The organism is Methanobrevibacter wolinii SH (assembly GCF_000621965.1).
In the GTDB taxonomy this organism is placed as follows: Archaea; Methanobacteriota; Methanobacteria; order Methanobacteriales; family Methanobacteriaceae; genus Methanarmilla; species Methanarmilla wolinii.
On the sequence record NZ_JHWX01000017.1, the window covers coordinates 1 to 57,671 of the forward strand.

The 57,671-nt window shown below is 23.3% G+C and carries 47 protein-coding genes, 1 tRNA gene and 1 pseudogene (1 of these 49 running past the window's edge); 11 read left to right on the forward strand and 38 right to left on the reverse strand.

What is annotated here, in order from left to right:
• Positions 1–323 (forward strand): annotated as a pseudogene (locus tag T523_RS09245) (hypothetical protein); the annotation flags it as partial.
• Between the two features lie 13 nt (positions 324–336).
• Here the strand turns inward: T523_RS09245 and T523_RS02585 are convergent.
• The 3 genes from T523_RS02585 to T523_RS02595 form a co-directional block, all read right to left on the reverse strand.
• Positions 337–540: a hypothetical protein gene (locus tag T523_RS02585; RefSeq protein WP_042707364.1), complete on the reverse strand. Its 204-nt coding sequence runs from the start codon at positions 538–540 to the stop codon at positions 337–339.
• 314 nt (positions 541–854) lie between these two features.
• Entirely contained in the window at positions 855–2,105 is a 1,251-nt protein-coding gene (locus T523_RS02590; RefSeq protein WP_156929584.1) for a HEPN domain-containing protein, read from the reverse strand.
• A 296-nt stretch (positions 2,106–2,401) separates the two neighbouring features.
• On the reverse strand, positions 2,402–3,367 hold the full coding sequence (locus tag T523_RS02595; protein ID WP_042707366.1) for a hypothetical protein: 966 nt from the start codon (positions 3,365–3,367) through the stop codon (positions 2,402–2,404).
• Positions 3,368–4,007: 640 nt separating this feature from the next.
• Between T523_RS02595 and T523_RS09130 the strand changes: the two genes are divergently transcribed.
• Both T523_RS09130 and xerA (T523_RS02605) read left to right on the forward strand, forming a co-directional pair.
• Positions 4,008–5,258 carry a restriction endonuclease subunit S gene (locus tag T523_RS09130; RefSeq protein ID WP_198016019.1) on the forward strand — a complete coding sequence of 417 codons (1,251 nt, stop codon included), beginning with the start codon at positions 4,008–4,010 and terminating at the stop codon, positions 5,256–5,258.
• Between the two features lies 1 nt (position 5,259).
• Positions 5,260–6,246: a site-specific tyrosine recombinase/integron integrase gene (gene xerA / locus T523_RS02605; protein WP_042707367.1), complete on the forward strand. Its 987-nt coding sequence runs from the start codon at positions 5,260–5,262 to the stop codon at positions 6,244–6,246.
• A gap of 94 nt (positions 6,247–6,340) precedes the next feature.
• Here xerA (T523_RS02605) and T523_RS02610 read toward each other — a convergent pair whose 3' ends face one another.
• Genes T523_RS02610 through T523_RS02620 form a run of 3 tightly spaced genes read right to left on the reverse strand, consistent with a single transcriptional unit; the run spans position 6,341 to position 12,157 of the window.
• Complete coding sequence (locus tag T523_RS02610; protein ID WP_052334615.1) at positions 6,341–7,573, reverse strand: restriction endonuclease subunit S; 1,233 nt, start codon at positions 7,571–7,573, stop codon at positions 6,341–6,343.
• 35 nt (positions 7,574–7,608) lie between these two features.
• The gene (locus tag T523_RS02615; protein WP_042707368.1) at positions 7,609–9,111 is read right to left on the reverse strand and encodes a class I SAM-dependent DNA methyltransferase; all 1,503 of its coding nucleotides are present in this window, start codon (positions 9,109–9,111) and stop codon (positions 7,609–7,611) included.
• Positions 9,112–9,130: 19 nt separating this feature from the next.
• On the reverse strand, positions 9,131–12,157 hold the full coding sequence (locus T523_RS02620; RefSeq protein WP_042707369.1) for a type I restriction endonuclease subunit R: 3,027 nt from the start codon (positions 12,155–12,157) through the stop codon (positions 9,131–9,133).
• 681 nt (positions 12,158–12,838) lie between these two features.
• Between T523_RS02620 and T523_RS02625 the strand changes: the two genes are divergently transcribed.
• Positions 12,839–13,690, forward strand: a complete 852-nt coding sequence (locus tag T523_RS02625; protein ID WP_042707370.1) for a pyridoxamine kinase — start codon at positions 12,839–12,841, stop codon at positions 13,688–13,690.
• Between the two features lie 483 nt (positions 13,691–14,173).
• On the opposite strand, the gene T523_RS02630 is transcribed toward T523_RS02625, so the two are convergent.
• From T523_RS02630 to T523_RS02655, 6 genes are all read right to left on the reverse strand, one after another.
• A complete protein-coding gene (locus tag T523_RS02630; RefSeq protein ID WP_042707371.1) occupies positions 14,174–14,488 on the reverse strand; it encodes an AzlD domain-containing protein in 315 nt (104 codons plus the stop codon).
• Positions 14,489–14,750: 262 nt separating this feature from the next.
• Positions 14,751–15,479: an AzlC family ABC transporter permease gene (locus tag T523_RS02635; RefSeq protein WP_332248286.1), complete on the reverse strand. Its 729-nt coding sequence runs from the start codon at positions 15,477–15,479 to the stop codon at positions 14,751–14,753.
• A gap of 586 nt (positions 15,480–16,065) precedes the next feature.
• On the reverse strand, positions 16,066–16,422 hold the full coding sequence (locus T523_RS02640; protein ID WP_042707372.1) for a DUF1304 domain-containing protein: 357 nt from the start codon (positions 16,420–16,422) through the stop codon (positions 16,066–16,068).
• 316 nt (positions 16,423–16,738) lie between these two features.
• A complete protein-coding gene (locus T523_RS02645) occupies positions 16,739–17,383 on the reverse strand; it encodes a hypothetical protein (RefSeq protein ID WP_042707373.1) in 645 nt (214 codons plus the stop codon).
• 287 nt (positions 17,384–17,670) lie between these two features.
• Positions 17,671–18,579 carry an agmatinase gene (gene speB / locus T523_RS02650; protein WP_042707374.1) on the reverse strand — a complete coding sequence of 303 codons (909 nt, stop codon included), beginning with the start codon at positions 18,577–18,579 and terminating at the stop codon, positions 17,671–17,673.
• A gap of 294 nt (positions 18,580–18,873) precedes the next feature.
• Positions 18,874–19,281: a translation initiation factor IF-5A gene (locus tag T523_RS02655; RefSeq protein ID WP_042707375.1), complete on the reverse strand. Its 408-nt coding sequence runs from the start codon at positions 19,279–19,281 to the stop codon at positions 18,874–18,876.
• Positions 19,282–20,013: 732 nt separating this feature from the next.
• Here T523_RS02655 and T523_RS02660 point away from each other — a divergent pair.
• The 4 genes from T523_RS02660 (at position 20,014) to hemC (ending at position 25,295) form a co-directional block, all read left to right on the forward strand.
• Positions 20,014–20,472 carry a pyruvoyl-dependent arginine decarboxylase gene (locus tag T523_RS02660; protein WP_042707376.1) on the forward strand — a complete coding sequence of 153 codons (459 nt, stop codon included), beginning with the start codon at positions 20,014–20,016 and terminating at the stop codon, positions 20,470–20,472.
• 26 nt (positions 20,473–20,498) lie between these two features.
• Positions 20,499–22,343, forward strand: a complete 1,845-nt coding sequence (locus T523_RS02665; protein WP_042707377.1) for a bifunctional NADP phosphatase/NAD kinase — start codon at positions 20,499–20,501, stop codon at positions 22,341–22,343.
• Between the two features lie 375 nt (positions 22,344–22,718).
• On the forward strand, positions 22,719–24,188 hold the full coding sequence (gene cfbE, locus T523_RS02670) for a coenzyme F430 synthase (RefSeq protein WP_042707378.1): 1,470 nt from the start codon (positions 22,719–22,721) through the stop codon (positions 24,186–24,188).
• A 231-nt stretch (positions 24,189–24,419) separates the two neighbouring features.
• Complete coding sequence (gene hemC / locus T523_RS02675) at positions 24,420–25,295, forward strand: hydroxymethylbilane synthase (RefSeq protein WP_042707379.1); 876 nt, start codon at positions 24,420–24,422, stop codon at positions 25,293–25,295.
• A gap of 305 nt (positions 25,296–25,600) precedes the next feature.
• Here the strand turns inward: hemC and T523_RS02680 are convergent, their stop codons facing one another.
• The 13 genes from T523_RS02680 to xerA (T523_RS02740) all read right to left on the reverse strand — a co-directional run bounded on the left by T523_RS02680 (position 25,601) and on the right by xerA (T523_RS02740) (position 41,146).
• Positions 25,601–26,224, reverse strand: a complete 624-nt coding sequence (locus T523_RS02680) for an orotate phosphoribosyltransferase-like protein (RefSeq protein WP_042707380.1) — start codon at positions 26,222–26,224, stop codon at positions 25,601–25,603.
• A gap of 20 nt (positions 26,225–26,244) precedes the next feature.
• Complete coding sequence (locus tag T523_RS02685) at positions 26,245–27,204, reverse strand: Gfo/Idh/MocA family protein (RefSeq protein ID WP_042707381.1); 960 nt, start codon at positions 27,202–27,204, stop codon at positions 26,245–26,247.
• Positions 27,205–27,859: 655 nt separating this feature from the next.
• Positions 27,860–28,201, reverse strand: a complete 342-nt coding sequence (locus tag T523_RS02690; protein WP_042707382.1) for a hypothetical protein — start codon at positions 28,199–28,201, stop codon at positions 27,860–27,862.
• Positions 28,202–28,783: 582 nt separating this feature from the next.
• Positions 28,784–30,016, reverse strand: a complete 1,233-nt coding sequence (gene prf1 / locus T523_RS02695) for a peptide chain release factor aRF-1 (RefSeq protein WP_042707383.1) — start codon at positions 30,014–30,016, stop codon at positions 28,784–28,786.
• Between the two features lie 312 nt (positions 30,017–30,328).
• The gene (locus T523_RS02700) at positions 30,329–31,201 is read right to left on the reverse strand and encodes a heavy metal-binding domain-containing protein (RefSeq protein ID WP_042707384.1); all 873 of its coding nucleotides are present in this window, start codon (positions 31,199–31,201) and stop codon (positions 30,329–30,331) included.
• A 142-nt stretch (positions 31,202–31,343) separates the two neighbouring features.
• Positions 31,344–31,667, reverse strand: a complete 324-nt coding sequence (locus T523_RS02705) for a heavy metal-binding domain-containing protein (RefSeq protein WP_042707385.1) — start codon at positions 31,665–31,667, stop codon at positions 31,344–31,346.
• Positions 31,668–31,809: 142 nt separating this feature from the next.
• Positions 31,810–32,001, reverse strand: a complete 192-nt coding sequence (locus tag T523_RS02710) for a DUF2116 family Zn-ribbon domain-containing protein (protein WP_042707386.1) — start codon at positions 31,999–32,001, stop codon at positions 31,810–31,812.
• 11 nt (positions 32,002–32,012) lie between these two features.
• The gene (pyrH, locus tag T523_RS02715; protein ID WP_042707387.1) at positions 32,013–32,690 is read right to left on the reverse strand and encodes a UMP kinase; all 678 of its coding nucleotides are present in this window, start codon (positions 32,688–32,690) and stop codon (positions 32,013–32,015) included.
• A 254-nt stretch (positions 32,691–32,944) separates the two neighbouring features.
• Complete coding sequence (locus T523_RS09250; RefSeq protein ID WP_232229025.1) at positions 32,945–35,311, reverse strand: MJ1255/VC2487 family glycosyltransferase; 2,367 nt, start codon at positions 35,309–35,311, stop codon at positions 32,945–32,947.
• A gap of 571 nt (positions 35,312–35,882) precedes the next feature.
• Positions 35,883–37,022, reverse strand: a complete 1,140-nt coding sequence (locus tag T523_RS02725; protein WP_042707388.1) for a hypothetical protein — start codon at positions 37,020–37,022, stop codon at positions 35,883–35,885.
• 1,135 nt (positions 37,023–38,157) lie between these two features.
• Positions 38,158–39,090: a transcription initiation factor IIB gene (locus T523_RS02730; RefSeq protein ID WP_042707417.1), complete on the reverse strand. Its 933-nt coding sequence runs from the start codon at positions 39,088–39,090 to the stop codon at positions 38,158–38,160.
• A 252-nt stretch (positions 39,091–39,342) separates the two neighbouring features.
• Entirely contained in the window at positions 39,343–39,609 is a 267-nt protein-coding gene (locus tag T523_RS02735) for a Gar1/Naf1 family protein (RefSeq protein WP_042707389.1), read from the reverse strand.
• A gap of 532 nt (positions 39,610–40,141) precedes the next feature.
• Complete coding sequence (gene xerA / locus T523_RS02740) at positions 40,142–41,146, reverse strand: site-specific tyrosine recombinase/integron integrase (RefSeq protein WP_084486392.1); 1,005 nt, start codon at positions 41,144–41,146, stop codon at positions 40,142–40,144.
• Positions 41,147–41,608: 462 nt separating this feature from the next.
• Here xerA (T523_RS02740) and T523_RS02745 point away from each other — a divergent pair, with 462 nt between their 5' ends.
• Complete coding sequence (locus T523_RS02745) at positions 41,609–42,115, forward strand: flavin reductase family protein (RefSeq protein ID WP_042707390.1); 507 nt, start codon at positions 41,609–41,611, stop codon at positions 42,113–42,115.
• Positions 42,116–42,327: 212 nt separating this feature from the next.
• Here T523_RS02745 and dnaG read toward each other — a convergent pair whose 3' ends face one another.
• The gene (gene dnaG / locus T523_RS02750; RefSeq protein WP_042707391.1) at positions 42,328–43,605 is read right to left on the reverse strand and encodes a DNA primase DnaG; all 1,278 of its coding nucleotides are present in this window, start codon (positions 43,603–43,605) and stop codon (positions 42,328–42,330) included.
• Between the two features lie 1,253 nt (positions 43,606–44,858).
• Between dnaG and T523_RS02755 the strand changes: the two genes are divergently transcribed.
• Positions 44,859–45,626 (forward strand): RraA family protein, encoded by a 768-nt coding sequence (locus T523_RS02755; protein ID WP_232229027.1) that lies wholly within the window; start codon positions 44,859–44,861, stop codon positions 45,624–45,626.
• Positions 45,627–45,864: 238 nt separating this feature from the next.
• Here T523_RS02755 and T523_RS02760 read toward each other — a convergent pair whose 3' ends face one another.
• The 7 genes from T523_RS02760 to T523_RS02790 all read right to left on the reverse strand — a co-directional run bounded on the left by T523_RS02760 (position 45,865) and on the right by T523_RS02790 (position 51,443).
• Positions 45,865–46,263, reverse strand: a complete 399-nt coding sequence (locus T523_RS02760; protein ID WP_232229028.1) for a DUF1284 domain-containing protein — start codon at positions 46,261–46,263, stop codon at positions 45,865–45,867.
• 52 nt (positions 46,264–46,315) lie between these two features.
• Complete coding sequence (locus tag T523_RS02765) at positions 46,316–46,927, reverse strand: biotin transporter BioY (protein WP_042707392.1); 612 nt, start codon at positions 46,925–46,927, stop codon at positions 46,316–46,318.
• A gap of 529 nt (positions 46,928–47,456) precedes the next feature.
• A complete protein-coding gene (locus T523_RS02770) occupies positions 47,457–48,497 on the reverse strand; it encodes a sulfate/molybdate ABC transporter ATP-binding protein (RefSeq protein WP_042707393.1) in 1,041 nt (346 codons plus the stop codon).
• A gap of 221 nt (positions 48,498–48,718) precedes the next feature.
• Entirely contained in the window at positions 48,719–49,246 is a 528-nt protein-coding gene (locus tag T523_RS09255) for an ABC transporter permease subunit (RefSeq protein ID WP_332248287.1), read from the reverse strand.
• On the reverse strand, positions 49,162–49,389 hold the full coding sequence (locus T523_RS09415; RefSeq protein ID WP_232229029.1) for an ABC transporter permease: 228 nt from the start codon (positions 49,387–49,389) through the stop codon (positions 49,162–49,164). The genes T523_RS09255 and T523_RS09415 overlap by 85 nt, the downstream gene beginning before the upstream one ends.
• 179 nt (positions 49,390–49,568) lie before the next feature.
• Complete coding sequence (gene modA / locus T523_RS02780) at positions 49,569–50,384, reverse strand: molybdate ABC transporter substrate-binding protein (RefSeq protein WP_042707394.1); 816 nt, start codon at positions 50,382–50,384, stop codon at positions 49,569–49,571.
• Between the two features lie 987 nt (positions 50,385–51,371).
• Positions 51,372–51,443, reverse strand: a tRNA-Gln gene (locus T523_RS02790).
• Positions 51,444–51,646: 203 nt separating this feature from the next.
• On the opposite strand from T523_RS02790, the gene T523_RS02795 reads away from it, so the two are divergent.
• Positions 51,647–52,915 carry an ATP-grasp domain-containing protein gene (locus T523_RS02795; RefSeq protein WP_042707396.1) on the forward strand — a complete coding sequence of 423 codons (1,269 nt, stop codon included), beginning with the start codon at positions 51,647–51,649 and terminating at the stop codon, positions 52,913–52,915.
• Here T523_RS02795 and T523_RS09135 read toward each other — a convergent pair whose 3' ends face one another.
• The 5 genes from T523_RS09135 to T523_RS02815 form a co-directional block, all read right to left on the reverse strand.
• Entirely contained in the window at positions 52,916–53,071 is a 156-nt protein-coding gene (locus T523_RS09135) for a hypothetical protein (RefSeq protein WP_198016020.1), read from the reverse strand.
• 473 nt (positions 53,072–53,544) lie between these two features.
• Positions 53,545–54,231, reverse strand: a complete 687-nt coding sequence (locus T523_RS02800) for a V-type ATP synthase subunit D (RefSeq protein WP_042707397.1) — start codon at positions 54,229–54,231, stop codon at positions 53,545–53,547.
• A gap of 87 nt (positions 54,232–54,318) precedes the next feature.
• Positions 54,319–55,704, reverse strand: coding sequence for an ATP synthase subunit B (locus T523_RS02805; RefSeq protein WP_042707398.1), 1,386 nt, complete (start codon positions 55,702–55,704; stop codon positions 54,319–54,321).
• A 2-nt stretch (positions 55,705–55,706) separates the two neighbouring features.
• Positions 55,707–57,461, reverse strand: a complete 1,755-nt coding sequence (locus T523_RS02810) for an ATP synthase subunit A (protein WP_042707399.1) — start codon at positions 57,459–57,461, stop codon at positions 55,707–55,709.
• On the reverse strand, positions 57,458–57,671 hold the 3' portion of the coding sequence (locus T523_RS02815; protein ID WP_042707400.1) for a V-type ATP synthase subunit F. Its footprint extends 101 nt past the window's final position; the window shows 214 of its 315 coding nt (coding positions 102–315); the start codon falls outside the window, past its right edge — the gene reads right to left on this strand; it ends in the stop codon at positions 57,458–57,460. Before T523_RS02815 ends, T523_RS02810 begins: the two co-directional genes overlap by 4 nt.

Here is a 57,671-nt window from a genome sequence, read left to right on the forward strand (position 1 = left end):
TAAAACACCTTGATGATGTTTTAAGCTACTCCTTAAACATATTTAAAAATAAAAAGCAATTAAATAAAAATAAAAGACTATTTAAACGATTAAAAAAAGAATTAATCAGTAAACTCATGAATTGGAAACATTACAAACCAATAAGAGGTAAAATCGAAGACTATTTCAAAGTACTTAAAAATTCATTAGAAATGAGAAAAATACACAAATTTACACCAAAATCAGTAGAAAAAACCTTATATTTATATGTATTATTAGGAACACTACTTGTACAAAACTCAGATACATCAAAAACAGGCCTACAAAAGCTCTCACAAATGTGAAAAATTCAGGCCCCTAAATACTTTTATTTTCATATATTGATTTTGTTTCTATTGCATTATTTGTTATATTATCAGTAGTTGTTGTTTGCATAAGATTGTTTGTGTCTGTATTATTTGTGACATCTGTTGCACTTATTAAACTAGCTGATAAAACAATGAAGAATATTAAAAAAAGTAGTAATAATGCATATTTATTTACATTATGCTTTTTATTCATATTTTCATCTTTTATCTATTTTTTTATAGAATTGAATTTAATCAATTCTACAATTAATAAATTATAAATAAAAGTATAAATAGTTTTGTTTAGTTTTATATTAATTAAATTATTCATATTTTTATGAATAAAAAGAAATTAAAAGAAATAATTTAATTTAAATAAATATTTAAGGTTTTTAAAAAAATTAAAGATTAAAAAATAATTTAAGATAAATAAATCAAAATGAAAAATTTAAATATTAATTTGTATTTAATTCAAATATTCTTTCAATAAAGTTAATAGAAAATACTTTAAAATTATTAAAATTGATTTTATTCTAATCTATTTTGGAGATATCTAATTTTATGATAATATAAAATATATATTTCAATTAAGCGATATAATGAATCTTGTGTAATTTTACTTAATATTTCTAATTCTTCTTTATTTACAAAAGAAAACCCATTATGAACTATCCCTGATCTAATTCTATAAAAATATTTAACATGTTTTTTTATTTTTTCTTTTTTTATTGGATTGATTATTAAATTAGATACATTATTTGAAATATCATTTGTAATATTATCTTCATTAAATACAAATACAGATTCTAAAGAAATTATTAAATATAATAATTTTTTTTGATATTCAGATAATTTTAAATTATATATTTTTGTTTTGTTTTCTTTTTCTTCATTATCATTCAAATTTAATATTTTAATTGATTTAGACTCACCAAACCAAAATATCGCAGTTAATAATTTATTTTCAAAATCAGAATTTTCATTCTCAAAATTTTCAGTTAATAATAACTTTGAAATTTCATTAAATAAACCAAAATATTCATCTTTAAAATTTTTTTTACTAATTTTAATTGGAGATAAATCATACCCATATTCTTTTTCAGATGTTATTCCAATATATTTCTTAGATTTCGTTTGTAAAAATGCTTTTCTTAAACAAATTTCATTATATGTATTTCCTACTAAATTAAAATTACATAACTCTTCATCTAAAAATAATTTAATAATATTTATTGCAAGTTTAATTTTAATTTCACCTTTAAAAAATGCAGATTTTTCAGTTGCATAAATTGTTGTTTTAGCAAAAAATTTTCCCAACTTATAAAATTCATCTAATTCATTTTCTATTTTCGATATTTTCGGTCCTTCAAAAAAATATACATTACCTACATAAAAATTTTTTTTAAAATTTAAATTTTCAATAGGAAAAATAATCTCAAAATCTTTATATTTATCTTTGATAATATAATTAATTTCATTCTCTAATTTTCTTAATATTTCATTAGAAACCCCATTAATATCATCCCTTTCATTTATATTAATTAAATAATCATCTAAATATTTAATAATATACATTTTTATAATATTTTTATCAAATTTTGTTATCTTTTGAATATATTCAACCATTTTATTAAAATTATCGTCAATTGTATTATTATTCAAAAATATATTTAAATTTGAATTATAATCATTTTTAATTTTATTCTTATTAAGCTTAATAAATTTTAATGTTTTAACCATGCTTTTATTAAACGTATTGTCTAATCTAATTTTAATCATATTATACGATTTAGTATTAATTATAAAAAAATATTTACCTTAAATAAATTATTAACTTAATAACTTATTTATTAAAAGAAAGTGGTCTGCTAAAACCCTATTTTTTATAAAATTTAAATGGCATTTAATACTTCAAAATCAAATTGAAGAAAGTTTATTTTAAAAATTATGAGAATTTAAACAAAGTCAAAAAGATATTAAATAAATCATTATAATCCAAAACTTTATAAAAATTGTAAATATAATATTTAAATATGAAAATAACTCAAGAAAATTAGTTCAAACATGAAATAAAATCATGAATGATAAAAATTACCAAAATCATTATAATTATTTTCATCTAAAGGTTTTGAAATTCGAATATTTCTATGAAACTTACTACCAATAACATCATTACCAAAAAGATTTTTTTGAACATATTTTTCACCATCCGGAAAAATAGCAACATTCTCTTTACCTACATAATTATAATGACTATTAGGATTTGAAGGATTCTTCCACAATCTTTTAAATAAGGGATAAAATTCATTAGCAAGTATTTTTTTATTTTCAACATCTGATTTTTTAAACAAAATTTGATTAGAACAGCCTAAAATTAAATCTATTAATTGAATCAAATTAGCATTCCCTTTTAAATTTTCATCTTTATAATCATTATGGTTAGAACTAATGAAATTAATTTCATCATTTTCAAAATTAATATTTCTTGAAGGTTCGTTCAAGCAAGAAATAGAATGCCATGAAAAATAATTGTGATTCTCTTTTTCAGAAGAATTATCATGCCATACACCTTTAACATTTACATTATTATTAAAAAAAGTTTTAAAAGCATAATCTAAATTTGTACGATAAAATCTATTATAAATATTAGTTAAATCACCTGTTTTAATACCGAAATTTTTATAATCCAATTTATTTAAATCCAGATAAAGAATATTAAAATAAATAAGTTGTTCTTCAGAATCATTATTCTTATTCCAATTCACAATAAAATCAATCCAATTTTTATATATTTCTAATTTTTTATCAGAAAAACTTTTATCAATATCTTTAAAATGAATTTCACAATTATTAAATTTATGATAACCACAATTAAAGTTACAATATTTTTCATCCCAATTCCACTCACTATTACCCAAACATCTTAAATCCATCAAATTTTTAATTAAATTTTTTTTAAAAGATATTGGAATAAATAAACAACCTAAACCTAAATATTCATCTTTAAAAATTGTTTCATCAGAAAAAATTTCAATATCCAAATTATCACCAAATTAATAAATAAAATAAAATAAACATGATTAAAAGTTAAAATTGTAAAATTACTAATATATAAACCATATTTAATTAAATAGTAAATAAATAAAAAAATAATGAATAGTTATCACAATATAGTTACCTACAAATTCATTAAATATTACACTTTTATCATAATTTTATTATTCCAATACTCAAAATGTTTTGCTCCTTTCTATTATTATCTCTCATTGCCTAAAAATAAAAAAAACTTCAAAATCCATTTTATCAAAATTAAAGAAACAAATTTTAATCTTAAATCAATATAATATAATTTTTTTTAATTAATATAACAGGAATAATAAATAACTTAGAACCTTCTTTAAATTATCTTGAAGTTCTTCATGAACAAAGCTCATACATTCATTATAAAATTTTAGAACTTTAAACTATTCACCTAAATTAAAAAGTATTTTAACATTAATATATCTGTAATAAATAATTAATAAATGTTTATATATAAATTAAAATAATTCAAATAAATGATTATGAAAACAATATAAAATAAGAATAAAATATTAAAAAATAAATAACAAAAAACAGATTTATTAAAATTATATATTTAATTTAAATGTGTTAATCTGTAGATGGTGTAGACTGTAAAATTTGAGTTTAGAATTTAATTATTATTCTCTTGGTGATTTAGTCAAAATTAAATATGGAAGAAATCAAAAGAAAGTTCAGGATGATGAAAATGGAAAATATCCTATTTATGGTACTGGAGGGTTAATGGGATATTCAATTGATTATCTCTATGATAAACCTTCGGTTTTAATTGGTAGGAAAGGATCAATTGAAAAAGTAAGATATATTGAAGAACCTTTCTGGACAGTAGATACACTATTTTATACTGAAGTTAATGATGAAATTGTTATTCCAAAATTTCTTTATTATGTTATGTCTTTAATAGATTTAAGTAGATATAATGAAGGAACATCAATTCCTAGTTTGAGAACCAAAACATTAAATCGTTTAGATTTGGCAATCCCAAATTTAGACTATCAAAAAAGAGTTTTAACAATTTTATCTAATATAGATAAAAAAATTTCAATTAATGAAAAGATAAATAGTAATTTAGATAATATTTTAAACTCAATTTTTAGAGAAAATTTTATTACTAAATTTTCGTATAATTCTAATTTAATTGTTAAAAAAATAGGTGAATTACCTTTAATTATAACAGACTATGTAGCTAATGGTAGTTTTGCATCTTTGAAAGAAAATGTTTCTATTTTAGATGAAGAAAATTATGCTTATTTTATTAGAAATATTGATTTAAAAGCCAATAATTTTGAAAAATATGTGAATAAGCATTCTTATGAATTTCTTAAAAAATCTAAATTATTTGGTAATGAAATAATTATTTCTAATGTTGGAGATGTGGGTTCTGTTTTTTTATGTCCATTTTTAGATAAACCTATGACATTAGGTAATAATATGATTTTAGTAAAAACTGAAGATAATTATCCTAATCTTAATTTTTACTTATATTTATTGTTTAAATCTGATTTTGGACAATATTTAATTAATACAATTACTGGTGGATCTGTTCAATTAAAATTTAATAAAACAGAATTTAAATCATTAGAATTATTTATTCCTAAAAGTCATGATTTAAATGAGTTTAATAAATTAGTATATCCTTTTTTTAATTATAAAAAACAAATATCTGAGGAAATATCTAATTTAATTGTTTTAAGAGACACATTACTTCCTAAATTAATGTCTGGTGAAATTGATGTTTCAAAGATAAATTGTGATTTAAATATTGATATTATATATGAAAAATTAAAATCAATAATAATTATAATTAAAAATTTCATATTAAATTTCCTAAAATATCTTTGGAGATTATAATATGAAAACTAAATTAATTTCAAAAATACAAAATCAAATGAAACCCTTTTTAAATCAAGGCCAATATATAAAATTAACAAATTCTCTTTTAAATTCATTAAAAGATATTGAAATAATAGACAATAATAATGAATCATGTGAATTAGATAATTTTAAATTGTTAAAATTATTTTTAACTGCTAAACAAGTAGAAGGACGTTCTTATAAAACAATTAAATATTATAAATCTACATTAGAAAAAATGTTAATAACTATCAAAAAACAAGTTTATAATATTAATACAGAAGATATACGAAAATATTTATTCAATCATAAAGAAACAAAAAATTCATCTAAAATAACAATTGATAATATTAGAAGAATATTCTCAAGTTTCTTTTCATGGCTCGAAGATGAAGATTACATATTAAAAAATCCAGTAAAAAGAATACATAAAGTAAAAACTGGAAGAGTAGTTAAAGAAGTATTAACTGATGAAAATTTAGAAACTTTAAGGGATAATTGTGAAGAAAAAAGAGATCTTGCAATAGTTGAAATATTAATTTCAACAGGAATAAGAGTAGGTGAATTAGTAAAGTTAAATATTGAAGATATAAATTTTTATGAAAGAGAATGCATAGTTTTTGGTAAAGGTGAAAGTGAAAGAGTAGTCTATTTTGATGCAAGAACAAAAATACATTTAATAGAATATTTACAATCTAGAACTGATGAAAACCCTGCATTATTTGTATCTCTAAATAATCCACACAAAAGATTAGGAATAAGTGGAGTAGAAACAAGACTACGAAAATTAGGAAAAAAATGCAAAATACCAAAAGTACATCCACATAAATTTAGACGAACTTTAGCAACAAATGCAATTGATAAAGGAATGCCTATAGAACAAGTACAAAAACTATTAGGCCATGTACAAATAGATACAACAATGCAATATGCCATGGTAAATCAAAATAATGTAAAAATAGCTCATAGAAAATTTATAGGTTAATATCTTTAAATTATTAATAAAATTAAAAATTAATCTTTATAGATAAAAATATAACAATTGTTATTAAAATTGTTAAAAAAATAAAAAAGAAAAATTAATTTAAATCACAATTTATCTTTGAAACATCAATTTCACCAGACATTAATTTAGGAAGTAATGTGTCTCTTAATTTGGTTAATTTCTGGATTTCCAAATTATTTAAGTAAATTTTCTTAAAAATTGGTTTTGCAATAATATTAAACTTATCAACTGTTTTTAAATCAGGTAAAACAAAATTAATCATTTTAATATCTTTGTTATTAACTGCTTGCATTGTTGTACCTGTACAAAAATTATTTTTCATTGTATCAAAACCATTTGTTAATAAAAAACTCCAAAGATAATAAAAATACTCTTCAGAGCATTTTAAACCACAAAACCCTGTAGAAAATATATAATTATTTAATATGTTCTCACAATAATCATCAACCATAATTAATTTTCTTGAATCAATCATTTTAGCAAACCAAATGCTTTTCTCAATAGGTTGCATATTTGCTCTGCTAGGCTTATTTTTTAATGTAATTAATGTTTTATTGTTTATTATGGAAGAATTATCCACATCTGCAGTAGCTATATAAACTTTATAACCCTCAAAATCAACAATTCCAGAACCAATGATAGAACTAGACTTTCCACTACCTAAATAATCTACAGACCAACCTTTAGGAATTAAACCTAATTTACTCTCTTCAAATTCATCACATAAACTAAATTTCACAAACCAATCATTAAATATTTTAAGAATTTGCTCTTCTAAATTACTATTTATCTTTTTATTTAATGAAATTTTTTCATCAAAAGAAGATAATAATTTACCAATTTTCTCTTGAATATTTTTAGGTGGAATTTTAACAAAAATATTATCAAATGTATTAATAGTTATAGTATCAAAAACAGAACCATGAGTATTATTTTTCAGTATATTTAAATTATATTTTAATAAATAATAAATAAAATCATTATCAACAAAATTTAAAGGTCTAAGTCCATAACATGATTGATTAAAAGCCATATTAGATGAAAGCATAGCAATTTCTCCAACAGTACCTCTAGCAGAAATTATTATATCTCCAGTTTTTAACAATTTTGTAGAACTATTATCAAGCCCTAATTTTGTAATTGTTTTTTCTGTGCTTGTTATATGTTTTAAATTATTATTAAAATCTTTAATAGAAATCCATGGAATATTGCCATCCCAATATTCATTTTTAGATGTTTTTGGAGTTCCACCTCCTATGATTTCTACAAGTTCACTAAAAGGTTTAATTTCCCATCCTAAACTCAAATTTATCACACCTTAAATAAAAAAATAATTAAATTTTAAAACTCAAATCCAATATCTTTTAAATTTTGTCTTATTTTAGATTCAAGTTCATTAGATTCTTTAAATAATTCTCCAAGTTCAGTAGTTAAAGTTTTCATTTTTTCTTCAAATGGAATTCCATCATCTTCTTCAGGTTTAAAACCAACATATCTGCCAGGAGTTAAAATAAAATCTTGTTTTTTAATTTCTTCTAAATCACTAACTTTACAGAATCCTTTTTCATCTTCAAGAGTACCATCAATAAATTTATTATATGTATCAGCAATAAGATTAATATCATCATCAGTTAATTCTCTTAGTTTACGTGAAACCATAGTTCCCATTTCACGTGCATCAATAAATAAAGTTTTACCTACTTGATTTTTATTTCTATTTAAAAACCAAAGACAAACTGATATACCTGTTGTGTAAAATAATTTATCTGGAAGAGCTACAATACATTCAACTAAATCATCTTCAATAATAGCTTGTCTTATTTTATCTTCACCACTTGTTGTTGAAGATAATGAACCATTAGCAAGAACAAGACCTATTTTTCCTTTTGGTGATAAATGATATATCATATGTTGCATCCATGCAAAGTTTGCATTTCCTTTTGGTGGTATACCATATTTCCATCTTACGTCATCTTTAATTTTTTCTTGACCCCATTTTTTAAGATTAAAAGGAGGATTAGCAAGTACATAATCTGCTTTAAGTGTTGGATGTAAATCATTTAAAAAAGTATCTGCTTGATGTTCACCAAGATCTGCTTCTATTCCACGAATAGCTAAATTCATTTTAGCCATTTTCCAAGTAGTTGGATTAGATTCTTGACCATAAACACTAATATTTTTTATATTACCTTGATGATTTTCAATAAATTTTTTAGATTGAACAAACATACCACCAGAACCACAACATGGATCATAAACTCTTCCATTAAATGGTTTAATCACAGATACTAAAGTTTTTACAACACATGCCGGAGTATAAAATTCTCCTGCTTTTTTACCTTCAGTTTCAGCAAACATTCCAAGACAATATTCATATGTACGTCCTAAAATGTCCTTTTTATCACCATAATCTGCCATCTCTACATTAGTAAATAAATCAATAACTGCACCTAATTTACTTTTATCAATTTCAGGTTTAGAAAATGTTTTAGGTAAAATTCCTTTAAGCTCATCATTTTCTTTTTCTATTTCCCTCATTGCATTATCAATAGTTATACCATTTTCTTCAGTGTGTGCTTTTTCAGATATTAACTTCCAACGAGCTTCAGGAGGAACATAAAATATCCCTTCTGCTGTATACTCATCCCTATCTTCTTCAAAACCTTCACCTTCTTCAACAAGTTCATTATATCTTTCTTCAAATTTATCAGATAAATATTTTAAAAAAATTAAACCTAATACAATATGTTTATATTCTGCTGCATCCATAGAACCTCTAAGTTCTTCTGCTGCATTCCATATTTGTTTTTCAAAACCAATTTCTGAAGTATTTTTCTTTACCATTTAAATCACTATATTTTTATTATGCTGATGCATCTGCCCATAATTCACACTGTTTTAATACTTTATCCAAAGCATCTTTACTTTTTTCTGGAGGATAATTATATTTTTTAAGTAATCTTTTAACTTTTCTTCTCATATCTGCTCTTGCGGTTTCTTTTTTCTGCCAATCAATTGTACGACTCCTACGTAAACTATCAGTTAATTCTTGAGTTATTTTAATCAATTGACTATCTTCATAAAAATCATGAATATTTTCAGGTAATGTTAAAGCATGATAAAATGCTAATTCTTCATTACTTAAACCTAATTTATTACCTTCATCATGAACTTCTTTAACATCATGTGCTATTTTAAGTAATTCATCAATAACCTCTTGATTACTAATATGTCCATTAACATAATCCTTTTTAACTGCTTTCATCCTTTCTGAAAATTGTTCTGATTTTACTAAATCATTTTTTCTAAATAATCTAACTTCATCATTAAGTAATTTTTGTAATAATTTAATAGCAAATGAGGGTTCATGAATTTTTTGAAGTTTTTTTATAAATTCAGGATCAAATATAGAAACTTCATTATTAACATCAATAATATTTATTACACCTTCACTTTTAATAGAATTTTTAAGCATTTTTGAAATTGTTTGATTTATTTCAACAATTGAAATTTTCTTATCCGAAGTTAATTTAACCATTACACTTCTTACAGCTTCAAAATATGCTGCTTTTAATCTTTCTTCATCAGTTGCCACACTTCTACATAATGACAATGCTTGCTTTAATAGTAAAGCATTTTTAAGATAATCTTCTTTAATTTTTTTCTGTTTAGGATCTTCAAAGAAGTTTACACCACCAGTAATTGCTTTAGATCTTTCAAGATTCGTACCATTAAGAAAACTTTTATAGTCATATCCATGGAATAAATTATCACAAATTTCTAACTTTTCTTGAAATTTAGGATATACCTTATCCATAACATCCATATCACCATAATTTTTATTATCTCTTTCAGTATATTCACTCATAGCTTTTCTTAATTCTGAAGCTATACCAATATAATCAACTACAAGACCTCCTTCTTTCCCTTCATAAACACGATTTACTCTTGCAATTGCTTGCATTAAATTATGTCCTTTCATTGGTTTGTAAATATACATTGTTGCAAGTGATGGTACATCAAATCCAGTAAGCCACATATCTACAACAATAGCAATTTTCATAGGGTCATTATCATCTTTAAATTTTTTTTCAAGTTCTTTTCTATATTTTTTATCACCAATAATTTCTCCCCAATCTTCAGGATCTTTATTTGAATCACTCATTACTACTTTAACTTTTTTGTCCCAATTTGGTCTAAGTTCAAGTATTTTTTTATACATTTTAATTGCAATTGCTCTAGAATATGCTACAATCATAGCTTTTCCACTTAATTCAAAAGCACGATTATCTTCATAATGATGAATAATATCTTCACAAATATCATTTATAATCTCAGGAGCTCCAAGTAAACTTTCCATCCTACTTAATTCTTTTTTACTTCTTTCAATATTATAAGATTCTGCTTGACTTGCTAATTCATCATACTTATCATCTATCTCACTAAGTATTTTTTCATCTAAATTTAAATTAGCAATACGAGTTTCATAATGAATTGGAACTGTAGCACCATCTTCAACAGATTGAGTCATATCATAAATATCAATATAATTACCAAATACTTCACGTGTACTTTTATCTTTCTGAGAAATAGGTGTTCCAGTAAAACCAATATATGTTGCATTTGGAAGAGCATCCCTTACCTTACGTGCTGCACCAACAATAATTTCTCCTGTTTCAGGAATCATTTTTTCTTCTAAACCATATTGACTACGGTGTGCTTCATCAGATATCACAATCACATCATTACGTTCTGTTAATGGTTCGTCAGATTCTTCAAATTTTTGCATTGTTGAAAAGAAAATACCATTTGCTTGACGATTATTAAGTAATTCTTTTAAGTTTTCCCTACTTGATGCTTGTTTAGGAGTTTGTTTTAAAAAATCAGAACATTTAACAAATTGATTATATAATTGATCATCTAAATCATTTCTATCAGTAATAACTACAAAAGTAGGTTTTTCAAGTATTTGTTGTAATTTATTTACATAAAAAACCATAGATAAAGATTTTCCACTTCCTTGAGTATGCCAAAATACACCTGCTTTACCATCTTTTCCCATAGCTTCGATTGTAGATTTAACTGCCTTATTAACAGCAAAATATTGATGATATGCCCCCAATATTTTAATATAATTAGTAGCATCTTTTGAATATAAAGTGAAATTTTTTATAATATCTAAAAATCTATTTTTTTCAAACATCCCATTAAAAAATATATCAAAACCTGCAAATTGTGTAAATTCATAACTTCCATCAACACTTTTCCATTCCATAAATCTATCTTCTGGAGAAGTTATTGTACCTGCTTTAGTTGCAGATTGATCACTTATAACACAAAAAACATTATATTTAAAAAGTTGTTTAATAACTTTCATATATTTATGAAGTTGATTATAAGCTTCAGAAATATTAGTATCATCCCTAGAAGGAGATTTAAGTTCTATAACTACTAATGGTAAACCATTAACAAATACTACAATATCTGGTCTTTTAACTTCAGTACCTAATACTGACCATTGATTAATTACAGTAAAAATATTATTATCAACATTTTCATAATCAATTAAATTAATTAAATCACTTCTTTCTTCATTATTTTCCCAGTAATTAACTGCAACACCATTTTGCAAATAATGCATAAATTTATCATTAATTTCCTCTAAAGAGCCTAACTCCACTTCATTTATTAATTTAATAGCTTCATCAACTGCAACTTTACTTGAATTTTTATTTATTCTATATAAATTATCCAAATCAACAGAAAAAATAGGATTAGTATATTCTCTATCAATATCATATCCACAGTAATAATTATAACCTAATTCTTGAAACAATTCACGAACAGATTTTTCATAATGTTCTTCATTAAAAAGATTTTCAAATGACATTAAAATCCCCTATAAATATAACTTTTAATAATTAAATAATAAAAAAGTTAATGATAAAACTTATTAAGTCTATCTAAAATACATCCATTAACTTATCAGAAGTACTAATTTGCCATTTAATAAATTCATCTAAATTATCCCTATTATTTAAATCTACATTTAATTAAATAAAAAGAGAATCATTTTGCATCATCATTCTAACTTAATTTAAACTTTGACCAAATTCAATTTTCAAGACAATGTTTTTGATTATATAAATAATCAAATATTCTTTTAGTTAATAACCTAAATTTGAGTCCTTAATTCATTTTCAGTTAAGTTAAAAATTAAAAAAATATGAAATAAATCATTTCCAATATATCAATTATTAACCTTATATTAACATTCAATTATTAGTTTCCATAATTTTCCCTTAACATATATAAAAAGTATAAATTAATTTAAAAAAACAATTTAATATAATTATAATATATTTGAATAAATATAAAAAACTTATTAAATGTTTAAGAATAGTTTAATATTTAAAAAAATAAATAAGAAAATATTTAAAATTAATGTTCCCATCAATAAAATATTCCTAATTCTTTAAATGATATATAATAAAAAACATTTTTTCTCTTTCTTTTATAAATTATATAAAATAATCAAATATTAATAATATAATTTATTAAAAATAATATTATGTTAGATGAAACAAATAAAACAAAGAAAATTTTAACAATTCAAGATATATCTTGTTATGGACAATGCTCAATAACAGTTGCACTACCAATTATATCTGCATTTGGAATTGAAACTGCAGTTCTTCCATCTGCAGTTTTATCTACACATACATCAGGTTTTTCAGGATATACTTGTAGAGACTTAACAGAAGATCTTCCAGCTATTCGTGAACATTGGGAAAAAGAAGGAATATACTTTGATGCTATATATACTGGATATATTGGTTCAATGAAACAATTGGATTATATAAAAGAAATTATAGATTCAAGATTAAAACCTGAAGGACTTGTATTTGTTGATCCTGCTATGGCAGATAATGGTGAATTTTATCCTGCATTTAACCAAGAATTTGCTGATAAAATGGGTGAGTTATGTAAAATAGGAGATTATATTCTTCCTAACACAACTGAAGCTTGTTATTTATTACATAAACCTTGGAAGCCAAATTTTTCAAAAGAAGAAATCTTAGATATGGCAAATGAGCTTTCTGATTTTACAAAAAGATATGTTATCTTAAAAGGAGATAATCATAAAGAAAACAAATTAGGAACAATTGTTTTAGATAAAGATAATCCTTCATCTACAGAAATTGTATACAACGATAAAATAGATTATATTTCACATGGAACTGGTGACGTTTTTGCTTCAGCATTTGTAGGATCATCTATGATTGGTAAATCACCATCTAAATCAGCTGAAATTGCTGGTGAATTTACTAAAAAAGCTATTGAAGAAACTGTTGGTGATTCTAATCATAAATATGGAGTAAAATTTGAAAAAGTAATTCCACATTTATATGATTTATTATAAACTAAATAGCTAATAAAACAAACTAGTTTAAAATATACCACCAATAGATTTTAAACATTTATTAAATAACTAATAAAACAAGCTAGTTTAAAATATACCATCAATATATTTTAAACATTTATTAAATAACTAATAAAACAAGCTAGTTTAAAATATACCACCAATATATTTTAAACATTTATTAAATAACTAATAAAGCCTATTAAATTTTTTTTAAAAAATTTACTAATAATTAAAGACTTTTAAATTATTAGTAATACATACTATTTTTTTTTTTAATTTTAATTTTTATAAAAATATAAGTTCTGTTGAAACTTACTAATTTTTAGAATAAATTTTCTTAAAAATTGATTTTTAAGTATTAATACTATTTAAACTATTATAGAAAAAATAGGATTTAAATAGACTAAAATACAAATAAAATTCTTAAATTATTAGTAAACCGATTTCTTTTTAATTCAATTTTTAAATATAATTAAGTATTTAAAAGAAAGGAACTATTGAGTATACACAGATTAAAACTACAACAGTTAAAATAACAATAGCTCCAAGAGGAACTTTTTTCCATGCTAAAGAACCTGCTACAACTGCACCAATTAAACCAATATACCATAAATTAGTATCAACAGTTAATACACCAGGACATATTAAAGCAGCAAGTGCAGTATATGGAATTAAATTTAAAAACTTTTCAAATTTATAATTAAGATTTAATTTATCAACAGATACTGCTGGAATTAAACGAGGAATAAATGTTACAAGTGCACAACCTAGAATTACAAGATTTACATCAATCATATAAAAACCTACTTACAAATCACTATATTTACTTATTTTATTTTTTAAAATATTATTAAATTAATAAATTTTTGATTAAATTTAAATAAATAATATTTAAAAAGAATTTAAATTTATATAAAACTTATTTAAATTTAAAAGTTAAATTAAACTTAAATTAGATTTATATAATAGATTAAAATCTAATAAGACTTAAATTAGATTTATATAAAAATTAATAGATTAAAATCTAATAAAATTTAAATTAGATTTAAATACTAAACTAATAAGATCTTATCTCATTATTATCACTTTTCTTATTACAAGATGAACCCATAACTGTTTCATCATCAATATAATATACTCCAACTGCAGCAGCAATAATAGTAGATAATATTAAAGACCAATTAGATACAAAAGGTTTTAAAATAATATTTAAAATACCAGTAAATATAACAAGAAGTCCTAATTTCTTATCATGTTTTACTGCAGGAATTAAAATAGCTACAAACAATGCATATAAAGATATATTAAAACTATTTGTAACAATAACAGGAAGTATATTAAGTACCATAACACCAATTGCTGCACCAAGTACCCATGAAAGATATGCTATTAATGAAATTCCAATATAAATCCATATTGATGATTCTTTAATAAGTGAAAATATTGCAAAGGATTCATCAACAGTAAAATGTGCACTTAGAATATTTGTTAATAAAGAATTCTCACTTACCTTATTATATACACATAAATTCATTACAAAGTATCTTAAATTAACAACAAAATTAGTAAGAATAATTGCAATTAAAGTTGCACCTTGACCAATCATTGATACTGCAATAATTTGACCTGCACCAGCATATACAAATATTGACATTGCAACAGTTTGTAATGGACTAAGTCCTGCTTTAATAGCTAATGCAGCATAACCAATACCCATTGGGATATATCCAAATGTTATTGGAATACCTTTCTTTACACCATAAATGAATTTTTCTTTTATATTAATTTAAAACACCTTATAAAATTTATAAAACCTATAATTTTTAATAATACTTATGAAAACCTGAAATTATATTCTAATTAAATCCATAAAAACTTAAATCTAAGTATTAACTTAATATTATCTAATAAAACATGTAAAAACCTAAAATTAAATAATAATTTAAAATTTTCTAATAAAACCTATACTAACTTAAATCCAAAATCTTAATTTAAAATTTTCTAATAAAACATGTAAAAACCTAAAATCTTAACTTAAAATCTCTTAAAATTCATAAAAACATATAACGACTTTAATTTAAATCATAATTAAAATTTTCTAATAAAACCTATAAAAACTTAAATTTAAATGGAAATTTACTATTTTTTAATAAAACTTAGATTATTTAAAGTTAGATATTATTTAAAATCTATAAAAATAAATTTTAATAAAAATTTAGACTTTATATAGAAAAAGATAAAATTAAAAATTTAATAATAATTAAAATTAGATATTAATATTTAATAACTAATTTTTTATAAATATCTTGTTTAGAATTAAAAATTAGATATTAAAAATCTATTAAATAGCTAATTTTTTATAGATATACTATTTAAAATAAACATGTAATTAATGTAAGAATTGCAAGTCCACCTTGCATTAAAATAATCTTAGGATTACTTGTAAAACTACCATATAATGCAACGAGAATAATATACACCATTAAACAAATAAGTGCAATTTTACTTGAAAATACAAATACAGAAATTAAGATTAAAATTGCAAGTAGACCATTATACACTCCTTGATTTTTAAAAAGTGTATTAACAGAATCTCTTTCTAATTCAGTTTTATCCATACCAAAGACTTTAGAAGTTCTGTCTGAAGAAGTTGCAAAAGTCTCTAAATACATTATAAATAAAAATTCAATAGCTACAAGTATAGCTAATATTTCAGTTAATAAAAACATAATATTACCTTTTTAATTTTTTACTTAACATATAATATAAAATATTAATTTAAATACTAATCATTGGATATATAATAAGAAAATATAATGTTAATAGATAATAATTAACTAATGAATAAAAAATATTTAATTAAAATATAAAACAATAAATATAGTTAATAAACATTAATTAAGACAAGAACTAATATAAATAAACTTTATTACTAATTAAAAAATAAAATAAAATTCAAATAACTATTTAATATAAAACAATGAATAATAATCATTAACATTATAATAAACAGTATACTTGAATTAAATGTTTAATATTTAAATTTTATGAATCAGAAACTCCATCATACTTATCCATCTCAGAAGTAGATTTAAATTTACTATGTGGTGTGTCTGCTATTAACTTACTATCAGGTAATGTTTTACCAGTACTTAAATCAATTAATTGACCACCAAAATTAACATCTGCTTGAGTAGAATACATTGGTGAAGTACTTGACATTTTTTTAACTCCTTTAATAAATAATTCAACAGTTATTTTTTTATTATTATTATCATAACCATAATCTTTATTTAAATTTGTAACATATGAATCAACATATACAAATTGAGTATCATTAGAAAGAGTATAATCTGCTTTACCGTTTTCTATTTGAATAGATTGTTTAGAACCAGAACCACCATCCCAACCTAATAGTCCATAATAATCTCCAAATTGTGAAAGATTATATGTTCCATTAGGATTTGCCTTAATATTACTGTATTCATATACATTAATAGTACCATTTACATTATCATTAGAACTAATCTTAATTTGAGAACTTTGAATACTTGCAAGAGGATTAAGATTATTATTAGATGAAACTGTAGAATTACTATTAGGTTGATAAACAAACATATATCCTAAACCAAGAACAACAATTGCAATAATTATTACAATAACTAGAATAACAATATTTTTTTCTTCCATAATTTTCACCCCCTAAAAATTATGTACTTATTTATATAATTATGAATTATTAAAATTTACTATTTAAATAATAAAAAATAAAACTTTTCAATAAATAAAAAATTAATATAACTAATCCAAAAACAATAATTATTTTCATAAATAATTAATCAATGAATACACTTAAATAAACATTAATAATAAAAAATAATAATCAACAAAACACATCATAATAATAAATAGAAGTATAACATCAATAAACCATCATTAAACGAAAATAACAACTTTAAAATTTAAATATGATTTAATTAATCCATTAAAGATAAAAAGTCATAGATTATCTTAGCTGCATTAATAGCAGTTATATCACCTAACCTATCAGATGCAACCTCCATAACATCAAAACCTAAAATATCTTTATCTTTTAAACAAACTAAAATATCTTGAATATTTTCTGGTGAAAGTCCACAAGGTACAGGATTACCTAAAGAAGGAGCATATGCAGGATCAAGTGCATCCATATCAATTGATATATAAATTGGATTATTAATATTTTCTAGATAATTAAGTAAATAAGTAAAAGATTTTCTTAAATCATCTGCTTTAAATGAAGTAATCTTATTAGAATTCTCACTTACAAACGTCTCTTCTTCTAATGATGATGAACGTATTCCAATTTGAATAATTTCTTTTGGATTTAAATCAAATACTCTATGCATAATTGTTGCATGTGAATCTTTTTCACCTTGATAATCATCAATAATATCCCTATGTGCATCAATATGTACTATAACAATATTTGATAAGTCTTTAGATTCTTGATTATTTGCTATTGCAGATAAAGTTCCCTTAGTAGCACTATGTTCTCCACCAATAAGAATAGGCCTTATATTATTATTAAGTAAATCAGATACAACTTCTTCAAGTAAATCACATGTCTTTTTACAATTACCTGGAATTGTATTAAGATCACCGAAATCATAAAATACAGTATCCATTTCCTTATTAAAAGTAGTATTATAATATTCAAAGGAGTATGATGCTTCTCTTACAACAAGTGGACCATATCTTGAACCAACATGATAAGATACAGTACTATCAAATGGAACACCAATAATACCCCATAAATTATCATTATCATCTTGATTAATATTATTAAAATCAACTTCTTCTTGTGAAAATGCAAATTTACAAGGTTCATGCATACCAAATATCATTTAAAAACACCTAATAATTAGAGTTAATTAAAAAAAAAACTAAAAAATAAGTAAAAAATAAATTATTTTTTATAATAAAAAAATAATTAAAAAAATCCCTTAAGTTTTAACTAAGTAGCCCAGACTGGAATTATTAAATAGCTAAATATTAATTTAAAAATAAATTAATTTATAAAATATTAATATTTAATAGTTAAAACTAATTAAATAGCTAAATTGAAAATATTAGATTAAATAACTAATTTAAACCAATATTAAAACTTGAAATTTAAATATAATTAAAAGTTATGAAATCTAGAAACTAGGTGCTGAACCTTTAGTTCTCATGATTTTCATATTACCCATAGCTTCAATATATTCTACTTCAATACCTTCAACGATTTTGTCAGCTAATTCTTCAGGTAATGGTAAATCTAAAGTATCGTAGTTTTCCATATCCATGATTTGAACATTATTACCTTGGATAGATAAAACTTGACCTACTCTTTTATCAATAATAGGGATATCCACTTTACTGTTTACAGGTTTGGTTAAAGTTCTTTTTTGACCATCGAAAACACCAATAGCTTCTACTCTAGCTTTAGCTGCTCCATGTTTACCAGGAGAAGAAGTACTTAAACCAACAATTTTACAAGGTTCATCATTTAATACTACGTATTTACCAACTTTTAAAGTTTTAACTTCTACAACTTTTGTTGCCATAAAAAATCCTCCAAAAAAATATAAATATAATATAATAATTATTGATTTTAAAAATAAAAAAAGATTTCACTTTAAAATCAGATAAAAATAATTTTTAATCAAAAAATTATCTTGAATATGAAAAAACATATTATTATATTATTATATTAAACTTATTTTTATATAAATGTTAGTATTATAAAAGCTTTTTAAGATAAAAACTATTAAACCAATTTTTTAATTAATATTAAATAATTTTTAATAATAAATAATGAATATAATTTTATAGAATTATTATAAAACTGAATAAAATAAAGATAAAAAATTAAAATTTGTATATAATAATTATAAAAAATAGAATATTTGCTAATAAAATATTATTTAAATACTTAAGTATTTTAAAATTTAAGATGTTTAATAATTAAGTAGATTAAAAATTTAAGTTTAAAAGATATTGCTTAATAATTAGCTAGATTAAAATTTTAAGTTTAAAAAAGATATTGTTTAATAGTTAAATAGTTTAAAGTTTAAGTTTGAAATTTAAGTTTAAAAAGATATTGTTTAATACTTAACTTGATTAAAATTTAATCTTAAAGATTTTAAAATTAAAGAATAAATTATATTAAATTATAAAATAATAAATAAAAATAAGTTAAAATTTTTAAAAAATTAAAGATGAATTTAAAGATTTTAAAAGAAATAATTTAAAATTTTTAAAAACATTTTTTTACAAATTATAAAGGAAATCATAAAATGAAAGTAGCAATTGTATCAGGAAAAGCAGAAGGACCAACAAGATTAAATGCCTTTGATAATGCATTAAGTGATGCAGGAATTGGAGACGTTAATTTAATTAAGGTTTCAAGTATGTTAGGAAAACAGACAGAAATTGTAGAATTACCTAAACTTAAACCTGGTGCAATGGTAAATTGTGTTCTTTCAAATATTACATCAGACAACAAAGGAGATACCATTACTGCATGTGTAGCAGTTGCTATTGGTGATGAATTAGGTTGTGTTGTTGAAACAACTAATGTTAATGTTTCTCATGAGGAAAATAGAAAAGAAGCTGTGGAAATGGTTAAATATATGATGCGTAAACGAAATGTTAAAATAAACCAGATGATTGTTGAAGATTCAACACACACTGTTAAAAACATTGGATCTGTTGTTGCATCTGTTGTATATATTAATGATGATATTATTGAATAAAAATCTTAATAAACAAGAGGGATTCTATGGATGAAAAAGAAATAGAGATGTGTAAACAAATATCTCTTGATATTATAGAAAATGTTGAAAATGCAGTTAAAGTACATTTTGGAAAAGAGGAATCTGGAAAATTTGTTAAAATTGGAGCTGATGGAACACCAACATCTCGTATTGATTTAGCTGCTGAAGACCAAGTAGTATCCTATCTTAAAAATCAGGATTTCATATGTTACCTTATTAGTGAAGAAATAGGAGAATTAAAACTTGGTCAAGGAATAATGGAAAAAGTAAATATTACTGAAGAACTCATAAAAGAAAAAACACCTGAAGCTAAGTATATATTCCTATGTGATCCTTTAGATGGAACAAGTAATGCAATAAAAAACATACCTGCATTTGGTATTTCAATGGCAATAGCACCAGTACCAAAAGGAAGAGTTGCAACACTTAATGATGTTGAAATAGGTACAATTAAAAACTTTGCAAATGGTGATATCTGTCAAGCAGTAAAAGGAAAAGGTGCTTTACTTAATGGTAAAAAAATGCATCCAAGTACTGAAGATCAACTTGATAAAATTTCACTTGGAGGTTTTACAAAAAGTAAAACAGTTTCAGTATCAACACTTGTAGATACAGCAAGAAGAATGAGAGTTCTTGGATCCGTTGTTCTTGAATTATCATATATTGCATGTGGAAAATATGATGCATTTATGGATTTAAGAGGAAGTAGAGTAATTGATATCGCTGCAAGCCAATTAATAGTTAAAGAAGCTGGAGCAATTGTTACAAATAAATATGGAGAAAAATTAGATACAAAATTAAGTATATATGAAAAGGTAATAATCGTTGGTGCAAGTAATAAAAAACTTCATGAAAAACTTATTAAAATTATAAATAATGATGAAACTAAAAAGATTGAATCCGTTGCAATTGTTTCAAGAATTGATGAATATAAATCAATGCTTTTTGCAGTTAAAATTGCAAACACCTTACTTGATAAAGGTATTAATGTATCAATTGAAACAGAACTTGCTAAAAAGCTTACTGAATTAAAAAATAATCCGGATCTTGTAAAAATCATAAAAGATACTCAGAATAAAGCACCAAGTATTGCAAAACAAATAGAAGATATAAACTTTAATATAAACTTCAATGGTCTTGCAACAGACCTTTCTGATTTAAGAAGTGATTTTGCAATTATCCTTGGTGGTGATGGTACCTTACTTAGAACACAATCACATATAACAACAGAAATACCAATATTCGGTATAAATATGGGTACAGTTGGATTTTTAACTGAAATTGAAGTTAGTGATACTTTTAAAACATTAAATAGTATTCTTGAAGGTAAATATTATAAAGAAAAACGTAGCCAAATCATTGTATCTCATGAAAACCATGAATACACTGCATTAAATGAAGTTGTAATAATGACAGATAAACCTGCTAAAATGTTACAATTTGAGATTTCAGTAGATGGAGAAATAGTAGAAGAATTTAGAGCAGATGGTTTAATTATATCTACACCAAGTGGTTCAACAGCATATTGTATGTCTGCAGGTGGACCTATTGTAGATCCCAAAGTTAGAGGATTTGTAATTGTACCAATATGCCCATATAAATTAGGTGTAAGGCCATTTGTTGTATCTGATAATAGTGAGATACGTGTTAAATTACTTAAAAGAGGTAAAAGTGCAATATTTGTAATGGATGGACAAAACATTGAAAAAGTAAATTATATGGAAGAATTAATCTTTAGAAAATCACAAAACGATGTTACATTTATTAGAACAAATAATAAATACTTTTACAGTAAAGTTAAAGCTAAATTAAGTGAAGGTGGAATTAACACTGAACCTAGAAGAATTTAAATAATTAAATTTAAAAGAAATTTAATTTATAAATTTTAATAAACAAAAAAGGTTTTTAAAAACCTTAATTTTCTATTTTTACTAATAAATTTTATTTAAATATACAAGTGACATGTATTTAGAATAATGTTTAGTAATAAAAATAATAAAAAAATTAATACAATTTAATATAATAAATAAAGTTTTATTGACATATAAATTAATAGACTCCAAATTAAAATGTATTAGAATAAAACTTATTTAAAGCATTAAATTAATTGAATTAAATTAAATTATTTATAAACTAAAAATAAATAAAAAATTCTAAAAACAATAGACTTTAAAAAAGCTAAAAAATCTTTCAAGAAATTAAAATATTTAAAAACATGTGATATTATGGATTATCTTATAGTTGATATGACTCATGGTGGAATAAAAATAGCAATTTCACTAAAAAAACAAAATAATAAAAATAATGTTTATGGATATGATATCTATAATACATTAAATGAAGATAAAAGAAGAATACTTGAATTATATGATATTAAAATGATTGAAGATATTTCAAAATTAAAAAATATAAAAAACCTAAACATAATATCACCAATACATTGTATGCTACAAAAAGAAGACTATGAAAAAATCATAAATCCAAATATTAAATATTATACTCACCATGATGGAGTAAAGTTAATACTTAATAATTGGACTAAAAAAATGAGAAAATTAAATATTCCAATAATTGAAATTACAGGAGTAAAAGGTAAAACAAGTACCTGTTTTATATTAAAAGAAATTTTAGATAATCCACTTATATTAAGTAGTTTTGGAGCATACTTATTTAAAAACAATAAAAAAATCACATTAGCAAAAAATATCAGTATTACACCAGCAAATATTATAGAAACAATAGATACTGCAGAAAAAATAGAAAATCCAAAATGTAGTCTTAAAAATGATGGAAACACAAAAAATAATATAGGATATAAATCTGCAATATTTGAATCATCACTTGGAGCATGTGGAATTGGTGATATTGGAATACTTACAAATATTGTTGAAAATTATCCAATAGCTAAAGGTAAGTCTAATGCTAAAATAGCTAAAAAACAAATATTCAACTGTAAAAACATTGTAATAAATCTTGAAACCTTAAATAAATATTATCCAGAATTTAAAAATAAAAATAATATTAATACATTTACAATTTATAAAGAGAATACTAATAACAATGGAAATTTAATTGCTAAAAATATAAATTATTCCCTAGAAAAAACAAGCTTAAGTATTGAATATAATGATTTAATTACAATTTATGGTGAAAAGATTAATGGAGAATTTAATATTGAAGTATTTGCTCCTGGTGAATATCATATAATGAATTATTTAGCTGCTATTACCTGTGGATTAAGTCTTGGAATAAATAGTAAAGATATTGCTAGAAAAATAGTTAATTTTAAAGGTTTACCTGGTAGAACATCACTTAAAAAAGAAGCAAATTCAATAATTATTGAAGAAATCAATCCAGGGATAAATACAAATGCTATTAAAGAATCAATTAAAATAGTATCACAATATAATAATTATATCATAATACTTGGTGGAAAATATGGTATTACATGTGAAGAGATTAATGAGGAAATACTTGGAAATGCCCTTGATACAATAATTATGAATAATTCTAAGCTTAAAATTATACTTACTGATGAACTAGGTAAATCATTAATTAGTAAAATAAGAAATAATGAAAAAGATAATGTTAAATATATTAGTAATTTAGATTCAGCAATAGATTATGGAGTAAAAAATAATAAAAATATTTTATTAATTTATAGATCAAATTATAGTCAAATAAATAAAAGATAAAGAAAAATAAAACAAGACTAAAAATAAAAAAATACTTTAAAAAAAGTAAAATAAAAAATTAAAAAGACATTAAAAAGCACAATAAGATTATAAATAAAACTAGAACTTATAAAATTATTAATAAAATCAGGCTAAAAAAACTAAAATAACACTAAATTAATAAAAGATAAAAAGAAAAAATAATAACATTAGAATTATTAATTAATACTTTAAATTAAAAGGAGTGAAAAGATGAAAGTAGGAACAAGAGGAAGTCAATTAGCACTTACTCAAACAAAACAAACATGTCAAGAACTTGCTAATATAACTGGTGAAAAAATAGAAATTGACATAATAAAAACAAAAGGAGATAAAATTACAAACTCCCAATTATACAATATGGATTCAAAAGGATTATTCACAAGAGAATTAGATTCAGCAGTTCTTAATGAAGAAGTTGATTTTGCAGTACACAGCCTTAAAGATGTTCCAACAGAACTTGATAGTGATTTAACAATTGCAGCAGTTCCTACAAGAGAAAAACCAAATGAAGTTCTAATTTCAAATAAAACATGGGATGAATTAGAAGCAGGTTCAAGTCTTGGATCAAGTAGTCTTAGAAGAGAAGCATTTTGTAAATATTACAATAAAGAATTTAAATTTAAACCATTAAGAGGAAATGTAGAAACAAGAATTAAAAAAGTTCTTGATGGACAAGCAGATGCAACATTAATGGCTGAAGCAGGACTTAATAGATTAGGTTTAACTAAATATATTAAAGAAGAATTCCCTGTTGATTACATTACTCCAGCAGCAGGTCAAGGAGCACTTGCAGTTATTACAAGAAAAGATAATAAAGAAATTATTAATACACTTAAAAAAATTGATGATTATAATTCAAATAAAGCAGTACTTGCTGAAAAAACAGTATTATATGAATTAGGTATAGGATGTCAATGGCCACTTGGATCATATGCTAAATTAAATAAAGACAATAAACTTGAACTTTACTCAATCTTATTAAATGAAGATGGTGAAATCTTACATCAAGTTAAATCAGCATCATCAATTAGAGCTGCTAAAGAATTAGGAGTTAAAGTTGGAAGAGAATTACTTGAATACTTATAATTCTTATTCTTTTTTTAATTATTTTTAATACATAATAAATTCAAAATAAACACTTATTTTTAATACTATAACATAAAATTAAAACATAATCAATTTAAACACTTATTCTAAATACTACAACTTAAAATTAAAACATAATAAATCAAATAAAGAAAATACTATTTTTAAATTTATAAAAACTATTCATAATTAAATGAAAATAAGAAATATAAAAAAATAATAAAAAAACTAAGAAAGCAAAATATACAAAAAAACACAAAAACAGAAAGAATACAAAATAAAATAAAAAAATAGAAGGATAAAAATTATCCTAGTCTAGAAACACTAATTAATGATTTAACAGGAACACCATCAATATAATCAAAACCTGCTTTATCAATTAAAACAGCTACAGCAATTGGTTCTCCACCAAGATCTTTAATTGTTTTAATTACTTCATCCATAGTTTTTCCACTAGTGATTACATCATCTACTACAACAACTCTTTTTCCTTCAACAGAAGCAAAATTAGTACTGATAGTACCAGCATTATCAGCGAAATCCTCATTTTCTATTTTTGTTTTTTGTGGATGGAAAACTGCAAGAGCTGTATCATAGCCCATTTCATAAGAATAATAATCAGCCATCATAGTTGCAAATGGAATACCACTAACTGCAATACCAAGAATTACATCAGCTTCTCCTTCAGTAAGAGCCATATCACTTAAAGCTGCTGAAACATATTTAAGTCTTGTAGAACTTCCACCAAGACTATTCCAATTTACAGCAAAATCAACTGGAACATCTTCTTTTTTAGTATCAGCAGATTGTTGAAGTGTTAACCATCTAGCAGTATCAATAGATACATTTAATTCATCAGCAATTTCTCCAGTAGTTAATCCATGTGCTCTTAATTCATGAGCTTTATTAATAAGTTCAGTATTATCCATATAATCACCAGTTAATAAATTTATTCTTTTAATTCATCAAAAGAAATTGGTCTTTGGACTTGTGAAGATTTATCTGCAGCAATAACCATTTTAAGAGCATTAAGACCATCTTCACCAGTAATTACTGGTTGTTTATTATTAGCAACAGCATCTAAGAAGGAACTTAACTCTTCTTTTAATGGTTCTTTGTGTTCAATTTGAATATCTTGTGCAAATTTACCATGTACATCAATACTTTGATCAATGTAATCTACACTAATAATTCCATCGGTTCCTGTAATAGAGATTTCTCTTCTTTTATATGGGGTTAACCAATTTACTTCAAGCATACCAGTTGTTCCACCAGCGAAATTAACCATAATTTCTGCATGGTCTTCATATTCACAATCTTCTAAAATACTACCCATTGTAGCATATACTTGTTTTACCTCTTGATCAAATAAGTAGTACATTACATCTAAATCATGAATAGCTAAATCTATTGCAACACCTACATCTCTTATTCTAGGTGGGTATGGTCCTACCCTTTTAGCTGATGCTGATACAACATCACCAATAACATCATTATCAATTAATTCTTTAGCTTTTTGTACAGCTGGATTAAATCTTTCTACATGTCCAGTTGCAAGTAACACACCTTTATCATGAGCTGCTTGAATCATTTCTTCAGCTTCTTCTAAACTAAATGCTATTGGTTTTTCAACAAGAACATGTTTACCATGTTCAATAGCTGCCATTACCGCATCATGGTGGAAGGTAGTTGGTACACATACACTTACAACTTCTATTTCAGGATCATTTAATAAATCCTCATAATCAGCATAAGGTTTTGCATCAAATTTATTTGCTACTTTATTTAAAGTATTTTCTGATACATCTGATACTGCAATAAGATTTGCATTCTCTAATTTATAATATACACGAGCATGGTTATATCCCATTGCTCCAACACCGATAACACCTACATTAATGTTTTTCACACTATGCCTCCGATAACTTATAACTTATAATAATATAATTTTCAAGATATTTAAAAATATCTTTTTTTAATTAAAAATCAAAATCTTTAAAAATAGTCTTAATAAAATTAAAAGTCTAAAAAATATTTAAAAATAATCTCCTATTTTATTTTTTAAATTAAAATAAAATTTACATATCTTATATAATTATTTTAAATTAATTTAATATAAAATTTACCATCTATAAAAAAAATAAGAATTAAATAAGAAATACATAAAAAACACAAAATATATATACAAAACAAGAATAAAAATACAAAAAATAAATTAAACATTTAATAAAATAAAATTTTAACTATATGAAAATAGAAAGAGATAATAATTAAAAATTAATAAAAAAAGTTTAATATGAAATAATAGAAAAAACAATTAAAAAAAAAGAAATAAACTTAAAAAACAATAATAAAATAATTAAATTTTAATTATTAGATAGTATTAAAGTTTTAAAGTAATAAAATAAAATAAATTTAATTATTAAATTGTATTAAAGCTTTTAATTAATAAAATAAAATAAATTCAATTATTAGATTGTATTAAAGTTTAAAAGTAATAAAATAAAATAAATTTAATTAAATTTAATTAAATTATCTAAATAAATCAATTATTATAACTAAACTTAATTATTATGTTGTCTTGGAATAACATCAGTTTTTGGAGGATTTTTATAATATTGATGAGAATTATAACCAATTAAATACTCATTTTTAGTAGAACTATATTTCCTTTTAGATTTAACATGATGAGATACAGGAGCTGCTGGATGTTGATGCTCATCATAAATCTCATTAAGAATTGCTTTAAAAGTATATTTATCAATATTATATAATTTATGAAACTTCCTAAATAAAGATGATTTAGCTTGATTTTTATTTAAAAATGCATCTTTAATTTCATTATATTGATCAATATTAATTACACTAATAGTCCCAGGACCTATTTTATATCTTTTTTTATCCATTATACACCCTTCATTTTCCTATTAATAAATTATTATAAGATTAAAATATATCGTTCAGATAATAATATTTTTTAATAACTCACTGTATATCTTTTTTAATTTTTTAATATATAAAATTATAGTTATCAAATATATTTATGGAAATTATTCAATAAACATATAAATTATATGAAACATCTTTTTATTTTTATAAATAAAACTGACATAATTTTAACAATATGTACAAATGTTAAACAAAATTAAGAATTAAGTTTAAAAATAATAAGAATAAAAGTAAAACTTTTAAATTATATCAAAAATCTAATAATTTTAAAATAAAGACCCTGTTAAATGATATTCAAAAATTTAACAAAAAATCTAAGTATTTTTAAATAATAAAACTCCACAAAAAGATATTCAAAAATTAAACCAAATATCTTTAAATAATAAAACTCCACAAAAAGATATTCAAAAATTAAACCAAATAAAACCTAATTATCCTTAAATTATAAATAAATTATATTCTAAATTTTAAGAATTTCAAGAAAGTCAAAATAAAATATAAAAATTAGAAAAAATTTAGAAAATAAAAAATTAAAAAATCTAAATATGATATCTTAATATAGCTGCAATTCCACCGAAAGCACGATATAATTGCATACCCTCTTCAGTTTCAGTTGAAATTAATTCAACATGAGAACCAACTTCTTCAGCCATTTCAACAAAAGTATCAACAAGATCAACACTTTTATCTTCTTTCATACGTTCATTACATTTATCACATGTAAATTCAAGATCTGATTTTTTTCTTGGTGTAATATTTTTAGTCCAACCACATTGAGGACATTTCATAGTTACACGTTTTAATTTAAGACCTTCAGAAAGAAGAAGAGTATCTACAGCACCAATTTGAAGATTACGTCTAACTTCATCTTCACCATAACTAGCAAGACCAGTTTTATCATTGATAAGCTCATGTAAAAATTTTTGAACAATTTTTTTCTCTTTCATTACATCTAATTCTTCAAGAGTATCTGAAGCTTTATCAATAACCTCACGAATACCAAATTCACCAGTATAAGAGGTATCTACAGTAGTAATAACTTTATCTTTAATTTCATATTGCATGAAGTCTCCTTCATAGAAATCAATTTTAGTATTACCTGGTCCACCTAATAATACACCTTTGAGATCATCTTTAATAGGTAAATATGCTTCATTAACATGTCTACCAATCCTTTTAAGGAATTCTCTTGCAGCATCTTCAATAACACGATCAAACCTTCTTTGAGATTGACCTCCTGCTTTATGTTTACCTGGTACACCACTAGTTAAAGTAGCAATAACATTAATATGTTTACCTTTTAAAGTAGCAATAGTTGCTTCTTTCCTATCAATAACACAAATACCATAAACATCTCTTTCAGATACCATTTCTTCTAATGGTTCTAAATAGAAAGTACTATCACAGATATACCAATATGTTGTAATAGGTTCAGGTGGTTCTAATACATATGTTTCCATTTTCTCAGTACCTGGACCTCCTCTAGGAATCATACCAGTAAATAAAACTAAACCATTTTCTGGTGCTTGTTTAAATAATTTAATTCTTTGAATAATAACCTCAATAGCAGATTGAACATTTTTTCTAGTGGATTTACTTTTAATGTTAGAACTTTGTCCAAGTTCATCTCTCATTTGTTTTGCAACATCACTAATTTGTTTTGAATGAGGTATATATACAGAAACTAATTCAGTTCCCCTTCCTTTTTTCTCTGATAAATTTTTAATAGTTTTTTTGAATTCATATAATTCTTTTGAAGATATATCAGCCATTTATCTCTTCCCCGTAAAAATAAAATAATAAAAAATAATAATTATAAAAAATAATTAAATTAAAAAAAATTAGAATCTTATAAAAATATAGATTCTTTAAAATATAATATTATAATATATATTTTTAAACTTAATAAATATAATGTTTATCTCATTAAGATATTAAGGATAATAAGAAAAATAAAAATTATTAAAAACTAGATTTCTTAAGTAATTTTTTAAAAAATAAAATAATAAAAAGGGATAAAAGAACCGATATAAAATAACACCAGTAGCTTTTACAACAATATAGAAACTATTTCCATAAAAGAACTAATATAAAATAACACCAGTACCTTTTGCAACAATATGGAAACTATCTCCAAATAATTCCCCAACAATATTATAATCAACTTCTAAATCAAGAACACCATTTCCACCATGACTTTTTACTTCAAAAGCTAATCTAGATAATGCAATATTTTTAGCTTCCTGAAATCTTTTAAGAAGAATATCCTCTTCTTCCTTTGTTTTAACCTCAAATAGTTTATTTTGATTTGGAATAATTACTGAACCTTCATAAACTCCAATATATTCTTTAACTTTTAATTGCCATGGATGAGTGGTAGTCATAAACAAGACCCCTAAATTATTAACATTTACATTATCTAACTCAGGTGCAAAATTCTTTTTAGTTAAACGATATTTAGGAGGCTTAAATTCTTTACCTCTAAGTCTACACCATATTGGAACAAAGGTATAATAAAGTTTATCTGTTAATCTTTTAAAATAACCAGTACTATATGAAAGTAGACCAATTATTACAACTAAAAAGAAATAATTAACAGTTGTTGGAAATGCTGCTTGTAATATAACTATAATTGCCCCAATAGTTATACCATTAAATCCAAGTGTTGGATTTGCAAGGATAAAACCATGAATTACAGTAACAAAAAATAAGATATATGCACTAACTGCACCAGTAGTTTCATTTAAAAGTTTATTAGATAAATATGTTTCAGCATAACCTGCAAATAATGGAGCAAAAATAAATGCAAGGTTCCAACCAAAAATAGCTATATTAAAACGAAAACTAAGAGCATAAGTAAGTGAACCTACAAATGAACCAAATATGATACAAATTGCAGCTTTCTTATCTTTCTCTTTATCCCGATTTTTAAAGTCAAAATCCTCTAAAAACTTCATTTAGATTCCCTTAGAAATAATTATAAAAAAACTAATAAAAATAAAGTAAATAAACTAAATAAATTTAAATAAACTCTTATAAATTAAGTAAACTAAATATAAAACGTGAAAATCGCAAATAAACATAATATTATAAAATAAACTAAACATAAGTTATTGCAGTTCCATAAGCAGTAACTAAAATAGTATTACCCATAGTTCCACCAAGATTTGCATAATTTATTTTTAATCCAATAATTGCATTAGCACCAAAATCTAATGCTTTATCCTCCATACTTCTAAGAGCAACCATCCTAGCTTTTTGGATTTCTTCTTCATACCTAGATGTTCTTCCACCTACAACATCACGTACACCAGAGAACAAATCTTTATATACATTTGATCCAATTAAAGCTTCTCCAGTTACAATACCATAATATTTTTTAATTTGTTTACCTTCAAGAGTATTAGTTGATGAAAGAATCATCTCATCACCATATAAATTAATTAAAAAATAGAATTAAATATACTAAAAAATTATATTAACTGTATTAAAATTAAAAAAGATTATTGATTAAATTAAAGTAGTTTAACTAAAAATTTATAAAAAAATTAAATAGAAAAAATATCTATTTAATAATTACAAAGTATGCCCAAACCAATATAAATATAATTAATAAAACAGTTACTAATTTTTGATTTCTATTCATTTGTTTTTCTCTTTGACGAATTACTTTTTCACAATCTGGAGAACATGCTCTTTCACTTAATGGAATTGGTGTTCCACAAACTGGACAATGTTTATGTGGTTCTACTGCCATAAATTTCACCTCTAATTAGATATTATTTTAGTTCCTATATCTTCACCATTCATAATTTTAACAAGATTTTCTGGATTGTTACCATTAGCAATAACAGTATCAAGTGAAGAACGTTTAATCATTTGAATTGCAGTCATATCAAAGAATTCATAAGTACCTGCTTTTACATCTTTACCTTTAATGAATTCCATCATATCAGAAGCTGTAATTTCTTTAATTAATTGTGCATCCTCAAATTTATTAGGATCTTTATCATACATACCATCAACAGATGTTAAATTAATAAGTAAATCTGCTTTAACATATTCAGCTAAAATTGCACTTACTGCATCAGTACTATGAGCAGGTTCTGTTCCACCCATAACAATAATTTTTCCAAATGCAGAATATTCTAAAGCTTCTTTAAAGTTAACTGGAACTTTTTGATATGCACTATCACCTAAAGCAGATAATAATAATTGTGCATTGATTCTAGTAACTTCAATACCTATTGCATCACTTTGAGCTTCACCACAACCTAAATCTCTTACAACACTAATATAATCTCTTGCAGGTTTTCCTCCACCTACAACAACAAATATTTCATTATCCTCAGATAATGATTTTAAAATGTCTGCATAAGCTTTAAACATTTTAGCGTCATATTTTTGTATTAAAATAGATCCTCCAATTGCCACTACTATTTTCATATATTCACCTGAAACTTAATAAAAATTATTAAATTATTTATCTTTATTAGATATCTTTTTTATATTATTTAAAACTAATTTTTTAATATAAAAATGACTCTGTTGAAAAAATAATAAATCTAATTATATCCCTAAATATTTAATTAAATAATTAAATTCAGTATACTTTATAATATCTCTTAATACTTAATTAAAAAATCAAATCCATTATACTTTATAATATTTCATAATATTTAATTAAATAATTAAATTTACTATGTTTTATAATATTTCTTAATATCTTTTTCTAATTCATTAATTATAGCAGTATTATCAGTATTTTGAACCTTATCAAGATTTTTTTGATATTTATCAAGATTTAATAAGAATTTTTTAATATTATTAATTTTCATATCTTCATGATACTCTCCATAACCTAATTTATCAACATAAAATCCATTAAGAATTTGTTCAAAATTACCTAAAGCAGGCATACTATAAATTGGCTTTTTAAGATAAATAGCTTCACTGATTAATGTAAAACCACCATTTGTAATAACTGCTTTAGCAGTTCTTAAATCATCATAAAAGACATCTTCATTAAATTCCCTATAAGTTAAATTTTTATCATAACCATTTTTATTAAAACCATAAACAATAAATTCTTCATCAATCTTTTTAAGATTTTCCATAAGTTTATAATTAGAATCACTAGTTTGATAAACTAAAATTTTATCTCCTTTTACTGGTTTAAGAGCCATTATATTATCTCTTAAAATTGGAGGATAAATTACGGAATTACTAGATTTTTTAATAGGTGGATTAAAAAAGCTTGTAAGAATATGTATTTTAGCATTTTGAACATAGACTTTAATTACTGCTTTAGCTTTTAACATATCAATTTTATGATTAGGTGGATAATCAATTTCAGTTTCACTAATCATATGAATATTATCTAAACTTATTAAAGGAATATTTAGATAATTAGCAACAAGATTACTATAATTTTCAAAGTCAGAAATAATTAAACCTGGCTTATATTTTTTTGCTAATTTAAATATTGTATTATAACACTTTTTAATATTAGATGGGTTTTCTTTCATACATTGTTTAAATGTTGCAACATCATTTACAACATTATCCTTATAAACTGTATTAAATACACCAATTTCATAAACATTATCAAATTTACTATTTAAATAAGAATATGCCCTATTTCCAGAAAAGATATATACATCATATTCTTTAACAAGATGTTCTAAAATTACAGCACTTCTTATTGCATGACCCATACCTTCTCCACATACACAATAAAAAATGACTTTATTCTTATCTTTTTTAATAGCTAATTGATTATTATTAGATTTAACTAAGTAAGTATTAGATTCTTGATTAGTAGAATTTTTAGATTTAGCTAAATTACTCTGGGACTTACTAGGAGAAGTTCTATTAGATTTAGATTCTAAATTACTCTGAGACTTCATACTAATAGAAGTTCCATTAGATTCAGATTCTAAATTATTTAAAGTTTTAATATTAGAATCTTTTTCATTTTTACCAAATATCTCATCTAAACCCATATTAGAGTTAAAACTATTTTCACTAGCATTATGCTGAGTTTTATTTGATTTAAATTCTATTCCATTGTTGTTTTTATATTGAACTTTTTTTGTTGAAATTTTAATTGGTTTTTTAGTTTTAATTGTACTTGGTTTAATTTTTTTAGATTTAGAATTTCTTAAATCATTAGTTTTTAAATTAATAATATTTCTATTTTTACTTTGTGTTTTAATTTTATTTTTATTAACAGAATTATGATAATTAGATTTTTTATTAATTGGTTTATTTAAAGACTTAAATTTAAGTTTAGATGGAGTATAATCAACTTTAGATGAATTAGAATTAATACCATTTGAAGAATTCTCATCTACATTTAAATTAGAATCATGACCAAAAGTATAACCTAACTCTTCTGCAGATGTTCTTTTACCTCTAAAATCATTAATTGTACTTTTACCATAAACCTTTATAAGAGAAAGTAAACCTTCTTCTTCAAGTCTCCTAGTTGAAACATATAATTTTGCAGTTCTTAATACTTTAAAATTAGAGATATCTCCAATTCTTTCAATATAGTCAGTATCTTCACCAAAATCTAATGTTTCATCAAATCCACCAACTTTTTCATGGAGACTTCTTCTAGAAATAATACCATAACATCCTGCTCCATGAGGTTTAATATTTTCTACAGAAATCATGAATTTATTTGCAAAATCATGTAATATTTGATAATATTTTCTATCAGAATCTGCCATCATTTGACTAATTGCAATTCCAAGATTATCCTCTTCAAATTCAGATACACAATTTTTAAGATATCCTTTTGAAAGTTTTAAATCAGAATCTAAAAATAGTAAAATATCACCTTTAGCAATTTTAGCACCATTATTCCTACCTACAGCAGGCATACCACCTTTAACTATTTTACATCCAAAATTACGTGCTATATTAACCGTTTTATCTGTAGAATCTGCATCTGCAACAATTATTTCATAATCTTTATAATCTTGCCTCTTAATACTATCAAGAAGTTTAGGTAAATACTCTTCTTCATTATATGTTGGGATTATAATACTTAATTTCATCTTACAGATTCCTCACTTAAAAAATATAAAAATAACTAATGATTTTAACATAATTAAAATCTTTTAATATAAAATAATTTCTAAAAATTCTAAAAACTAGTCTTAAAATTAAAAACTCATAATATAAAACAGTTTCTAAAAGACTTAACATATACTAATATATCATACAAAGTATATTAAATTTTAATAAAAAAAAGATTTTTTTAAAATATTTTAATAAAATTAAAAAATAAAAATGAAAGTTCTACTTACTAAAAATTAACAATATTTAAATACTTTTAATTTTTAAAATAAGGTTTTTTAATTTTAGTTTTTAAGTACTAATACTATTTAAACTATTATAAACTTACTTACAAAACTTAACTACATACAATTTAAAAGAATATTAATACTATTTAAACCATTATAAACTTACTTACAAAACTTAACTACATACAATTTAAAAGAATACTAATACTATTTAAACCATTATAAACTTACTTACAAAACTTAACTATATACAATTTAAAAGAATACTAATACTATTTAAACTATTATAAAAACTAGAATTTTAAAAATAAATTAAAAAAGTTTAAAGATAAGAATAAGGATTCCATGAAATAGTAAATGCCTTACACGTACCATTTAAACGAAAATCTAAACTATTTAAAAGTTTCATTTCATTATGATTTGGAGATAAATGATAAACCTCCCTATCAGGAGAATGTTTAACACTTAACACACCATAATCATTTAAATCAATATTATCTTGTGGTTCTAAAATATTTACCTCATAATAAGAGGTTTGAGCACAAGCAAATACAAATGCAAATCTTAGAATAATAATAAGACAAAGAGTAATATGAGGAAGAGCAATCTTAAAATAATGTTTAATGTTTTTCTTCTTTGAAATATTATCTCTAAATATAGATAAATCTTTTAATATATTATCTTTTAAAGTACTTGCTTCAGTATATTGTTTAGATGCATCAATATATTTAGTAGTTTTTTTAGTCTTTGTTAAAATAGGACTTACATAATCAATTAAATACTCATTAAACATGATGATTAAAATTCCATAAATTCCAGCAATAGTAGGAGTTGCAAATAAACCACCATCCATAATACCAATTATACCAAGACTTAATAAGAATATTAATAATAGTTTTGGAAAAAGACTCCTATTTTCAACAGATTTAATCATTGTAATAAATAAAATAGGAACAATTACAAAACATCCTTTAACCACATTTGGAATATATGGTGCAAGACTATTACCTATATGAATACTACTTGGAATATTTTGTATAATTAAAACAAGTATTGATCCAAATACTGATTTAAAAACATGTGAATGTTGAATACTTGTTGTTGTCATTTTAGGTTCTACAACAACAAAGGTAGTTTCTAAAGGTAAATTAAGTTTTAATCTAATATAAATTTCAGTTAATATTCCAATAATACCAAGAATTAAAATTAAAACTAAAGATAATTTAAGATAAAAATCATTAGATTTATTAAACCAATTTATATTATGTTTTTCACCATATCTTGAACAGATTAAAAATATCCCAAATATTACAAAATATAAGACATCTTTTCCTTTAGATGATCCCATAAGTAAAGGTTGAAATAATGGTCTTATAATAAGATCAAGAAAGCTTGTAAAATAAATTAAAGCTCCAAATATTATTAATATTAATCCTGCAAGATAATAATTATCTTTTTCCATAAATTAACCTACACTATTTTTAATAAAAATATCATTTATAAAAAAATAATTAAACTTAACAGATATCTTTATAATTATTAATATTTAAATAATTTTTAAAAAGTTTAAATAATTTATGGAAAAACAATTAAGTTCATAAAAAAATTAGAAAATAGTAAAAAATTTAATAATTTAAAAACTCAAGAAAAATTAAAAAAAAAATTAATAAATTAAAAAATAACACAATCTCAAGAAAAATCAAAAACTCAAATTTAGAATAATAATAAAAACTTTAAAAATAATTAAAAATAGCTAGCAAATAAATCAAATAAGAATAAAATTAGAGTTAAATAAAAAATTAAATATTGATCATAAAAACAGTATATTTCAATATCAGTATATAGAGTATACAAAATAAAGAAAAACAAACAGAAACTAAAACATAAAATAAACACCAAATAAGAAATAAAAAAGAAAAAACCCAATAAAATTTTTATCTAAAAATAAAAATACCACTATTAGATAATTATATAAAATATAAACCAATTTAACAATGAAAATAAAAATATTCAAATAAAATATGAATCTATTAAATCTTATTTTCTTATAAATATTTAATAATTAAAAAACAAATTTAATAAAATTATGGCTTTGTTGAAATCCTCAAAATCTTTTGAATAAATTTTCTTAAAATTGATTTTCAAACATTAATTATTGTTTAAATTTTTATAAAAAATAGGAATTCAACAAACCCAAAATTATTCTAAAATTAATGGATTTAAACAAAAGAAAATATTAAGATTTTATATTAGTCTTAATATAAATAAAAAAATTAGAATAGCTTTAAAAAAACCAATAATATCAATAAAACAAAAATAAGTTAAAATTTAAAGTAAATAGCTAAAAAATAGTACATAAAAATTTTTTTAATCTTTTTAATATCAGTATATAAAGTATGTAAAATAAAGAAGATTATTTAAAAAATATAATTAAATTTAAACAAATAATAATTTGTAAAATAAGAAAAATTTAATAAAATTTTTGAATATATACAAAATAAAATATAAATAAAACTTTATATTAAAAATAGGATAATTTAAAAAATTTTAATAAGAAAATAAATCTAAAAAAATAGTAAAAATTAAGATAAAGAAGCTTATAAAGTTACTCCCATATCTAATTGTTCTGTTAACTCTTTATACCTATTCCTAATAGTAACTTCAGTTACACCAGCAATTTCTGCAACATCTCTTTGTGTTTTCCTTTCACCTAATAAAACAGATGCAATATATAATGCAGCTGCAGCAACACCAGTAGGTCCTCTACCAGAAGTTAAACCTTTATCCATTGCTTGATTAATAATATCAATAGCTTTAGATTGAACTTCACCAGATAAACCTAATTCACTAGCAAATCTAGGTACATAATCTACTGGAGATGTAGGTGGTAATTTGATATGTAATTCACGAGCTAAGAATCTGTAAGTCCTACCAACTTCTTTTTTAGTTACAGTTGAAACATCTGCAATTTCATCTAAAGTACGAGGAACTTTACATTGCCTACAAGCAGCATATAAACTAGCAGCAACTACACCTTCAATACTTCTACCACGAATAAGTTTATTTTCAACAGCACTTCTATAAATAACTGAAGCAGCTTCCCTAACACTTCTAGGAAGACCAAGTCTAGAAGAATATCTATCAAGTTCACTTAATGCAAAAGCAAGGTTCCTTTCAGTAGCTCCAGAAATTCTAATTTTTCTTTGCCATTTTCTTAAACGATACCATTGAGCACGATTACGAGCAGGAATATCTCTACCATAAATATCTTTGTTTCTCCAATCAATCATGGTACTAAGACCTTTATCGTGAATTGTATAAGTAGTAGGAGCACCTACACGAGTACGTTTATCTCTTTGTTCATGATCAAAAGCCCTCCATTCAGGACCCATATCAAGAAGGTTTTCATCTATAACAAAACCACAATTTTCACAAACAACCTCAGATCTTACATAATCCCTTATAAATTTATCTGAACCACATTCTGGACATTGAGTTATCTTATCCATATCAAATACATCATGTTGCATTTGTTCTTTTTGAGAAATATGATTATCTGGAACACCATTACTGAAAATTTGTTTAGATTTCCTGGTTTTAGAAATCATGTTTTTTAATTCTTCATTATCCATAATATCATCCCCATGAATAAAAAATTTTCCATATAATAACTTGAATGTATAATAGTAATAATATATATGAAAATAATAAATTTATTTTATAAATTAAACTTCAAAATATATTGATAACAGCACACAATAATAAATACTTAAATAATTTAATTATCTGCGTGATTTTCTCTTTTTATTCCTTTTAGTTGAAACAAATAGTTTTTCTCCATAATTATTTATTATCTGATTTCTATTAGTAGATCTAAAAAGATTAATAGAAATATATGGACTTTTAGTAGGTCCAAAAACAGTATTAACTTTGCCTATTTTATTCTTTTTACTATTAAAAACTAAAGCACCAGCAATAGGAGTTTGTTTTCCTCTTGCAATTAATTTACCAGAGTTTGCAATATGCAAACTGTTACCAAGAACTTTCATAAAAAATCAGTCAATTTTTTTAATACAATATATAATGTATTTATGATAATATATAAATATTTCGATAGTTTTATATATAAAAATCATTCTTATTTAAATAACTTACTATTTAATTTTTAAAATAAAGAGTATAGAATATTAAAATACTAAAATAAGTTCATATAATTTTATATATTTTAATATACAAATGTTACTAAACTACTATTAAGAAAACTTTATTAAACTATCTTTAAATAGGATAAAAGTAATTAAACAATAATTTAATAAAAAAATATTACACAGACACATATAACATAAATAATAAAAAGTTTAAACAAATATTTTAAAAATATATTAAATATATACATTCCAAATAAAGAATTTAAACAAAGGCTCCAAAAATAAAATAATATATTAATATATACATTGATAATAAAGAGTTTAAACAAACTTTTAAATATATAATATATGCATTTCTAATAAAAGAATTTAAAAAGCTTTAAAAAAGAGTAAATAAAAATTTTTAACTAATTAATAAAAACTCATTTAAAGATCAAATAATTTCTTCAGATCTAGCTTCATCATAAATATTCTTAACAGATTCCATATCTACACTTGTATATATCTGTGTAGTTGATAAGCTTGCATGACCAAGTAATTGTTGAATTATTCTTATATCTACACCATGTTTAAGTAAATGTGTTGCAAAAGAATGTCTTAAAATATGAGGAGTAACTTTTTTCTTAATACCTGCAACTTTAGCATATTTTTTAATTAAAATTTCAACATAACGTGAAGATAATTTATCTCCATTTTTATTATATATCAATAATGGATTAGATTGATCTCTTAATTTATTATACTCCAAAATAACATTTTTTGCATTATTATCAAATAAAACAATTCTATCTTTATCACCTTTACCTCTAATTCTCATAGTACGTGTTTCAAAATCAATATCAGAATATTTTAAATTTAATAATTCACTTATACGAAGTCCTGATGAATATAATATTGTAAAAATTGTTTTATTCCTCATTTTATTAAATTTTTGCAATTTTGTATTTTCTTTATCTTTATCTACTGCTTCAATTAAAAGTTCTACCTCATGTTCATTTAAAGATTTAGGTAGAGCTTTAGTTCGTTTAGGAAATTCAATATCATATAAAAAATCAATATCATTAAATTCTAAGAATTTTTTAATAGTTATTGTTACAAGATAAATATAATTTTGTGAAACACCTTTATCTCTTTTAAGATGTTGAATATAACGTTTAAATGATCTTAAAAAAACCCTTTCATCATATAAATTATCTTGCATAGTAAGATAAGAAATAAAATTTTGAATAATATTTGTATAAGTTTTAATAGTATTTTGTGAATAATTCCTAATTTCCAAATCTATAACATAATCTTCACACATTTCATTAAAATCAAATAAATCTAAAATACTAATTTTATTTCCTTCTTCATCATATTGAGGAAGATTAATAGAAGTAGGAGATACTTTGACTTGATTTGAATTAATAATGTTTTTCATATTTGAAAATCTAGGCATAATAATCCCTTTTAATAAAACTTAATTAAATAAAAATTAGTTATATCATTAAAATTATAGAATAATAACTTAAAATAAAAATATAAAAATCTAATAAAAGTTTAATCCATTTAAAAACTTATTTATTAAAAAATTTAATTATTAAATTAATTAGTTTTAAATTATAATAATTTATAAATTGAATTTATATTTAATAAACTAAACTATAAATAAAATAATTTTTTATAAAGATATAACGAAGTAAATAATAATAGTATAACGAAGTAAATAAATATTTTGGTTAAAAAATATAACTGCAAAATTACTAAATAAACATGAAAAATTAAGTTAAAACTTGAATATAGTTATAGAAAACTAAAATAACTAAAATTAAGAAAAATACAATAAAATTAAAGAAAATATACTTTTAAAATAAAAAAATAAAATTAATTAATATAAAATATTCCAATAAGAGGTTTTAAAATGAAAAAAGAAGTAAGATATGATAAATATGTAAATCCAGAACCATGTACTATTGTATCATGTAGAGATAAAGATGGACGAGACAATGCACTTGCAGTAGGATTTATAGGAAATGTAAGCTTTGATCCAAAAATTATAATGATTGCAATTATTGATAAAAGATTTTCACATCATATCATAAAAGAACAGAAAGAGTTTATAGTTAATATTCCTACTGACGAACATATAGACCTTGTAAGATATTTAGGTACTGTTTCAGGTTATGATGTTAATAAATTAGAAAATATTGAGATTATTGATGGAGATATTGTAAATGCACCAATAATTGTAGATTGTCCAGTTAACTTTGAATGTAAGGTAATTGATAGTATTAAACCTGGAACACATGAAGTATTCTTTGGACGTGTAGAAAAAGTTCATTGTGATGAAGAATATATTGATGAATTAGGATTTATAAAATGGAAAGAAATGAATGTTTTACATAGTTTAAATAGCAATATTATGTAAAATAATGAATAACAAATAAAAAAATCAGTGATTAATAATTAAATCATTAATAAGAAAATAGCTAAAAAAAACACAAAATAAACAAACAAGAAAAACAATAATTAATAATAAATCAATAATAAGAAAAAATAGCTAAAAACAAGAAAAAACACAAAACAAAGCAAACAATAAAAATAACAAATAATGAAAATAAAAATAGAAAAAATCTATTTTTATTCTAAAGTAATAACTTTTAAACCATGAGGTTTTTTAACAACATTTTGAGTTTTAAAAGCTACAATATTTTTAATACCTTTTTTATAAGATGCATCAATTAATCTTTGTGAAACAACACCATCAAAGATTATTGTTTCTGCATTATCTTCAACATGTTGTACTTCATTATAAAGTTCTTCAACACTTACTTCTTTCATAAGGTTTAATGCATTATCTAAGATTTCTCCAGTGCCAGAACCTTCAATTTCTTTTAACATGTCTTTCATTAAACTGATTTCATCATCATCTTCAACAACAAAATCTGGTTGCTCAACAATATCCTCATAATCATAATCATTATCATATTTATAATTATTTTTATGATTATTGTTATGGTTATTATTATTTCTTCTAGATTTTTTAGAAGATTTTTTATTTTGAACATCTGAATTAGAAATTAAACTAGTAGTTGCTAAAAATTGTTCAATAGGAGTTTTATCTCTAAGAGCTGTAATAACTTCATCTTTTTCAAGATCTTCAACTTCTTTTCCAACAGGAGCACGAGTTACAAAATCAACATCCCCTACTTGAAGAAGTTCTTTTAAGATAAGTTCTCCACCACGATCACCATCTACAAATACTGTAACAGTTCTTTTTTTAGTTAAATCTGCAATAGATTTAGGAACATTAACTCCTTCTACAGCAACAGTATTTTTAATACCATATTTTAAAAGATTTAATACATCATTTCTTCCTTCAACAACAATGATTGCATCTGAAGTATGAACACTAGGTCCAGCAGGGAGTCTTTCCTCACCAAATTCAGATATTTCATGAACACGCATAGCTTCCCTTACTTCTTCAATCATTTGCATACTTGCAGGAGTAACACTATCCATCATACCTTTATATATTTCTTTTGCACGGTTAACAACTTGTTGCCTTTTAACTGCACGAACATCCTCAACTTTATTAACTTTGATGTTTGCTTCACAAGGTCCAACACGGTTAATTGTTTCAAGTGATGCTGCTAAAATAGCTGTTTCAATCCTATCTAAACTAGAAGGAATTACTATTTCACCTTTAGCACGACCACCATTAGAATGAATAATAACCTGAATTCTGCCTATTCTTCCAGTTCTTTGAAGTTCTCTCAAATCTAAATCATTACTTAAAAGACCTTCAGTTTGACCAAAAATAGCACCAACAACATCAGGTTTTTCAACAACCCCATTAGCATTAATATCTGCATAAATGAGATATTTAGTAGTAGTTAGTTCTTCACCTTTTGACATAATAAGCCTCCTTTACGGCTTAATTTAAATAAGTCATATAAAATTTATAAATCAACTTAAATAATTAGAATTTAAATTTAAAAATTAAAAATTTCCAAACAAACTTAAGATTAAGAATAAAAATTAAAAATCTTTAAAATTTAATCTAATTTAATTTAAATATTTTTCAAAAACATAAATTATTAAATTTAATAATTTAAGTATATCTTAAATAAACAGTTCTTATAAAATAATGCGTTTAAATTATCCTAAAAACCATTTATTGGAATAATATAATAATTAATAAATTCTATTTAAATAATTAAACTAAATAAGATTTATTAATTAAATTTAATAATAAATAAAAAAATTTAATTAAGTAATTATTTATTAAATAAATGAAATTTTAGGTAAAAACCATACAAAAAGAGCTAAAGCTTACGCTAATACATTATAATACAATTACAATAAAGTTATTAAAGACTTAAAGTCTATATAGCTAAATTACTTTTATATAAATAATAATTTCAATTAAATAAAATCTATACTATTTAGAACATAATAAGTTATTAATAAATTACTTTCCTTAAACAATACAATTTTAACAATATTTTAAATTCTTATAATAACTAAATTAAAATTTTAATAAGATAAATAATATATAAACTAACGATTTTTATCCTATTTAAGACAACGATATTTTAAATTTAAATAATAACTAATTTAAAGTCTTTATCTCCTTTAATATTTTTAAATAATTGTGAAATAAATAAATTAATAATAATAAACTCTTTTGAGTATGTAATGAATGTTAAATTTACCTATAATATATTTAGTTTAAACTAATATATAAAATTGTATATTTAAAAATTAATATAATAAAATAAAATTCAATAAATTAAGATTTATAATAAAAATAGAATAAAATTATTAAAATTATATGAAACTCAAAAATAAAAAAACTTTAATTAAATAGAAAAAATAATAAAAAAAGAAGCTAAAATAAAATAAAAATAAATTAAAAATAAAAAAGCAAATATAAAGTTAAAATATTAATTAATATTTTATAATATGAAAAATAAAATTATAATATAATATTTATTACTATAAAATGAATTTTTTAATTAAAATTTATTAAATTAAATGATAATATATTAATTAAAAATTCATATTAGCCTATTTAAACTAATACCAATAAATCCATTATTTAATTAATAGATTTTAAAATGATATATATTTAAATAGACTTTTAATTAAAAATAAGGGTGTTTTAATTGGCTAAAGTAACTCCAAAAACTGTTTTAAAAATGGCATCAAGAAAAAGTAAAAATAATAAAAAAACCAAATTAAATGATATCGATTTAACTGAAGATAATTTTTCTATTGAAGATTTATATCTTAAAGAAGATAAATCAAATATAAAAGCATACACAAACTTAAAAGCATTAATTGATTCAGTATGTACTTGTCAAGTATCAGATGCATATAATAATATTTCAAGAAGAAGTGGAGTAATTAAAGGATTAAAATCTGTTAATAAACAAAGAGTTTATGGTAGAATAGTAACTTGTGATACTAATTCTGATGATTGGGGAACTGGATTACTTGCTATGGATGAAGCTAAAGAAGGAGAAATATTATTCTTACATTCTAATGGTGAACCTTCTGCAATTTGGGGAGAACTTGCTTCAACTTGTGCACAAGAAAAAGGAATTGCAGGATGTGTAGTATATGGGTATCTTAGAGATGTTGATATTACAAGATATATGAACTTCCCATTATTTGCATTAGATCTTGTACCTAATGCAGGAATAGCACTTGGATATGGTAAAGTTAATCCAGAATTAATAATTGATAATCAAATAATTAAACCAGGAGACTTTTTATTTGGTGATGAAAGTGGAGTACTTATTATTCCACAAGAAAAATTCAATCAAGTAATATTAGAAACACTTAATATTAAAGTTAAAGAATCAAAAATTCTTAAATTATTAAAAGAAGGTAAATCACTATCTGAAATTGCTGGTGTTAAAAAAGAATAAAATAAATTTTAAGAGAAAAATATTCTCTTAATTTTTTTTAAAAAAAATATATAAAACTTAAAAAAATTAAAATAAAATAAAAAACTAATAAATTAAACTTATTCTAATAAAAAACTAGAAAATAAGACAAATAAAAAACCAAAAAACAAGAAAAATAACCTAAACAGAAAAAAACCAAAGAAAAATAAAACATTAAAACTAATATAAATTACCTTATCTATTTTAAAATATAAAAAAATTATTTTATTTGTTTTGCCCAAAGACAAACATCATACCATTTACATCCAAGACATGTGTTTTTAATGTCTTCTTTTTTTGTAAATAATTTATTATTAATTAAATCAAATAGTTCACTTGCTTTATAATAATTACTGTTTTTTTCTTTTTGTATTTTTCTTAGAACTATTTTATCCATCTTAATTATTTTACTGTTTTCGTCTTTGTTTATACATATATCACACTTATTATTTGGACATTTTTTACAGATATCATCAATACTTGAAATAAGCTTAATGTATTCTTCATCATTCATAATTTTATCATAAATTATAGTCATGTTTTTTACAAAATCTTCATTGTATCCATAACCTTGAAAACCTTGTAAACATAATAAATGATGACCACGTATTTTTAACATAATATCATAAAAATAGTTGTTTTTAAAAAATAAAAAATAGTAAATGAGTAATTTACTCATTTTTTGGTAATAATGTTTTTGAAATAGCAGATCCTGCTAAAACTTTTAATATATCTCCAGCAATAAATGGAATAAGACCCATTGCAAGAACTTGGATTAAACTTAAAGATACACCTTTACCAAATAAAAATGCAGCATATAATCCAATTAAACCTGGGACATAAATTGCAACAAAGTTAGCAATAAGTAATGTTCCAGTCATTCTTGTGAAATTTCTAGATTGAGGATAATTTTCTGAAATGTATCCAACAAAGTATGCACATACTAAGAATCCTATAAAGTATCCGCAGTTAGAACCAAGTAATACTGAAAGTCCTCCAACCATTCCACTGTACCATGGAATAACAAGTCCAAGTCCAACATAAAATATTTGAGATAATAATCCATATTTTTTTCCAAGGAATAAACCTGCAATTAATACTGCAAAAGTTTGTAATGTAATTGGAACTGGAGTGAATGGTAATGGAATTGCTATTTGTGCCATAATACCTGTGAAACATGCCATAAGAAATGAAAGTACAATTTTTTCATAAGTGTTTGCATTTTTAATATGATTGTATATATCACTTCTTTTTTGATAATAAGCATCCATGTTATTATTCATATTTTACCTCCGTTAAAATATTTGGATAAAACATTTAAATAAAAATAAAAATATAATTACTAACTATTTTACCTATTATATATTATTGTATATAATTTAAATAAGTTTTGTTTTTTTATATTTTTATTTATTGATTTAGAAAGACTATTGAATAAATTTAATATTTTAATAAAAACCATCTATTACTTTAAATAAAATCACTGATTAAACCTAATATTTTTAATAAAAATCATAATTATTAAATTAAATAAACTTACTAATTAATTGTTATTTCTATTAAATAGCAAATAATCAGTTAATTAAAAAAAGTAAAATTTTATCTAGAAAAAAGAAATATTAATAAAATCAATAAAGATGATTTAAAAAATAAAAAATTAAATTAAAACTAAATAAGTATAAAAAATTAATTTATAAATAAAATCTTAAAAAATAGCTAATAATTACTTAAATTTTATATTTAAATAAAAATATTCAATATTATAAAAATAAAGTTAAATTAAAAATTATAAAAAAGTTAAAAACTAAAACATTAATTCTCTTCTAATAAAACAATATTCTTAGGATTTACTTTTAAATATTTAGGAATATCACATTGGTGTTCATAAATCAATTTATCAACTTTCCACCATATACCATTTGCTAATGTTACATCCCATTCAAAAGGTCTTTCTAAGATATTTGAATTTGAAGTTTCAACTACATTAACATCATTTTTTTCAGAAGGATGGAAATCATGTGCTCTTATTCCAATATGAGTAATATTAGGAGAAATCTTTTTAGATACTTCAAATTTAACATTCCAATCTAAAGCTTTAAGATGATAATCATCAATAGCTTCAATTTTAGAAATATTCTTAATTCCTGTAAGTTTAGCAACTTGAACTTTCCTTGGATTTTCAAATATTTCATGAGTAGGTCCTTTTGCAATAACTTTACCTTTATCTAATACTAAAAGTTCATCACAAAATTGAAATGCTTCATCACGATTATGAGTAACTAAAATTGATAAACCATCAAAATCATTTAGTAAATTAATTAGTTCAATACGTAATTTTTCTTTTAAAACAGTGTCCATAGCACTAAAAGGTTCATCCAATAATATAACATCAGGACTATAAGCCATAATACGAGCTAAAGCTACTCTTTGTTGTTGACCTCCAGACAACTGTTTAGGATATCTTTTTTCTAACCCTCCTAAATGAAAACGTTTAATCATATCAGGTACAATATTTTTATCATGTTTTTTAGATAAACCTGCAGCAATATTTTCTTCAACAGACATATTAGGAAATAAAGCATAGTTCTGGAATAAGTAACCTACATTCCTATCTTGAGGTTTTAAATTAATTTTCTTATTTGAATCATAATAAATAGTATTTTCATCAGTAGTTAAACTTACAAGACCTCCATCAGGATTTATAATTCCTGCAATAGACTTTAATGTCATACTTTTACCACAACCAGAAGGTCCAAGAATACCCAAACAACCTTTACTTAATTGAAAATCAACTTCCAAATCAAATTCTTTAAGCTTTTTTTGGATATTTACTTTTAACAATTTACTACTCATAATTTATTCTCCACAATAAAAAAAATAGACTCATTTTAAAACCTATTTTAATCTAAGATTTAATTCTATAAAAAGATATTTATTTTTTAAATTAAAAATGAATATTAATTTAATTTAGGATTTCAAGAAATAAAAAAAATAAAATTTATTTTAATATTTATCTCAATTGTTTTTCTCTACGATTTCAAGAAATAAAAAAAATAAAAAGTATTTTATAATATTTATCTCCATTGTTTTTCTCTACGTATAGTAACATAGTCCATAATGAAAATAGCTATAAATGCAATTATAACAATGAATATTACATAATTACTAGCATCCATCATATTCCCTGCAGCTACTTCAGAGTAAACAGCCATAGGGAGAGTTCTAGTTTGTCCTGCAATATTACCTGCAAGCATTGCAGTAGCACCAAACTCACCTAAACCACGAGCATAAGCAAGAATTCCACCACTAATAATTCCAGGTAATGCATTTGCAAATAAAATCTTCCAAAAGATTTTCCATTCAGACATACCTAATGTACGACCAGCATCAATTAGATTAGAATCCACTTGTTCATATGCACCTCTAGCAGAACGATACATTAAAGGAAATGACATAACTACTGCAGCAATAACAGTTGCAGGCCATGAAAAAGCAATTTTTACTGCAAAATAATTTATTAAAAAGCTACCAATAGGTCCTCTAACTCCAAAATATACAATAAAAAGAACCCTACAACAGTAGGAGGTAATACGATTGGTAATGTAAAAATACCATCAAGAACTATTTTTATTGCATCATTTTTAATTTTAACAATAATCCAAGCAACAATTAAACCTAAAAAAAAGGTTATTAAAATTGATAAACTTGCTGTTTTCATTGAAATTCCAATAGGTGTCCAATCCATTATGTCTCTCCTTTAAAATACTAATTATTTTCTAATTGCAAAAAAATAAAAAAAAGTTTTATTTATAAATAGTAAATATTTATCACAAATTAACATATAATTATATGCATCATCTTAAAAAAATTTATTTATGGATAATAAATCCATAATATTTCAATTTTAACTAAATCATAAATAAACTAAGATTTATGAATAGTAAATCCATAATCTTCGAATACTTGTTGAGCTTCTTGAGATTGTAAGAATTCCATGAATTTTTCAGTAGCAGTATCATTTTGTGAAGCTTTAAGTGGAGCTACAGGATAAATAATAGTTTTTAAAGAACCTTTAGGAGCTTCACAAACTACTTTAACATTATTATTTGATTTAGCATCAGTAGCATAAACAATACCATAATCAGCAGATCCTTGAGCTACTTGATTTAATACAGCAGTTACATCAGAAGCTAATGATAATCTAGGTTCAACATCATCCCATATACCAATATTATGTAATGATTCATTAGCATATTGTCCAGCAGGTACAGATTTAGGATCACCAATAGCAATAGTACCATTTACATCTTTTAAATCTTTAAATGAAGAAACATTTGTTTTTGAATCAGCAGGTACAATTAAAACAAGTTTATTCTCTAAAGATTGAACATTAGTACTGTTGTTAACTAAACCTTTATCAACTAAAGCATTCATTTGTTTATTACCAGCAGACATGAATATATCTACATCTAAACCATTTTCAATTTGTTTTTCTAAATCCCCACTAGAAGCATAAGTAGCAGTAACTTTTACACCTGGATACTTTTTCTCAAACATAGGAATTAATTTATCATCATAAACATTTTTCAAACTAGCTGCAGCAGCAATTTTAACTTCTTGTCCTTGTAAACTATTATCAGAACTAGTAGTATTAAATGAACCAGTAGCATATAATCCTACTAAAACAACCGCAATTATTACAATAATAGCAGCTATTAATATTTTCATATTCTTCTCCATAATATACACCAAATAGTATTATACAAAAATTACCAACATAAATATAAAAATAATTCATAATTACAAAACAGATAATTTTGAAAAAAATTATACATGAACGTCCCTAAACACAAAAAAGGAAGATATAATTTAATCTATTGTTAAGATAATTTAAATGAATATACAATAATTAAAATTAATAAAAATAAATAATATTTTGTTCAAATTTTATATATTTTCATTATATTTTTTATAACTTTAAATTAAAACTTAAATATGTTGGCCACATATTTATATTAAATATAAGGATATATAAATGTTTTCATATCAAGATAAATTATTTCATATTATCAATTTATCCAATATTTAATGTTTTAGAAAGAATTGTTTTAATTAAATTTATTTAATTTTACAATAGATTTTTAATTAAAACTTAAACCATAATCCCAATAATCTCCATCAAATAATAAAATCCAAATGATTTAATTAAATTAAGAAATTTTAATCATTATTATGTAAATATATAGAACTTTTCATATCGAAATAAATATTTCACCTTTTTAAAACTAATAATAAAAATTTCTGAATAATTAAAATAATCACAATTAAATCTAAATAAACTAAAAAAAACTTATTTTAAATAATATATTAAAATATTGTTTTTTATAAAAATTTAAACAAACCAATATCCAAAATTCAAGTTTAAAAAGTTTATTCTAAAAATTAGTAAATTAAACAAAGTATTATAAACTAAAAAAATAGAAAATTCAATTTAATCTTTATAAAAATATTAAAAAATAGATCTTTTAAATAAAATAAAATAAAAAATATTTTGCAAAAAATTGAATATAATAACCTAAAACAAAAAAATACCCAAAATAAACAATAAATGGAATATAATAACCTAAAACCAAAGGATTATCCAATAAAAAATAAAACCATAAAAAATCATTTAAAATATAATAAAAATAAGTAATAACTAAAAAAAGAGCAAAATCAAAAAATATATAGTCCCGAGCGGAGTCGAACCGCCGTCTCCGGGTCCAAAGCCTAGAAGGATTACCACTACCCTACGGGACTAATTCTAATAAATAGATAGCTCTATTTACATAGAACACTATTATTTTAGTAAACATACTATATAAATGTATCGGTAAATTAATAAAAAATTAGATAAATCAAAGATATTTAGAATAATTAAATTTAAAAAACAGAAATAAACAAAATAATTAAAAGTTAAAATAAATAAAAAATTAAATAATAAAAAATAAGGACTGTTTAAAATGGATAATTTAGTAATAATAGGAGTAAACACTCGTCCAGAAGTAACATCAGCAAAAAAATTAAATTATAATGTTAAATCATCAAGTTATTTCACAACTATTGACTTTCCAGATAATATTGAAGAAAAGCATATTTTAGAAGAAGAAAGTAATGAAAGTTGTGGACTATTTGAAGAAAATTATAGTCCTTTAAAATTATTAGAAAATGGAGAAGAATTTTTAAAAGATGCAGATGGTATTATATTAACATCAGGATTAACTGCAGAAGATTTTACTGGAAAATTCTCAAAATATACTAAAAAAATCATTGGAAATAAAAAAACAAAACATGTAAGTAATAAATATAAATTTTACAATAAAAATTCAAATGAATTTTTAATGCCAATGACATTTTTAATTAATGATATATATGAATTAAATGAAATATTAAAAGAATATAATAATATTCAATTTATTGCAAAACCTAACCATGGATCAGGAGGGTATAATACAATTCTTTTAAATTATGAAAAGTTTATTGAAGATAACAATATAAAAAATATGATTGAAAATATCATTAATAATTTAGGTGAAATATTAATTCAAGAATACATAGAAGGTATAAATTTAAGTTCTTCAGTTTTATCTTCAAAAACAGATGCAAAAACAATAATGAATACAAGATTATTAACATTAGATGATATTGGTTTCAAAAATAATTATAAGTATTGTGGAAATATACTTCCTTTAGACATTAAAACAATACAAGAATTTACAAATATTAAAATTCCATATGATGAAATTGGAATGAAAAACCTTAATGAAGATATGAACTTATTAAGTGAAGAAATTATAAAAAAACAGAATCTTATAGGATCTAATGGAGTTGATTTAATACTATCATCAAAAGAAAATGAAACAAATAATATTTTAGATAATGATATTTATCTAATTGAAGTAAATCCTCGTTTTCAAGGAACCTATGAATTAATTGAAAAAGTATTATCAATAAATTTACTTGAAGAACATATTAATGCATGTAATGGTGAAATTATACAGAAATTAAATCCTAAAGGCCATTGTATTAAAGAAATAATATATTCCCCAAATAGAATTAAACAAGGAAATTTAGAAATAGAAAATTTATATGATATTTCAAGAAAAAATACAATAATAGAAAAAGATGAACCACTTGTTACAATAATAAAAGAATGTAATAATATTAAAAAAGGATTAAAAGAAATTAAAAACTTAAAAAATGAAATAAACAAAAATATTTATAGAATATAATTAGAAATGAATAATACCAAATGTAATTAATATAAATAAAATAACCCCAAACACCATCATAAATGTAGTTAATATTATAGCAAAGTTAAATATTTTAAATAATTTAACTCTTCTATCAGGATCATTCATTGCTAAATTAAATGGACTTCTACGCATAATATCACAATTTAATTAAACTTTAAAAACTTCTTTTTTTAAATAAATTAATTATAATTAGAAATTTCTTAAATAATATTTTTAAATAAACTAAGTATAATTAGAAATTCCTAGATGAAATTTTTTTAAATAAATTAAAATTAAATATTTATAATATTTTATAAATTACTATTTAAATCTATTATTTAAACATTAAACTATATAATATTTTAATTAAAAATGAGATAATTTACTATTTTTTAAAGAATTTTAAAATTAATAATAAAATCTTCTATCTTTTTTAAAAAAAAATAACAATAAAAGTAATTTATATAATAAAAAATAAAAATAGAAAAAATCTTTTAAAAAAAAGATTAAAACTCAATTTTAAAGAATAGATAGATAATAAAAAGGGAATTTGATAAATAAGAGAAATTTTTTATTCTATTCCCTTAATAAGTAATCTAAATTTTAAATACAAAGTTTCTTTGTTTCTAAGCTTGAGCTTCTTTTGCAGCTTTTTTAGCTTCAGCTTTAGCTTCATTTGCTTCCAATGTAGATCGAATCATTTTCAATCTTACAAAGTTTTCCCTTTCCATTTCTTGAAGTCTCATATCAATAACTTTAATAGTGTTTTCAAGTTTTGGAATCATGACATGTTCAAGAGCATTTACACGACGTTTTGTTTTTTCAATTTCTTCAGCTAAAAGATAAATTGTTTTTTCAATTTCACCAAGCTCAATAATCATTTTAACTGCTTCTTCAAATTTTTCAGCAGCTAAATCTAATTGAGCAGAAGTATCTCCAAAACCATATCCACGATCAACTAAAGTTCTTGAATCAAAATGTGTATCACATAAAGGAACTGGAACACCCATAATATTTCTTGATGTAACATTTACATCAACAGATTCTTTAACGGATAAAGCAGTTTTTTTAACAGCCAAATCACCCATTTGAATTTGAGCTAATGTTAAAGCTTCATAAGCTTCTTTAAGGATTTTTTCTACATCGGAACGAGCACCTTTAACTTTATTTAAAATATCAAAAAACTCTTTAATTAAAGCATCACGTTTTTCTTTAAGTAAACTGTGACCTTTAACAGCAAGTTTTTCACGTTTTTTAAGTGCAAGTAATTCCATACGAGTAGGATTAATACCTTCTAATACTTCTTCTGCCATATTATCCTCCTTTAAAAGTGGGATACATCAATAAAATAGAATATAAAAATAAATTCCAAGAAGAATTTATTTATAGAAAATATTATTCTATTCTTTAAGGTGTTCTTCAACAAATTCGTCTTTAACACGTTTAAGTTCATTTCTAGGTAAGATTCTGAATAAGTCCCAACCAAGATCTAAAGTTTCTTCAATAGATCTATCCTCATCTTTAGATTGGGTTACAAATCTTTTCTCAAATTCTTCAGCAAATTTTAAGAAGGATTGATCTCTTTCAGTAAGAGCTTCTTCACCAACAACAGCTACTAAATCTCTTAAATCACGACCTTCAGCATAAGCTGAATATAATTGATCAGATACACCACTGTGGTCAGGTCTAGTTTTACCTTCACCAATACCTCCACCCATTAAACGAGATAATGAAGGAAGTACATCAATAGGTGGGTAAATACCTTTCCTATGTAAATCCCTACTTAATACTATTTGTCCTTCAGTAATATATCCAGTTAAATCAGGAATAGGGTGAGTAATATCATCTTGTGGCATGACTAAAATAGGCATTTGAGTAATTGAACCTTCTTTACCTTGAATACGTCCTGCTCTTTCATAAATACCTGCTAAATCAGTATACATGTATCCAGGATAACCTCTTCTTCCAGGAACTTCATCCCTAGCTGCAGAGATTTCCCTTAATGCTTCACAGTAATTTGTTAAATCAGTTAAGATAACAAGTACATGCATACCTAAATCGAAAGCAAAGTATTCAGCAGTAGTTAAAGCCATTTTAGGAGTTAAAATCCTTTCAATAGCAGGATCATCTGCTAAGTTCATAAATACAGTTACTTTTTCTAAAGCACCAGTTTTTTCAAATTCATTCATAAAGAAGTTAGCTTCTTCGTGAGTAATACCCATAGCAGCAAAGATTACTGCAAATTCAGTGTCATCTCCAACTACTTGTGCTTGTCTTGCAATTTGTGCTGCAAGTTCGTTGTGAGGTAAACCAGATCCTGAGAAAATAGGAAGTTTTTGACCTCTTACTAAAGTGTTCATTCCATCAATGGTAGATATACCAGTTTGAATGAATTCAGCAGGATATTCCCTAGAAGTTGGGTTCATAGGGTTTCCATTAATATCTAATTCTTTTTCAGGAATTATTTCAGGTCCACCATCAATAGGTTTACCAGTACCATTAAAGATACGACCCATCATTTCTTTAGAAACACCAATTTTAGCAGTTTCACCAGTAAATCTAGTTTTAGTATTTTTAGTGTTTAAATCAGAAGTACCTTCGAAAACTTGTACAACAGCAATATCTTCTTTTACTTCTAAAACTTGACCAGTTCTGTGTTCACCAGCAGGAGTTTCAATTTCTACAATCTCATTGTAAGCAACACCTTCAACACCTTCAACAATCATTAAAGGACCTGAAACTTCTGTAACTGTAGTGTATTCTTTAGTTTTAATATCAGTATTCATATTTATACACCAGCCATTTGATCTACAATTTTAGCTTTGATGTCTTTAATTTTAACATCAAATTCTTTAGCAGGAATATATTTCATTCTTGCAATTTCATCTTTAACAGATAATGCATCTATTTTTTTGATGTCTCCACCATTTGCAACTGCAGTTTTAGCTTCTTTGTTAAATAATAATATAGTTCTTAACATATCAGCTTGTTTAGCAGGAGGACAGTAAGTATCAACATCATCAAATGCATTTTGTTGTAAGAAATCTTCTCTTAACATACGAGCGGTTTGTAAAGTAACTTGTTGTGAATCAGGTAAAGCATCTGGACCAACTAATTGTACAATTTCTTGAAGTTCAGATTCTTCTTGGAGTAAAACCATAGCTTCATCACGGTTAGCTCTCCAATCTTCACCAACAGTTTCTTTCCACCAGTTTTGAATACTGTCTACATATAATGAATAACTTTGTAACCAGTTAATAGAAGGGAAGTGACGTTTATCTGCAAGAGATGCATCTAATGCCCAAAATACTTTACAAATACGTAAGGTGTTTTGAGTAACAGGTTCAGATAAATCTCCACCAGGAGGTGATACTGCTCCAACTACACTAATTGAAGCTTCTTTAGGTTCAGAACCAATAGTATGAACTCTTCCTGCTCTTTCATAGAATTGTGCAAGTCTAGATGCTAAGTATGCAGGGTAACCTTCTTCACCAGGCATTTCTTCAAGTCTTCCAGAAATCTCCCTCATAGCTTCTGCCCATCTTGAGGTAGAATCAGCCATAAGTGCTACATCGTAACCTTGATCACGGAAATATTCTGCAATAGTAATACCAGTATATACACATGCTTCACGAGCTGCTACTGGCATGTTTGAAGTATTAGCAATAAGAATAGTCCTATCCATAATTGGATTACCAGTTTTTGGATCATCAAGGAATGGGAATTCAGTAAGTACTTCAGTCATTTCGTTACCACGTTCTCCACATCCAATGTATACAACGATATCTGCATCTGCCCATTTAGCTAATTGTTGTTGAGTAACTGTTTTACCTGAACCAAAAGGACCAGGAATTGCTGCAGCTCCACCTTTAGCTATAGGGAAGAAAGTATCTTGTGCTCTTTGACCAGTTACAAGAGGTACATCTGGATCAAGTTTTTTAACATAAGGTCTTGCTTTCCTTACAGGCCAAATTTGTAACATTTGAACTTTTTCAATAGAACCTTCTTCAGTTTCAATTTCAGCAATATCTTCTAATACAGTGTGATCTCCAGTAGCAATACTTTTAATAGTACCACTAATAGTAGGAGGTACTAAAATTTTATGTACAACTGCAGAAGTTTCATTTACTTCACCAAGAACATCTCCACCTAATACTTTGTCACCAACACTGACAACAGGTTTAAATGTCCATTTTTTCTCTTTATCAATAGAAGGTACTTGAATACCTCTTGCAATAAAGTCCCCAGTTTGTTCTTTAATTTTTTCAAGAGGTCTTTGGATTCCATCAAAGATAGCTCCCATAATACCTGGACCTAATTCTACTGATAATGGACCTCCAGTACTTTCTACTTTTTCACCAGGTTTAATACCTGCTGTTTCTTCATATACTTGAATGGTTGCGGTGTCACCTTCTAACTCAATAATCTCACCGACAAGTTGGCTATCTCCAACTTTTACCATTTCATGCATTTGAGTACCTCTCATCCCATCAGCAAGGATAACAGGACCTGCAATTTTGATAATGTTTCCTTCAATAATCATTTAATATCTACCCCAATAACTCTTTTAATAAGAGCTCTCATTTGATCATTATCAGATTCAGATTCACCATCTTTATCAGGAATTTCGATAATCATAGGTACTATTTCTGAACCCATAGTCTTATTGATATACTCTCTTATTTCATCAGCTACCTTTTGTGTAATAATAATAATTGAGATTTCACTCTCAAGTAATTCATCAAGAGCTTTT

Bases quoted from the DNA above. Each gene is read 5' to 3' on its own strand.
- T523_RS02700 (WP_042707384.1), bottom strand. From the start codon at position 31,201: ATGAAGTTTTTAGAGGATTTTGACTTTAAAAATCGGGATAAAGAGAAA.
- T523_RS02730 (WP_042707417.1), bottom strand. From the start codon at position 39,090: ATGCAACATGATGTATTTGATATGGATAAGATAACTCAATGTCCAGAA.
- T523_RS02765 (WP_042707392.1), bottom strand. From the start codon at position 46,927: ATGAATAATAACATGGATGCTTATTATCAAAAAAGAAGTGATATATAC.
- T523_RS02625 (WP_042707370.1), top strand. From the start codon at position 12,839: ATGTTAGATGAAACAAATAAAACAAAGAAAATTTTAACAATTCAAGAT.
- T523_RS02705 (WP_042707385.1), bottom strand. From the start codon at position 31,667: ATGATTCTTTCATCAACTAATACTCTTGAAGGTAAACAAATTAAAAAA.
- prf1 (WP_042707383.1), bottom strand. From the start codon at position 30,016: ATGGCTGATATATCTTCAAAAGAATTATATGAATTCAAAAAAACTATT.
- T523_RS02640 (WP_042707372.1), bottom strand. From the start codon at position 16,422: ATGTTTTTATTAACTGAAATATTAGCTATACTTGTAGCTATTGAATTT.
- T523_RS02645 (WP_042707373.1), bottom strand. From the start codon at position 17,383: ATGGAAGAAAAAAATATTGTTATTCTAGTTATTGTAATAATTATTGCA.
- speB (WP_042707374.1), bottom strand. From the start codon at position 18,579: ATGATATTTGGTATGCATGAACCTTGTAAATTTGCATTTTCACAAGAA.
- xerA (WP_042707367.1), top strand. From the start codon at position 5,260: ATGAAAACTAAATTAATTTCAAAAATACAAAATCAAATGAAACCCTTT.
- T523_RS02710 (WP_042707386.1), bottom strand. From the start codon at position 32,001: ATGGCAGTAGAACCACATAAACATTGTCCAGTTTGTGGAACACCAATT.
- T523_RS02805 (WP_042707398.1), bottom strand. From the start codon at position 55,704: ATGAATACTGATATTAAAACTAAAGAATACACTACAGTTACAGAAGTT.
- T523_RS02630 (WP_042707371.1), bottom strand. From the start codon at position 14,488: ATGATTGATGTAAATCTTGTAATTCTAGGTTGTGCACTTGTAACATTT.
- T523_RS02590 (WP_156929584.1), bottom strand. From the start codon at position 2,105: ATGATTAAAATTAGATTAGACAATACGTTTAATAAAAGCATGGTTAAA.
- T523_RS02615 (WP_042707368.1), bottom strand. From the start codon at position 9,111: ATGGTAAAGAAAAATACTTCAGAAATTGGTTTTGAAAAACAAATATGG.
- T523_RS02745 (WP_042707390.1), top strand. From the start codon at position 41,609: ATGAAAAAAGAAGTAAGATATGATAAATATGTAAATCCAGAACCATGT.
- T523_RS02770 (WP_042707393.1), bottom strand. From the start codon at position 48,497: ATGAGTAGTAAATTGTTAAAAGTAAATATCCAAAAAAAGCTTAAAGAA.
- T523_RS02655 (WP_042707375.1), bottom strand. From the start codon at position 19,281: ATGGCAACAAAAGTTGTAGAAGTTAAAACTTTAAAAGTTGGTAAATAC.
- T523_RS09135 (WP_198016020.1), bottom strand. From the start codon at position 53,071: ATGCGTAGAAGTCCATTTAATTTAGCAATGAATGATCCTGATAGAAGA.
- hemC (WP_042707379.1), top strand. From the start codon at position 24,420: ATGAAAGTAGGAACAAGAGGAAGTCAATTAGCACTTACTCAAACAAAA.
- T523_RS02660 (WP_042707376.1), top strand. From the start codon at position 20,014: ATGAAAGTAGCAATTGTATCAGGAAAAGCAGAAGGACCAACAAGATTA.
- T523_RS02585 (WP_042707364.1), bottom strand. From the start codon at position 540: ATGAATAAAAAGCATAATGTAAATAAATATGCATTATTACTACTTTTT.
- T523_RS02760 (WP_232229028.1), bottom strand. From the start codon at position 46,263: ATGTTAAAAATACGTGGTCATCATTTATTATGTTTACAAGGTTTTCAA.
- xerA (WP_084486392.1), bottom strand. From the start codon at position 41,146: ATGCCTAGATTTTCAAATATGAAAAACATTATTAATTCAAATCAAGTC.
- pyrH (WP_042707387.1), bottom strand. From the start codon at position 32,690: ATGAAAATAGTAGTGGCAATTGGAGGATCTATTTTAATACAAAAATAT.
- T523_RS02725 (WP_042707388.1), bottom strand. From the start codon at position 37,022: ATGGAAAAAGATAATTATTATCTTGCAGGATTAATATTAATAATATTT.
- T523_RS02810 (WP_042707399.1), bottom strand. From the start codon at position 57,461: ATGATTATTGAAGGAAACATTATCAAAATTGCAGGTCCTGTTATCCTT.
- T523_RS02800 (WP_042707397.1), bottom strand. From the start codon at position 54,231: ATGGCAGAAGAAGTATTAGAAGGTATTAATCCTACTCGTATGGAATTA.
- T523_RS09415 (WP_232229029.1), bottom strand. From the start codon at position 49,389: ATGGATTGGACACCTATTGGAATTTCAATGAAAACAGCAAGTTTATCA.
- T523_RS02735 (WP_042707389.1), bottom strand. From the start codon at position 39,609: ATGAAAGTTCTTGGTAACAGTTTGCATATTGCAAACTCTGGTAAATTA.
- modA (WP_042707394.1), bottom strand. From the start codon at position 50,384: ATGGAGAAGAATATGAAAATATTAATAGCTGCTATTATTGTAATAATT.
- T523_RS09250 (WP_232229025.1), bottom strand. From the start codon at position 35,311: ATGAAATTAAGTATTATAATCCCAACATATAATGAAGAAGAGTATTTA.
- T523_RS02665 (WP_042707377.1), top strand. From the start codon at position 20,499: ATGGATGAAAAAGAAATAGAGATGTGTAAACAAATATCTCTTGATATT.
- cfbE (WP_042707378.1), top strand. From the start codon at position 22,719: ATGGATTATCTTATAGTTGATATGACTCATGGTGGAATAAAAATAGCA.
- T523_RS02680 (WP_042707380.1), bottom strand. From the start codon at position 26,224: ATGGATAATACTGAACTTATTAATAAAGCTCATGAATTAAGAGCACAT.
- T523_RS02620 (WP_042707369.1), bottom strand. From the start codon at position 12,157: ATGTCATTTGAAAATCTTTTTAATGAAGAACATTATGAAAAATCTGTT.
- T523_RS02690 (WP_042707382.1), bottom strand. From the start codon at position 28,201: ATGGATAAAAAAAGATATAAAATAGGTCCTGGGACTATTAGTGTAATT.
- dnaG (WP_042707391.1), bottom strand. From the start codon at position 43,605: ATGTCAAAAGGTGAAGAACTAACTACTACTAAATATCTCATTTATGCA.
- T523_RS02795 (WP_042707396.1), top strand. From the start codon at position 51,647: ATGGATAATTTAGTAATAATAGGAGTAAACACTCGTCCAGAAGTAACA.